This is a genomic window from Zobellella denitrificans (assembly GCF_002407485.1).
Lineage (GTDB): Bacteria > Pseudomonadota > Gammaproteobacteria > Enterobacterales > Aeromonadaceae > Oceanimonas > Oceanimonas denitrificans.
Genome location: NZ_CP012621.1, coordinates 4,125,172 through 4,174,222, shown reverse-complemented (window position 1 = coordinate 4,174,222; position 49,051 = coordinate 4,125,172). Strand labels below are relative to the sequence as shown.

Sequence of the window (49,051 nt, the reverse complement as noted above, 5' to 3'; positions counted from 1 at the left end):
GCTACCCACACCCGGATCCTGGCCCGATCACTGAAAAAAAACTGCCCGGCCCCGGAGCCCGGGAGCGGCTGCCCGGCCTCGTCATTCCCGCTTATAACCAGACGCACCTGGTTATCACCCATTGTTCGGTTGGATGGCTGTAAAAAACTGGCATGGCGGCCGTTGCTGGTATAAAAAGACCCCCATCACTTATGCTGTAGTGGTTATGACTGCCCCGCGGCGGTCTTGCCCTTTTCACCAGGAGACGTATCCATGTTCAAATCCGCCAAGCTGCTGGGCGCCGCCATCGCCCTGTCCGCCACCCTGATCGCCCCCGCCATGGCCGCCGAGCCGGTCAAGGTCGGCATGTCCGGCCGCTATTTCCCCTTCACCTTCGTGCAGCAGGACAAGCTGCAGGGCTTCGAGGTCGACGTCTGGAATGAAATCGGCAAGCGCATCGGCCGGGACGTGGAGTTTGTGACCACCAATTTCTCCGGCCTGTTCGGCATGCTGGAAACCGGCCGCATCGACACCATCTCCAACCAGATCACCGTGACCGCAGAACGCAAGGAAAAGTACGACTTCTCCGAGCCCTACGTTTACGACGGCGCCCAGATAGTGGTGCGGCAGGGCAACGACAGCATCCAGGGCCTGGAGGATCTCAAGGGCAAGAAGGTGGCGGTCAACCTGGGCTCCAACTTCGAACAGCTGATGCGCCAGTACGACACCAACAACGAAATCGACATCATCACCTACGAGACCAACCTGGAGCAGGACGTGGCCCTGGGCCGGATCGACGCCTTCGTAATGGACAGGGTCGGCTCCGCCCAGCTGATCAAGGAAGCGGGCCTGCCGCTGCAACTGGCCGGCCACCCCTTCGAGACCATGGAAAACGCCTTCCCCTTCGTGAAGAAGGCGGAGCAGCAGGCGCTGCTGGCCGAGGTGAACCAGGCCCTGGCCGAGATGCGCGCCGACGGCACCCTGGCGCAAATCTCCGAGAAATGGCTGGGCGCGGACATCACCAGTAAATAAGCATGCAATTCGATCTCGACTACACCCTGGCGCTGTTTCCCATTTTGCTCAAATACTTGGGCACTACCATGGAAATGGCGCTGCTGGGTTTTGTGTTCGCCCTGATCATCGCCGTGGTGCTGGCGGTGATCAGAACCTTCCAGTTGCCGGGGCTCAACGCCCTGGCCAAGCTGTTCATCTCCTTCTTCCGCGGCACCCCGCTCTTGGTGCAGCTGTTCCTGCTGTACTACGGGCTGCCGCAGATCATGCCGGTGTTCATCGGCATGAACGCCTTTACCGCCGCCGTCATCGGCCTGACCCTGCACTTCGCCGCCTACATGGCCGAGTCGATCCGCGCCGCCATCCTCGGCATCCACAAGAGCCAGATGGAAGCGGCCATGAGCATCGGCATGACCCGAGGCCAGGCCATGGGCCGCATCATACTGCCCCAGGCGGCGCGCATCGCCACGCCCTCGCTGATGAACTACTTCATCGACATGATCAAGAGCACCTCCCTGGCCTTCACCCTGGGGGTGGCCGAGATCATGGCCTCGGCCCAGAAGGAAGCCTCCAGCAGCTTCAAGTTTTTCGAGGCCTTTATCGCCGTGGCCCTGATCTACTGGGCAGTGGTGGTGTTCTTCACCCATCTGCAGGGGCGGCTGGAGCGGCGCCTGAACTCGGCGTACTAGGGGGCCACCATGATCAAACTGCGTAACCTGACCAAGGTGTACAACGGCCAGACGGTGCTGAACGGCATCGATCTGGACATCAACAAAGGGGAAATCGTGGTGATACTGGGGCCCTCCGGCACCGGTAAATCCACCCTGCTGCGCTGCCTCAACCTGCTGGAAACCCCCGAGGCCGGCACCCTGGAGATCGACGGCTTCCACATCGATCTGGCCCGGCATAGCGGCAAGCAGGCGATAGCGCTGCGCAAGCGCACCTCCTTCGTGTTCCAGAACTACGCCCTGTTCGCCAACAAGACCGCCCGTGACAACATCGCCGAGGGGCTGATCACCGTGTGGAAGAAACCCAGGGCCGAAGCCCGCGCCGAGGCCATGCGCATCCTCGGCGACATCGGCCTGGCCGACAAGGCCGACGCCTACCCCTCCTCCCTCTCCGGCGGCCAGCAGCAGCGGGTCGGCATCGGCCGGGCCATGGCCAGCCATGCCAAGGTGATGCTGTTCGACGAGCCCACCTCGGCACTGGATCCGGAATGGGTGGACGAGGTGCTGGGGCTGATGAAAAAATTGGCCCTGGCCCACCAGACCATGGTGGTGGTGACCCACGAGATCGGTTTCGCCCGGGACGTGGCGGATCGGGTGATCTTTATGGACGGCGGCCGCATCGTGGAGCAGGGGCCGCCCGCCACCCTGCTCACCAACCCCCAGGATCCCCGCACCCGCGCCTTTCTGCGCAAGGTGCTGCCGGCGGCTTGAGGGAGAACCCCTCGGCTTGCCAAGGCCGCGGGGCCCTGTATAATCCAGGCCCCGCGATCCTGTTGGATCCGGGATCGATCCGGTCGGGCCAGCATGCGGCAGGGCCGTGTCGAGATTAATGCTATGCCGATTGACGCCAGGCACTTAACTGTTTAGAATTCGGCCTCTTTTGTGGGACCGTTTCGCGGTGATGTCGAGCATCGGCGGCAGAGCGGTCAAACTGTACAGTCAACTGACAAACGGTAATAACGATGAAACGCACTTTTCAACCTTCAAATTTGAAGCGCAAGCGCAGCCACGGTTTCCGTGCTCGTATGGCCACCAAAAACGGCCGTAAAGTACTGGCTTCCCGCCGCGCCAAAGGTCGTGCCCGTCTGAGCGCCTAATGGCCAGGCATGCCTTTCCACGGGAGTTACGTCTGCTAACTCCCGCACAATTCAAAAACGTCTTCGACAACCCCGTCAGAGCCGCCTCCCCCCATCTCACTCTGCTTGCCAAACCCAATGAATCCGGTCACCCCCGGCTGGGACTCGCCGTGCCCAAGAAGGCGCTCAAGCGGGCCGTCTGGCGCAACCGGGTCAAGCGGGTAGTGCGCGAATCCTTCCGCCTGCGGCAACACCGGCTGCCCGCCGTGGACATAGTGGTGATCGCCAAGCAGGGCATAGGGGATGTGCCGAATGACGAACTGTTCGAGCTGCTGGATAGACTATGGCGCACCCTTTCTCGCCGTTGCAATGGCTCAGCATAGGCCTTATCCGCCTTTACCAACTGGTTATCAGCCCCCTGCTCGGCCCCAGGTGCCGTTTCACTCCCACCTGTTCCCAATACGCCATTGAAGCCATCCGGCTCCACGGTTTTTTAAAAGGCGGTTGGTTAACCGTCAAACGTCTATTAAAATGCCACCCTTTAGGTCCAAGCGGCCACGATCCGGTCCCGCAACCCAAGCGAAGAAACTGACTTATGGAATCTCAACGCAATATACTTCTTATCGCTCTGCTGCTGGTGAGCTTCCTCATCTGGCAACAGTGGCAAACGGACAAAGCGCCCCAGCCAGAAACGGCGCAAAGCACCCAGACCAGCGCCGGCGAGGAGACCTTTATCCCCGAAGCGGATCAGGCCGGTGGCGAAATCCCGACCGGTGAGGCGCCGGTGGCCGCCAGCCGCCGCCTGGTGACCATCAGCTCCGACTCGCTCCGGCTGACCGTGGACACCCAGGGCGGCGACATCGTCCGCGCCGAGCTGCTCGAGCACGACCGCGACCTCAATTCCGACGAAAAATTCGTGCTGCTGAGCAACAGCCCCAACTTCGTGCACGTGGCCCAGAGCGGCCTGATCGGCCGCGACGGCCCCGACGGCCGCGCCGAAGGCCGCCCGGTCTACCAGGTGGAGCAGGCCAGCTACCAGCTGGCCGACGGCCAGGACAGCCTGACCGTGCCCATGACCTTCACCAACGAGCAGGGCGTGGTGTTCACCAAAACCTTCACCCTCAAGCGCAATGAGCATGTGGTGGAAGTGGGCTACCGGATCGACAACCAGAGCGCCGAGCCGGTGCAGACCCAGCTCTACGGCCAGCTCAAGCAGAGCGAGAACGATCCCGACGCCAAGGGCAGCGGCATGCTGATGGCCGCCGCCTACCGCGGCCCCGCCTACTCCAGCAGCGACACCCGCTACAGCAAGTACGACTTCAAGAAGGTGCGTGAAGCCAACCTGAACCAGACCACCGAAGGCGGCTGGGTCAGCATGCTGCAGCACTACTTCGTGTCCGCCTGGATCCCGGCCCAGGACCAGCAGAACCAGCTGTACACCGTGGCCCTGAGCAACCAGGGCCAGGCCATCATCGGCTTCAAGGCACCGCTGGTCACCGTCGCACCCGGCAGCGAGCAGAGCCTCTCCGCCCGGCTGTGGCTGGGCCCCAAGCTGCAGGACGAGATGGCCGAAGTGGCCCCCAACCTGGACCTGACCGTGGACTACGGCTGGCTGTGGTTTATCGCCCAGCCGCTGTTCAAGCTGCTGCAGCTCCTGCAGAGCTTCGCCGTCAACTGGGGCCTGGCCATCATCCTCACCACCTTCGTGGTGCGCGGCCTGATGTACCCCCTGACCAAGGCCCAGTACACCTCCATGGCCAAGATGCGCATGCTGCAACCCAAGCTGGTGGCCCTGCGCGAGCGCTACGGCGACGACCGCCAGAAGATGTCCCAGGGCATGATGGAGCTGTACAAGAAGGAAAAGGTCAACCCGCTCGGCGGCTGCCTGCCCATACTGGTACAGATGCCGATCTTCATCGCCCTGTACTGGGTGCTGATGGAGTCGGTGGAGCTGCGCCACGCGCCCTTCTTCCTGTGGATCAACGACCTGTCGGTGCGCGACCCCTACTTCGTGCTGCCCATCCTGATGGGCGCCAGCATGTTCGTGATCCAGAAGATGAGCCCGACCACGGTCACCGACCCGATGCAGCAGAAGGTGATGCAGTTCATGCCGATCATCTTCACCTTCTTCTTCCTGTGGTTCCCCGCCGGCCTGACCCTGTACTGGCTGGTGAGCAACGTGGTCACCATAGTCCAGCAGTGGTTTATCTTCCGCCAGCTGGAGAAGAAAGGCCTGCACGGCAAGGCCACCTCCTGAGGCCACTGGCCCGGAAGACGCTAAACCAATACACTAGGCGGCCTGAAGGCCGCCTTTTTTGTTGTTGTGGAGTGAATCATGTCTAACGAAACCATCGTCGCCCAGGCCACCGCCCCCGGACGCGGCGGCGTAGGAATCATCCGGGTTTCCGGCCCCCGGGCCGAAGCCGTGGCCCAGGCTGTGCTCGGCAAGGTGCCCAGGGTGCGCCATGCCGACTACCTGCCGTTCCAGGACGAGCAGGGCCAGGTACTGGACCAGGGCATCGCCCTGCTGTTCAAGGGCCCCCACAGCTTCACCGGCGAAGACGTGCTCGAGCTGCAGGGCCACGGCGGCCCCGTGGTGCTGGACATGCTGGTACGCCGCATCCTGGCCCTGCCCGGCCTGCGTCCGGCCCGGGCCGGCGAGTTCAGCGAACGCGCCTTCCTCAACGACAAGCTGGACCTGGCCCAGGCCGAGGCCATCGCCGACCTGATCGAAGCCTCCAGCGAGCAGGCTGCCCGCTCGGCGCTGCAGTCGCTGCAGGGCGAGTTCTCCGCCCATGTCCACGGCCTGGTGGAAGCGCTTACCAACCTGCGCATCTATGTGGAAGCGGCCATCGACTTTCCCGACGAGGAGGTGGACTTCCTCTCCGATGGCAAGATCGCCGGCGAGCTGTACGGCATCATGGACCGGCTGGCCGAGGTGCAGCGCCAGGCCCGCCAGGGCGCCATCATGCGCGAAGGCATGAAGGTGGTGATCGCCGGCCGGCCCAACGCCGGCAAGTCCAGCCTGCTCAACGCCCTGGCCGGCAAGGAGTCGGCCATCGTCACCGACATCGCCGGCACCACCCGCGACGTGCTGCGGGAATACATCCATATCGACGGCATGCCGCTGCACGTCATCGACACCGCCGGCCTGCGCGAGGCCACCGACGCGGTGGAGCGCATCGGCATCGAGCGGGCCTGGAGCGAAATCGAACAGGCCGACCGCATCCTGTTCATGGTGGACGGAACCACCACCCGCGCCCTGCACCCACGCGAGATCTGGCCCGACTTCGTCGACCGCCTGCCCGCCCACATCGGCCTGACGGTGGTGCGCAACAAGGCGGATCTGAGCGGCGAGGCGCTTACCGTGGTGAGCGACGGCGAACACCCGGTCTACCCCATTTCCGCCAAGACCGGCCTCGGCATCGACGCCCTCAAGGAGCACCTCAAGGCCTGCATGGGCTACCAGAGCGGCACCGAAGGCGGCTTCAGCGCCCGCCGCCGCCACCTGGACGCCCTGCACCACGCCGACCAGCACCTGATCATGGCCAAGGAGCAGCTCGAGGTGTACATGGCCGGCGAACTGGTGGCGGAAGAACTGCGCCTGGCCCAGGAGCAGCTCAGCCAGATCACCGGCGAATTCAGCTCCGACGACCTGCTGGGACGGATTTTCTCGAGCTTTTGTATCGGGAAGTGAAGAGGATGCCGGGAAGGTGGCACGGCATTCCCGGGCTGGCCGAGCCGCACGCCGGACACACTGGCCGCGACCCGTCAACGAAGCGGTGTGCCGAACTCGTCTTCCCGGCGGCCTTGTTCATCTTTTTTTGTGAAACTATAATTTCATAAAATCCTGTTTTATGAATGTGTAGTGTCATGCAGACCAAACAAAAACGCCAGGCCGTCGTCTTCCCCAAAGAGCAGAAGATCCTGCAACAGCTCGGGGAGAATATCCGTCTGGCGATGAAACGCCGCAAGATCACCCAGACGATGATCGCAGAGCGCACAGGCTTGTCCAAGCCAACGTTGCGCAACATCGAGCGTGGCGAGTCCACCGTGTCGATCGGGCACTACCTGCGCGTGCTGGCGGTACTGGGACTGGCAGAGGATCTGGCCAAGGTGGCGCTGGATGATGCCATGGGGCGCAAACTGCAGGACATTGCACTGCTGAAAACCACTCAGCCGGGAGCCAGGCCCGCATCGGGCCGGCCCTCTTCCACCTCGGGTGGGATGCCACCCCCTCCCACGCCAAAGGCATCGGCACCGGCGTCGCAACCAGCCAGCTCCCAGCGTATACAATCACTGCTGGAGTTGGCCAGGTCTCGGGCAAACCAGGATGACGGGCAAGGGCAGAACGCGCACGACGGTCAGCCTGATACCTCCTCAAGCGGAGAGGACACATGAGCCGTGATATCCATGTCTTTGCCGACTGGATCGAAGACGAGCCCGTCCTGATCGGAACCCTGACGGCGGATCAGGTACGCGGCAAAGAGCACTTCAGCTTCGCCTATGCGCTCGACTGGCTTCGGCGGGGCGATGCTCCCTATTTGAAGATCGATCCTGATCTTCACCTGTTTGAAGGCAACCAGCACAAGGGGGATGATCGCAACTTCAGGACCTTTCTGGACTCCTGTCCTGATCGTTGGGGCCGTTTGCTGATGCAGCGACGCGAAGCGGCACTGGCCCGCCGGGAGGGCCGGCGAGTGAACCCCCTGCAAGAGAGCGATTACCTTCTGGGTGTGTATGATGAATACCGTATGGGCGCCCTGCGCTTCAAGACAGATCTGAAGGGCCCCTTTCTCGACGATGACAAGCGCCTCTCGGCACCCCCGATGACATCGCTGCGAGAACTCGAACATGCCGCCCGACAGGTCGAGCAGAATCTGGACCATGATGATCCCGACTACATGAAGTGGCTGTCCATGCTGATCTCGCCAGGCTCTTCCCTGGGCGGCGCCCGCCCGAAAGCCTCGGTAGCGGACGAGCAGGGCCATCTCTGGATCGCCAAGTTTCCCAGCCAGCATGACGACCATGATATCGGTGCCTGGGAATACCTGACCTACCTCCTGGCACAGAACGCCGGCATTGAGATGGCCGAATGCCGCATCGCGCGCTACAACTCGGTTCATCACACCTTTCTGACCAAACGCTTTGATCGCGATGGCGACCAACGCCTTCATTTTTCGTCGGCCATGACGCAGCTCGAATACTACGACGGCGAGGACGGCGCCAGCTATCTGGAGCTCGCCGAGTTTCTGACCAACCACGGCAGCCACACCCAGGACGACCTGGCCCAACTGTGGCGTCGTATCGTCTTTAACATTGCGGTTTCCAATGTCGATGACCACCTACGCAACCATGGCTTTCTGTTTGACGGTGAAGGCTGGCGCCTGTCCCCCGCGTACGACATCAACCCGACGGCGATGGCCAATGGCCTGCACCTCAACATCGATGAAAAGGACAACAGTTTGAGCTATGAGCTGGCCTTCGAGGTCATCGAGTTCTTCCAGCTCACCCAGGAGAAGGCCGAGGATATCTTCGTTAACGTCCTGGCATCGGTAGGCCAATGGCGTGAACTTGCCAACCGGCTCGGCATTTCGCGCGCCGAGCAAGAAGCCATGAAGTCTGCGTTCAATATCAATTAACAGTGAAGCTACAGCTTTATTTATTGCACATTAGGGAAATTATAGTTTCACTTAAATTACCTACTCATGGCTCATCCACCATTATGGCGCGTCCTGCCATAACGGACGGTCCAACAACCGATATGGGGTATCTTCTGCCAGAACAAGGCGTTACGAGGCGACCATTTGGCCTGATAACGAGGACAACCGGCGGTGGCTTATGGGCAGGCCAACTTTTCCAAATAGGGTCGGCGGGTTATATAATTCGCCTTGGTCACTGGCAGCAAGCAGGGAAACCGGTAAAAGCCCCCTGAAAATCAAAAGGATAACAAGATGAAGCGAATGTGGATGGTCCGGGGGGAAGGGGGTAGCCTGTATGATGCGTTTCGGGAGCGCAGGGTCGTTGCCGTTGGCTGGAGCCAATTGGCTGCCCACGCCAAACCAGGTATTGGGCGCAAACGGTTGATTGAGGTGTATCAGCATGCCGACCCCAAGGCCAAACAAGGTACCGTGATTTCCGGCGCTTCCCAGGTATGGCGTTTCGTCAACGAAATCCAGGCCGGTGACGGAGTGATCACTTACTCTCCAATCAATCGCACCTATATGGTTGGCACGATCACCGGTGGGGCCGAGCATCGCCCGGAATGGACAGAGCAAGGTATGCCACTGATCCGCGCCGTGGAGTGGCAGCCGCAGGAAGTATCCCGTGACAGCCTAGGCACGACAACCAAGAATACCCTGGGGTCGACATTAACCGTCTTCGAAGTTCCCCCAACCGCGATGCGGGAAGTCATGGCGGCGCTGTCCGGCACGCCGGCGCCGGCACCCGAAGAAGATAATGGGGATGAAACCGTTGCAGATCCGCTGGCAAACATCGAAGTACAGGCGCTGGAACGCATCAAGGACAAAGTAAACGAACTGAGCTGGGAAGAAATGCAGGAACTGGTCGCCGGTATCCTGCGCGCCATGGGCTACAAAACCCAGATCTCACCGGCCGGTGCAGACCGCGGCAAGGATATTGTTGCATCACCCGACGGTTTCGGCTTCGAACACCCACGCATTGTGGTGGAGGTCAAACACCGTAAGGAGCAGATGGGCAGCCAGGAGATCCGCAGTTTTCTTGGCGGCAGGCACAAAGACGATCGCGGCCTCTACGTAAGCACCGGCAGCTTCAGCAAGGATGCCCAATACGAAGCCGATCGCGCCGCCATCCCGCTGGCACTGTGGACGTTGGACCATGTGGTCCGCGCCCTGATCGAACACTACGATACCACCGATGCCGAAACCAAGCGCCTCGTGCCGTTGAAGCGGTTATACTGGCCAGCTTGAGTTAGCAATGAACAACATTTGCTCGACGACATTACTACAGGCACTTAGGCACGCGGGCGTGCCCTGTCAAGACTCCATCAAGGTGAACAAAAATGGCGCAAGCTGATACCTTGGTAGCCCTGGTGAAAGCAGCCAGCAGCGGCAACCAGCAAACATTCCGAAAATCAACCGAGGAATTGATTAAGGAAGAGCGTCGCAAAGGGCACCGGATCCTGGCTGAGCGCTTGGAAAAGGCACTGCAAGCATCCTCTTCCCAGACGTTCTTGTTTCAATCACCCTCGCAAACGGCCAGACAGACTCAAACCGGAGGAGCTGTGCCGAAGGACCTCGTTGTCGAGACCACTCCCGAGCGTTCCTTGGACAGCCTGATACTCGCGGATGCTATACGCGGGCAATTACAAGAAGTCGTCGAGGAACAGCACCGCTCAGAGTTGCTCCACGCCCATGGTCTAAGCCCAAGGCACCGCATCCTGTTGGCTGGGCCTCCAGGGAATGGAAAAACGTCCGTAGCCGAAGCTTTGGCGTTCGAGTTGATGGTACCGCTGATCGTAGTGCGCTATGAGTCGCTGATTGGTAGCTATCTGGGCGAGACTTCGAGTCGTTTGAAGGCACTGCTAGATTATGCTAGGACACGTCGCTGTGTATTGCTCTTCGACGAGTTCGAAACACTGGGTAAAGAGCGCGGCGATACCCATGAGACGGGGGAGATAAAGCGTGTCGTCAGTTCCCTGCTACTTCAGATCGATGAGCTTCCCGACTATGTAGTGGTTATCGCGGCCAGCAACCATCCTGAGCTTTTGGACAGAGCAGTCTGGCGCCGTTTTCAGGTTCGTATGGAGCTTCCCCTTCCCACTCGTGCTCAACTAACCGCTTTCATTACTGGTATCAGCAAACGCAGCAAAGTCGATTTTGGCCTTGCTGCTGAAACCGTCGCTAAGCGACTTTTAGGATTGAGTTTTTCGGAAGTAGAAGAGTTTTGTCTGGGGGTAGTGCGAAGGGCCGTACTGGATCAAAGGGTAGACGATGCCAAAGCGATTACCCTGTCTAGGTTGGAACACTGGAAAAAACGATTAACGCCGAAGAATAAAGAAGCGCTAGACGAGTAAGGCGCAAGGAGGGGGCATGCCTGAGTATTTTCCGCTACTGGTTTTTCCTGAAAAACGGGTTCTGCCTCCGGAGAAAGGAAAAGGCTTTCCATCAGGAAAGCAGAAGATTCCCGGCCACGGAACCCAGGTTGCCCGTATCGACAAGCAAATCGAGCAACTTGAACAGGACTTTGCAAAATATCAGGCAAGCCTGACGGGTGCCTTGGCTGGACTCGACCCCGAAATGGTTCTGGTCATCGAAATCGTTGGCCGCCTTGACGATTTCAAGCAGGCTGTCGAAGCGGCTGGTTTGGAGTGGCTGGGTGAAACCGAACTCGATGAAGTGGATGCCGAAGACGATGATTTCTATGAGTTGGATGCTGCCGGGCAGAGAACTGGCAAGTCACTGAGCGGCCGCGTGTTCCTAGCCATGAGCAGCATGGCTGGTTTACAGGAAATTCTTGCACTGTGGACACAATGGAAAGTTGCAGGCACGGTTCCGCATGGAAAGAAAAAATGGGAAATCGTCTTCAGTCAACTCAACGTACTACGTCGCTGGGGCATTGAGGAAACACTGGTTGAAACAGGAATGATCGACCGGTGGAATGACCTGCTTGACCCCATACAACCAGACGAAAAAATCACCTTCCAGATCGAGCTTTTCTACAGGAAAAGGCAGGAGACAAGACAACAGAATGAAGCCCTGATTGGATCACTGCTCGAAAGCCTAGGCGGCAAGATGCTGTCCCGTTTCCTTGATATACCGCAAATCGCCTTCCATGCGGTTAAAGCTGAGCTTCCTGCACAAGCCATCCAGACGCTTCTTACTCAAGTGGGTACTGAGGGAAAAGATATCGACATCGAGCTATTCAAGTTCTCTGGCATTATGTACTTCCGCCCCACGGGGCAAAGCCTGGCCGCTTCGGAAGAAGGCGAAGGAGAGCCAGGAGTTTTCCCGCAAAGCCTCAGTGACCTTGCACCTATAGCAGCCCTGCTCGATGGCGCCCCCCTTCAACAGCATGAAGCCCTGAAAGATCGCGTGCTGATTGATGATGCTTTTGGCTTGGAAGCGGCCTATCAGCCAGGAGAGCGCAAACATGGCACGGCCATGGCGTCATTGATTCTACATGGTGACCGCAGTAATCCGGAGTCCGAGGCTTTGCGGAGGAAACTGTACTGCATCCCGGTCATGCAACCCGACCACCAAACGCGAGACCATGATGAACATATGCCGGACGATGTCTTCTTCGAAGACCGTATCCATATTGCCGTCAGGCGTATGTTCGAGGGCTTTGACGATGTTCCACCCCAAGCCCCCACGATCAAGGTTATCAACCTCTCCATTGGAGATACCGCGCGGGAGTTCATCCATACACCGAGTCCGTGGGCAAGGCTGCTGGACTGGCTTTCCTATCGTTACAGAGTGTTATTTTGCGTAAGTGCGGGGAACTATAGCGAAGATATTGATCTTGGGCTCAATCAGCAACAATTCGATGCGCTTTCCGACGATGACAGGATAGATGCCTTGATCAAAGGAATATCTCAAACTTTATCCTCGCGTCGCCTGCTCTCACCTGCCGAAGCCATAAACGCCATCACGGTAGGAGCTGCCCATACGGACGACTCGGGCGAGGCATATCCCAGGCATGGGCAAAGAGTTGATATTTTGCCTTCTCAAGTGCTTTTCAGTCCTGCCTCTCGTTTAGGTTTTGGCTTCCGACGAGCCATCAAGCCAGACATCCTCATGCCGGGAGGAAGACAACTCTACAACGCTCCTATACAAAACGGCTCATCCACGTACAAAATTAACAGCTCGGTCGCCAAACCAGGCCAGAAAGTTGCGCTCGACAGCAAAGAGCAAGGCCTGTTGAGTCATGAAGCATTCTGGCGTGGAACCAGCAATGCCACCGCCTTGGCTACCCGCAGCGCGATCCGACTCTATGACATGTTGGATAGGCTTCGTGCCGAAGAGGGTGAGAATATCCCTGAAGAATTGATGTCTGTGCTGGTAAAAGCGCTGCTGGTGCATGGCGCCAAGCAAGACAACGACGGTAAGCGGCATCTTGAACAAGCGTTAAAGGATTCACGCAACTCTCGCCAGTTCAAACAGGTGATTGCACGCTATCTTGGCTATGGTGCCGTGGATATAGAGCGAGTATTGAGCTGTACTGCACAGCGAGCTACCGTTCTGGGGTGCGGAGAGATCCGCGAAAACGAGGTGCACGAATACACCTTCCCCATCCCCCTCGGCTTCTCCTCTCAGAAAAGCTGGCGACGGCTGGTCGTAACGTTGGCTTGGCTGACGCCCATTAACACGGATCACCGCAACCTCCGCGAAGCCAAGCTGTTCTTGGAACCTGGCGGCAGCAATTGGTCCAATCAAGTACTCAAGTTGGAGCGTCAGGACGGTGATCACAATCAGGTTACACGCGGAACGGTGCAGCATGAGGTGTTGGAAGGCAAGAGCCAGATCCAGGCCTTCGAAGACGGCGAAAACCTGCGTATTCGTGTAACCTGCAAAAATGATGCGACGGCTCGCCTGGATGCTATCATCCCCTACGGACTGGCGGTCACGCTGGAGGCGAAAGAAGATATCCCTATCTATCAGCAGGTTCGGGCACGTATCAAACAGCCGGTACGCATTGCCCCTGGCATAGGCCGATAACCACTAGCACAACATACACCTTACGTATCAAGGCATTTCTTAATGAGACCCATTGAACACCAATTTTTCGACGACCTGGAGAAAAAGCTTTGGACCGCCGCCGACAAGCTGCGCTCCAACCTTGACGCCGCCGTGTACAAACACGTCGTGCTCGGGTTGATCTTCCTCAAGTACGTCTCCGACGCGTTCGAGGAACGGCAGCGGGAACTGCGCGAACAGTTCACCAATCCGGAACATGACTACTACATGGATCCGGAAGAATACGGCGGTGCAGGTACGCAGGAATATGAGAACAACATCGCCGCCGAGCTGGAAGTGCGCGATTACTACACCGAAAAGAACGTGTTCTGGGTACCTGTCGAAGCCCGCTGGAAAACCCTGCGCGATTGCGCGCAACTCCCGCCCAAAGCGGCGCTGCCGTGGAACAAGCCGGGCAAGGATGAACCCGAGGAAATGCGCTCGGTCGGCTGGCTGATCGACAACGCCATGGAAGCCGTCGAGCGCGAGAACGCGCGCTTGAAGAATGTGCTGAACAAGGACTTCGCCCGAGTGCAGCTCGACTCCAGCAAGCTGGCCGGGCTGATCAGCCACTTTTCCGATACCGACTTCAGCGCCAAGGAATACAAGGGCCAGCCGCTGGATCTGAAATCCAAGGACATTCTCGGTCACGTCTACGAATACTTCCTCGGCCAGTTCGCCCTGGCCGAAGGCAAGAAGGGCGGCCAGTACTACACGCCCAAGAGCATCGTCACCCTGATCGTGGAAATGCTCCAGCCATTCAAGGGCCGCGTCTACGATCCGGCCATGGGCTCCGGTGGCTTCTTCGTGCAAAGCGAGGAGTTTATCGAGCAGCACGGCGGCAAGGCCGCCAATGGCAAGAGCGGGCAGATCAGCGTCTATGGGCAAGAGAGCAATCCCACCACCTGGCGGCTGGCCGCGATGAACATGGCCATTCGTGGCATCGACTTCAACTTCGGTGGAGGCCCGGCGGATACCCTGCTCAACGACCAGCACCCGGACCTGCGCGCCGACTTTGTGATGGCCAACCCGCCCTTCAACATGAAGGAATGGTGGAACGAAAAGCTCACCAACGATCCGCGCTGGATCGCCGGCACGCCGCCGCAAGGCAACGCCAACTTCGCCTGGCTGCAGCATATGCTCTACCACCTGGCCCCTAGCGGCAGCATGGCGCTGCTGCTGGCCAATGGTTCGATGAGCTCCAACACCAATAACGAAGGCGAAATCCGCAAGCGGCTGATCGAGGATGGCTACGTGGAGTGCATGGTCGCGCTGCCCGGCCAGTTGTTCACCAACACCCAGATCCCGGCCTGCATCTGGTTCCTGACCCGCGACAAACAAAACGGCTTTGCGCTGGACAAGAAGAAGCGTGACCGACGCGGCCAGTTTCTATTTATCGACGCCCGCCAGATGGGCTATATGAAGGATCGTGTACTGCGTGACTTCAACTCGAAGGACATTCAGAAAATCGCCGACACCTTCCATGCCTGGCAGCAGGGCGAAGGTTATGAGAATATACCCGGCTTCTGCTACTCCACCACGCTGGAAGAAATTCGCAAGCAAGAGCATGTGCTCACGCCGGGGCGTTATGTGGGCGCGGCTGAGCAAGAAGAGGATGGCGAACCCTTTGCCGAGAAGATGCAACGACTGACGGCGCAGTTGAAAGATCAGTTTGAGAAAAGCGCTGAGCTGGAGGGTGAGATAAAAAAGAATTTGGCGGGGCTGGGCTATGGCTGCTGACTTGCGGATCACAGAGGTGGTTGACTTCAACCCACCAAGGCCGATCAAGCGCGGTACTCTCGCGCCTTTCGTTGACATGGCTGCGCTACCCGAGCATCAACGCGATATCGCGTATGTGTCTGAGCGAGAATTTACCGGCGGAGGCTCGCGCTTTCAGAACGGGGACACTCTGTTCGCCCGTATCACTCCTTGTCTTGAAAATGGCAAGACAGCCAAAGTAAATGCTCTGCCCGCAGGGTCCATTGCACATGGATCCACTGAATTCATCGTCATGGCAGCTAAAGCCCCAGAATACGACGAGGACTACGTATATTACCTAGCGCGCCACCCCGATTTCAGAGCTTTTGCTAAAGCTCGGATGGAAGGCACATCTGGTAGGCAGCGTGTTTCGTGGCAGGCGCTTTCTGACTTTTCGTTTTCCTTTCCACCTCCGGATCAAAGGAAAATTATTGGTTCCATTCTCCGAAAAATCGACGACAAAGTAGACCTCAACCGCCGTATCAACCACACCCTTGAAGCCATGGCGCAAGCCATCTTCAAGTCCTGGTTTATCGATTTCGACCCGGTCAAGGCCAAGATTTCCGCCATCGAACAAGGACAGGATCCGCTACGCGCCGCCATGCGCACCATCAGCGGCAAGACCGACACCGAACTCGACCAGATGCCCCGCGAGCACCACGACCAACTCGCTGCCGCCGCCGCACTATTTCCCGATGAGATGGAAGAATCGGAGTTGGGAGAGATTCCGAAGGGATGGGCTTGCGGTGTGCTGGGTGATATTTGCAGCTTTACAGCGGGTAGCGCGTTTAAGCCAGAACACCAGGGAAGCACGAAAGGGGACTATCCGTTTATCAAGGTTAGTGACATGAACCTTGCAGGCAACGAGGTATTCATTAAATCAGCCAACAATTATGTGAGCAAAGCGCAGCAGTCTGAAATGAGAGCCAAGTTACACCCATTGGGAGCGACAGTTTTTGCCAAGATCGGTGTGGCACTGATTTCGAATCGTCGGAGATTGCTAACCACCCCGACTATCATTGACAACAATTTGATGTCGGCCAGTCCCGCGGAAGGTAAATCGGGAGCATACTTCTTGTACTCGATGCTTAGCACAATTGATTTCAATACATTGGTCTCAGGCACTGCTTTGCCGTATCTCAACGTTTCAGATCTGAAGAAGATCCCTATTGTGCGCCCGCCGCACGACATCGGTGGTGCTTTTGAGCTGAAAGCAGCTTCGATTTTTTCGATGATGAAAACACTGGCGGAACAGAGTTCTACTCTCGCGGATACTCGCGACAATTTACTGCCTAAATTGTTGTCGGGTGAAATTGAACTTTCTGAAACTCTTGAGGGATGACCATGGAGTTTTGGCGCCCCAAGTATCATGAATATCTCAATTCCGAAGGGGATGTGGCCATCATTGGCTCTACCTTCCAGCGGAGTCGAATACTCAAAGAGTTAGAGCCTGAAACTTATCAACTATCTTTTGAGGACTGGGTTGAAGAGAGAAAAGCCAGCCTGCGTGAGTTGGCTGGTCAAATGCTTACTGTACACGACAACGCAAATCGCTTCGAGGCTCTTAAGAGAGCATATGAATCTCGGAATGTTGTTCCATTCCTTGGCGCAGGGATATCAATACCTAGTGGCTATCCAGGATGGACAAAATTTTTATGGGACCTACAGGCCGAGTCGCACGTCACAGAGGATGAACTGGAGTTGTTGTTAAATTCCGGAGATTATGAGGGTGCTGCTCAGCTGATTTACAACGATCTTGGTTCTGCGTTATTTAATAAGCAGCTTCAGGAGTGCTTTGATAGAAGTTGCACGGCGACTGGTGCAATAAATTTACTCCCACTCGTGTTTTCAGATTGTAATGTCGTCACCACCAATTTCGATAAATTGCTTGAGTCTGCCTTTTCTGGACAATCTCAAGGTTTTGACCAAGTGGTGCTTGGCACTAATTTGGAAGAGGCACTGCGCATTTCGAGTACTGGTGGAAGATACCTTCTAAAACTGCATGGCTCATGCGAGTCGATTGCAAGTCGTGTGCTGCTTCATGGTGAGTACGAGCAAGCCTATAGCGACTCAGGGGTTGTTAAGCGATTCTTTTCACGCTTTTTGTTCGGGAAGTCATTGTTATTTTTCGGTTGCAGCCTTTTGACAGACCGCACGCTACGAACAATGGAAGAAGTGGTCGCAGCCGAGGGTGCCCACACCCTTCCACAGCACTACGCTTTCCTTGAGTTGAAAGATGGGATCGATCGTGTAGAGCGGAAAAAGGACTTGGCAAAAGCCAACATATTTCCCATCTGGTATCCAGAGGGAGAACATGATGAATCTATCGAAGCCCTATTGTTGGCGCTGATGGAGGATGGGGCATGATCACGGAGCAAAAGCTTGAAGACGGCAGTATCACTTGGTTTCAGGAGCTTGGCTGGCAACACGTTCAGGGTTCAAGCATCTCACCAGATGGAGAAAGCCCCGCCCGCACTGATTATCACCAGGCCGTACTGCGCGACCGCCTGTTGGCGGCGCTATCACGCATCAATCCCCATGTTCCCGCCACCGTGCTAGAACAAGCCATACATGAATTGCTGACGGTCAGCGAACCACTGCTGATCGCCCGCAACCGTCGGGTGCACCGGCTGTTGCTGTCCGGTATCCCGGTCGAGTTTTCCGTGGGTGACGAAAAGCGCAGCGACCTGGTCAACCTGATCGACTTTGCCGAGCCGCGCAACAACGACTTCCTGTTGGTCAGCCAGTTCACCGTGAGCGGCACCAAACAGCCGCGCCGCCCGGACCTGGTGGCCTTCGTCAATGGCCTGCCGCTGGCGGTGATCGAACTGAAGAACCCGGCCAACGAGCAGACCGATATCTGGGATGCGTTCAACCAGATCCAGACCTACAAGGAAGAGATCAGCGACCTGTTTAACGCCAATGTGGCGGTCGTGGCCAGCGACGGCTTCACGGCACGGCTGGGCTCACTCACTGCCAACCAAGAGCGTATGCAGCCCTGGCGGGCAATTGCCAATGAGGATGACCGCCCGCTGCTGGCGTTCGAGTTGGAAACGCTGGTACGCGGCTTCTTTGAGCCTGCGCTGTTTCTCGACTACGTGCGCCACTTCGTGCTGTTCGAACAGGACGCCGACCAGATCATCAAGAAGATCGCCGGCTACCACCAGTTCCATGCCGTGCGCGAAGCGGTGAAAGCCACGGTAATAGCCGCTGCCGATAATACGAAAGTGGCAGAACAACGCGCTACCTATGGCCGGAATGTTCAGCCCGGCAGCCGCAAGGCCGGCGTGGTGTGGCACACCCAGGGTTCGGGCAAGAGCATCACCATGGCTTGCTACGCGGGCAAGCTGTTGCAGCAGCCGCAGATGAAGAACCCCACGCTGGTGGTGGTAACCGACCGCAACGATCTGGACGGCCAGTTATATGGCACCTTCTGCGCCGCCGAAGACCTGCTCAGGCAAACGCCGGTGCAGGCGGGCAGCCGTGAAGAGCTGCGCGAGATGCTGGCATCGCGCGAGGCGGGCGGCATTATCTTCACCACGGTGCAGAAGTTCGCCCTGCTGGACGACGAGGAGCAACACCCGCCGTTGTCGGATCGCAGCAATATCGTGGTGATCTCCGACGAGGCGCACCGCAGCCAGTACGGTATGAAGGGGAGGCTGGATACCAAGACGGGCAAGTATGTGTTCGGCTATGCCAAGCACCTGCGCGATGCGCTGACCAATGCCACCTTTATCGGCTTCACCGGCACGCCCATCGCCCAGGAAGACAAGGACACGCGGGCGGTGTTCGGCGACTATGTCAGCATCTACGACATCCAGGATGCGGTGGATGACGGCGCCACGGTGCCGATCTACTATGAAAGCCGCTTGGCCAAGCTGGACGTGAACCAGGCCGAGATCGACGCACTGAATGCCCAGGTGGATGAGGTCATCGAGGACGAGGAAGACCTCACCGCCCGCGAGAAGGCCAAGAGCGACTGGGCGGCACTGACTAAGCTGGTCGGCGCCAAGCCACGGCTGGAGCAGGTGGCGGCGGACCTAGTGCAGCATTTCGAGACGCGCACCGCCACGCTGGAAGGCAAGGCGATGATCGTCTGCATGAGCCGCGACATCTGCGCCGAGCTGTACAACGCCATCATCGCCCTGCGTCCGGATTGGCACGACGCCGACCCGGAAAGGGGCGCGATCAAGGTAGTGATGACCGGCTCGGCAGCGGACAAGCCCTTGCTGCAGCCGCACCTGAACAGCCAGCAGGTGAAGAAACGCCTTGAAAAGCGCTTCAAGGATCCGGCGGACCCACTGAAACTGGTGATAGTGCGCGATATGTGGCTGACCGGCTTCGACGCGCCCTGCTGCCACACCATGTATGCAGACAAGCCCATGAAGGGCCACAACCTGATGCAGGCCATTGCCCGCGTCAACCGGGTGTTCCGCAATAAGCCCGGCGGATTGGTGGTGGATTACATCGGTATCGCCAACGAGTTGAAAGCAGCGCTCAAAACCTACACCGAGTCCAAGGGCAAGGGCAACCCGGCCCACAATGCTGCCGAAGCCCTGGCGGTACTGCTGGAGAAGCTGGATATAGTACGCGGGCTGATGCATGGCTTCGACTACAGCGGGTTCGAGACCGATGCGATGCAACTGCTGGTGCCGGTGGCCAACCATATCCTGGGGCTGAAGGACGGCAAACAGCGCTTCCTCGATGCCATGTTGGCTGTGAGCAAGGCATTTTCGCTGTGCAACACGTTGGATGAGGCCGCCGCTCTGCGCACGGAGATTGCGTTCTTCGCCGCCATCAAGGCCGCCATCGTCAAGTTCACCACGGTAGACCGCAAGCGTTCCGACGCGGACAAGAACAGCGCGCTCAAGCAGATTCTGGACAATGCCATCGTGGCTGATGGGGTGGCGGATATCTTCGCCCTGGCGGGCCTGGACAAGCCCAACATAGGCCTGCTGTCCGACGAATTCCTGGAAGACGTGCGGCAGATGAAGAGCCGCAACCTGGCGGTGGAGCTGCTGGAAAAGCTGCTGCGCGACGAGATCAAGGCCCGGGCGCGTAACAACGTGGTGCAGGAGAAGAAGTACGGCGACCGCCTGCTGGAAACCCTGCGCAAGTACCACAACCGTGCAGTGGAGACGGCACAGGTCATCGAGGAATTGATCCAGATGGCCAAGGACTTTCAGGAAGTACTGGAACGCGAGGCCGCACTGGGGCTGAACCAGGATGAGATCGCCTTCTACGATGCGCTGGCAAACAACGAAAGTGCAGCACGAGAGCTGGGTGACGATATTCTCAAGAAGATCGCCATTGAGATCACCGAAAAACTGCGCAACTCCACCACAGTGGACTGGCAGGTACGAGAAAGCGTACGGGCAAAGCTACGAATTTTGGTGCGAAGGACCTTACAAAAGTGGAAATATCCACCGGACAAACAGCCGGAAGCCGTTGAACTGGTCTTGAAGCAAGCAGAGTCTCTTTCGAATGCATGGTCGAAATAATACGCAAACTGCTGCTCCAAAGGCGCGGCTGCATTTTTGACCAGTGATAGTGCCAGTTCCTGCCCCCGAGCGCCATGGCCATCCTGGCCTTCTGGGCGGGCAGGCTACCCTGTGCCATCAGGGTATACGCCGACAGCAGATCGTACAGGAGATCATCCGATAGACGGATTTGGGCTCGATAAACAGGCTGAAGTTCTTGGCGTGGCCGTCCACGGCGGCCAGCAGCCGGATGCATATTCCGGCGAAGATGAACACCGATTCTGGATGAACGTGAACACCTGATTTATCAACGTATCGCGTCCTGGTGTCTTTGGTATCAGTTTGTCCCGTCCGGACAAACAGCGCCGCTGTAAATCTACCAGCCATAACAGGTAATGTGAATTTTACCTGCTTTAGCGTGTAAAAATTGATATGCCTGCTGTAGCGTGTAATGTGGAGATACCAATTTTGCCCAGGTAACCCACTCATGAAAGTCTCCGTCACCAATGCCTATCAGCTCAGCGCTTACATGAAAGATGTCAGGCTCACCCAGAAGCTCTCTCAGGGCAAAGTGGCCGATAAGGTGGGGATCCGGCAGGATACGGTCTCCAACTTCGAACTCAACCCCAACACCACTAAGCTGGATACCTTTTTCAAGATACTGTCGGCGTTGAACCTGGAGCTGGAGGTAAAACCAAGAGGCACCAAGAGCACCGACCCTGATGGCTCCCAGGGCTGGACAGAGGAGTGGTAACGGCGCCGCCTGGCGGCCTGTTTATACCAGGGTATGCAACCAGCGCTGAAAGCACCCCTGGGGGCTGTTCTGCTCGAATGCGCCGGGCGCCAGTAGATAATAACCGCTGCCGTCGGCGCGAAATCCGAATGGGGCGGCCAGGATGCCGCCGTCGATGTCGTCGCACACCAGCGGCCAGGACCCGATAGCGACGCCAATGCCCGCTATCGCCGCCTGCAGGCTGAAATAGAAATGCTCGAATACCTGCCCGGGTGCCTCGTCGCTATCTTCGCCCACTCCCCGCCACCAGCTCGCCCAGGCATCCAGACGGGTGCGGGAATGGAGGCGGGTGGCGTCCGGACGGAGATGCGCCACGCCATCGTCATCCTGCCGGACGAACTCCGCTATCCGATCGGCACGGCACACGGGGCCGGTGCGCTCGTCAAACAGCCGCACCGCATGGTAGTGGGCCGGCCAGTCGAAATCGTTGCGTCTTATGGCCAGGTCGATGCCACCCTCGAACCCGACGGGGCCGCCACCGGCCACCAGCTGGACCGATACCTCGGGATGCAACGTCTGGAACTGCGGCAGGCGCGGAATAAGCCAGCGCATCAGCAAGGTGGGTTCGCAGGAGATGGTCAAAGGCCTGCTCTTCCCCGACTCGCGCAGTTCCCGGGCGGTCGCGGCAATCACGCCGAATCCCTGCCGTACCGCCTCGGCCAGCTTGCGGCCGGCGTCGGTCAAGAACACCCGCCGCCCCCTCCGTTCGAACAGGGCCACACCCAATTCATCCTCCAGCAGCCGCACCGCCCGGCTGATGGCACCATGGGTCAGGCTCAACCGCTCGGCGGCGCGGCTGAAGCTCTCGGTACCGGCCGCCGCCTCGAAGCAGCGCAACGCGGCCAAAGAGGGCAGCCGGGCGCCCCTATTCTGTGAATTTTGCTCACAATACATGTCAGCATTCATCGTTTTTATTATCCCATTCCATCAAATATATTCTGGATAATAGTTGAATCCACCAGGGATAAAAATGAACGAAATGATAGCTGTGATCACAATAACCATGCTGGCGGTGATAAGCCCGGGGCCAGACTTCGCCCTGGTATCGCGCAACAGCCTGCTGCTTTCGCGCCGGGCCGGCGTGCTGACCGCCGTCGGTATCGGCGCGGGCGTGCTGGTACACCTGACCTACACCCTGCTCGGCGTGGGCCTGTTGATGACCCGGTCGATCTGGCTGTTCAACCTGCTGAAGCTGGCCGGTGCCGCCTACCTGATCTGGCTGGGCATCAGGATGCTGAACAGCACCCCGCCGGACGATGGCAAGATCGACGGGAACGGCGGCACGGCGGCGGCGCTGTCGGATCTGGGCGCGCTCAGGGCCGGATTCCTGACCAATGCGCTCAACCCCAAGACCACCGTCTTCGTTGTCAGCCTGTTCATGCAGGTGGTACAGCCGGGCACCCCGCTGGCCGTGCAGCTCGGCTACGGCGCCTTTATTTCGCTGGCTCACCTGCTCTGGTTTTCCCTGGTGGCCCTGATCTTCTCCGCCGGCCCGGTGCGTTCCCGCATGATGGCGCTGCGTCACCGGGTCGATCGGGTGTTCGGCGTGCTGCTGACCGGCTTCGGCGTCTTGCTGGCCTCCGCCGGTCTGCCGCGCTAACCCCATCATTACCGGCCCGTGCTGCCGCGCGGGCATATTGCTCTCTGCGACACCGCGCCCCCACCCTTGGCGAGATCACAACTTTCGGCAGTTTTTTGTTCAGTGCTCGAATAATGTCATCTTGCTGCGTTACAGTCGTGCTCCCAGCCACTCAATTTCAGAACCCAGAGAATTTCTCCGCCGTGAGCACACACAACCATTTCCGCCTGCTGGAGCAGTACCAGCAATACGAGTCCGTTATTCACAGCCTGATGGAGTCGATCATGACCAGCCTGAACGGGCTGGAGCTGCTGCAGAGCGAAACGCTCCAGCAGCAGACCATCAATTACCTCAGCCGGTCCTACCCCTTCATTGAGCTGCTCTACAGCCTGGACAGCAACGGCATCCAACTGACGGACTCCGCCTACAGCCCCACCATGAGCGAGCGCAAGCGACGCTCGCTGGGCAAGGGCAGCGACCGCAGCCAGCGGCCCTATGTCCAGGCCGCCAGGCAGAGCAGCAACGCCGTGGTGGTCACCAGCCCCTATCTGTCCAACGCCACCCACCAGCTGGCGATTTCGGTGGTGCAGCACCTGGTGGACGAGCAGGGCCGGGATCGCGGCTACCTGGTGATCAACTTCAACCTGCGCCGGCTGATTTCCTACCTCAACGGCGACGAGATGCGCTTTCGCTGCCACCACTACTTCCAGTGGATCTACGGCCTGATCGGCGGCCTGCTGATCGTGGTAGCGGCCCTGTTGCTCTATTCGGCGCTGGAATCCCTGTTCTCGCTGTTCGACGAAGACAACCATGTGGCCACCGGGGCCTTCGGCATCGTCATCCTGATCACCCTGGGCATGTCGATTTTCGATCTGGGCAAGACCATCCTCGAGGAGGAGGTGCTGGTGAACAAGGACATCCACCACCACGACTCGACCCGGCGCACCATCTCCCGCTTTATGGCGGCCATCATTATCGCGGTATCCATCGAAGCCTTGCTGCTGATGTTCAAGTCGCTGCTCGACGGCGGCGACGTCGGCAACCAGCTGATCAACGCGGTCTGGATGCTGATGGCGGCGGTGGCCATGCTGGCCGGCCTGGGCGTCTACCTCAAGCTGAGCCGGGACAGCCAGACCGCGGACTAGCGCACCATATAGTTTAAAAATCAGGCAGCCCGGCTCTGCGTAGCTGCCGGTTTGTGCCGCTGTAGCCGTCACTGTAGGTGCCGCTTTAGCCGGCACAAACCGGCGCCCAATGTCCACGCCCCACGCCGTTGGCCGGTTTGCGCCACGTAAACGGGCGCCTACAGGTGAGATATCGCACTGCTCACGTTCTAAACTGGTCGGTGCTCTAGAGCACCGTCTGGATTAAAACTGAGGCAGCGACGGTTTCTGGGGCGCAGGCGGGCCGCCTGCACCCCAATACAACGGGCTAGCCGTTCTCCTGCCGCGCCCGGCTCACCAGGCCGCTGGCGCCGATCACCCCCAGGGTCACCAGCCCCAGGCCCAGGCCGGTGAGCGGCGCGATGTGCTCGCCCAGCCAGCACCAGGCCAGCAGGGTGGCGCACACCGGGGTCAGGGAGCCGATGGCGGCGCTGATCTCGGCGCCCAGCCGGCCGATGGCATAGCCGAACAAAAAGCCCGCGCCCAGGCCCACCACCAGCCCCTGCACCAGCAGCTGGGCCAGCCATTCCTGCACCGGCACCTGGCTAAGGGTGAGCGGGACCTGGCCGAGCAACAGCCAGGCCGCCACCAGGGCGCCGTTGGGTACCGTCACCACCGCCGCCACCTCCAGCGGCCTGAGCCCGCTCTGGCGCACGCAGATGGTGAACAGGGCCCACAGCAGGCTGCACAGCAAAAATAGCCCCTGCCCCAGGCCCAACGCGGTGCCGGGGATCAGGGTGCTGCCCTGCACCACCGGCGCCAGCCCCATGCCGAGCACGCTGAGCAGGAAAAACGGCAGGCCGGCGCCCAGCACCATGCCCAGCAGCCACAGCGGGTTCACCGCCCGGATCCGCGCCCGCCGGGCCAGCAGCAGCGGCAGCAGCACCAGCCCGGGCACGGCGTAGCGGAACAGGGTGATGTCCAGCGGACCCAGGGGCGACAGGGCCCCCAGCCGCAGCGACAGAAAATAGACCGACCAGATCAGCACGGTACCGGCGGCGGCCAGGTAGCCGAGCCCGCGTTGGGCGGCGTTGGCGTTCAGGGGAACCACTTGGGTCAGGTTGGCGTGGGACATGGCACAGACTCCGCTGGATAAGAGCCTAGATTGTGCGCCGGTCGGCCTGGCTGATGTTGGCAAAGTGGAGCACAATAACCACAGTTATTGGCTTGCTGAGCCAATAAACCCCATACAAACAGCAACAAGAGCCAAGCCATGACCGTCGCCAAACTGGACCGCATCGATCGCCTGCTGCTGGACGCCCTGCAGCAGGACGCCCGCCTCACCACCGCCGAGCTGTCGGAGCGGGTCAGCCTGTCGCCCTCTCCCTGCGCCCGGCGGGTGCGCCGCTTCGAGCAGGACGGGCTGATCGAGGGCTATCGGGCCTGCCTGAACAAGGGCAAGCTGGGCCTGGGCATCACCATCTTCGTGCAGGTCAGGCTCAGCCAGCACCGGGATGCCCTGGTGGATCAGTTCGAGCAGGCGGTGCGGGACATGCCCGAGGTGATCAACTGCCACACCGTGTCCGGCGCCTTCGACTACCTGCTGCAGGTGGTCAGCGCCGATCTCCAGGGCTTCGAGCAATGGGTGCGCCGGCTGCAGAAACTGCCGATGATCCAAACCGTGGACAGCAGCTTCGCCATCCGCACCGTCAAGGAGAACGGTCCCCTGCCGCTGTAGCCGCCCCTGAACCACCCTGAACAAGGCAGCCGACGGGAGAGATTCCCGGGCCCAACGCGAGGGCCGGTTCGGCCAGTTGCCCGGCTGACTCGCTTGCTCCGGGGCAATGAAAAAGGCCGGTTGGCATTCGCCAACCGGCCTTGTCACCGAAACGGCGGGGCTCCTGTTCAGCGCTTGTCTTCCGCGGCCTGGCAGGCGGCGGCGGTGAACAGGACGTCGGTGGAGCTGTTCAGGGCAGTTTCAGCCGAATCCTGAAGCACGCCGATGATAAAGCCCACGGCCACGACCTGCATGGCCACCTCGCTGGAGATACCGAACAGGCTGCAGGCCAGGGGGATCAGCAGCAGCGAACCGCCGGCCACACCGGAAGCCCCGCAGGCGGACACGGCCGCCACCACGCTCAGCAGCAGGGCGGTCGCCAGGTCCACCTGGATGCCCATGGTATGCACCGCCGCCAGGGTCAGCACGGTAATGGTGATGGCGGCACCGGCCATGTTGATGGTCGCGCCCAGGGGAATGGAAACCGAATAGGTATCCTCATGCAGGTCCAGGCGCTTGCACAGATCCATGTTCACCGGAATATTGGCGGCGGAGCTGCGGGTAAAAAAGGCGGTCACGCCGCTTTCGCGCAGGCATTTGAATACCAGCGGATAAGGATTGCGCTTGGTCTTGAAGTAAACGATCAAGGGGTTCATCACCAGGGCGATAATCAGCATGGAGCCGAGCAACACGGCCAGCAGCTGGCCGTAGCCCCACAGGGCCTCGAAGCCGGTCTCGGCAATGGTGCTGGCCACCAGGCCGAAGATGCCGATGGGCGCCAGGCGGATCACGCACTTCACTATGCTGGATACCCCGGTGGCAATATCATTGAACACCGTCTTGGTGGTGTCGGAGGCATGGTGCAAGGCCACGCCCAGGCCGATGGCCCAGGCCAGCACGCCGATGAAATTGCCGGTCAGCAGGGCATTGATGGGATTATCGACCACTTTGAACAACAGGGTTTGCAGTACCTCGCCGATCCCCTCGGGAGCCGAGGCCTCGGCGCCGTTGGTCACCAGCACCAGTTCGGTCGGAAAGACAAAACTCATCACCACGGCGGTCAGCGCCGCGGCAAAGGTGCCCAGCAGATACAGCGACAGTATGGGGCGGATATTGGTCTGATTGCCTTTCTTGTGGCTGGCGATGGATGCCGCTACCAGCACAAACACCAGCACCGGTGCCACGGCCTTGAGGGCCCCGACGAACAGGCTGCCCAGCAGGCCGACGGATCCGGCGGCAGAGGGCGATAGCACCGCCAGCAAGGCACCGGCGATGATCCCGATCAGAATTTGAGACACCAGGCTGCCGTTGTTGACCGCGCGCAGCAAAAGAGGTTGTGTTTGGTTCATAGTCATCCTTTATTGGTCACAGACCATTTCATACTCTAGAGACGCCGCGACTTTATAGCAGAACTGGCTACAAAAAAACCAGGTTAATGGTTTTTTGTAACAACGTGCACATTTATCCCTGTATTCAGCTATTTTTTCGGCATATAGAAATGTATATGAGTGCACTCTTAGTAATAAAAACCGGAATAACCGCATTCCACCCTCGCCGGCCACGGCCTGGCCCGAGTTGCCAGGACCGGTACGCACTTCCGTTTGCCCTCCTTCCAGCGCGCCCCCCTGCTGCACCTGATGATTCTGGCCGTGAGATCCCGACAGATGGGCTCACAGGTATCGGCTTACCAGGGCATATGCTTGATCCAACTGGTATAATTCGGCCATTCCAGTCACTCTCGGTGAGACGAGATGAATAAGCAAAAACACAAGGAAGAACTCCAATCCCTGCAGAAACAGCTGGCGCTGATCCACCAGGCCATGGGCCGCCAGGGGCGGAGCGCGGTGATCGTGCTGGAAGGGCCCGACGCCGCCGGCAAGGGCGGCATCATCCGCCGGCTGGCCTGGTGCCTGGATCCGCGCTGGCTCAGCGTCTGGCCCATCGCCGCCCCCGATGCCCGGGAGCGGGAGCAGCACTGGCTGCAACGGTTCTGGCAGCGGCTGCCGTCCCAGGGTCGCTGGGCGGTGTTCGACCGCTCCTGGTACGGCCGGGTGCTGGTGGAGCGGGTGGAGGGCTTCGCCGAGCCGGACGCCTGGAAAAGGGCCTACCGGGAGATCAACGAGTTCGAGCGCGCCATCACCGCCGAACATGTACGGCTGGTCAAAATCTGGCTGGACATCAGCGCCGACACCCAGCTCGACCGCTTCCGGGCCCGCTATCGGGATCCGGCCAAGCAGTGGAAGCTCACCACCGAGGATCTGCGCAACAGGAGCAAGTGGCAGCAGTACCACCAGGCCAGGGACGAGATGCTGGAACGCACCCACACCGAGGTGGCGCCCTGGCACCGCATCGACGCCAACAGCAAGCACCAGGCGCGGATGAGCTGCTTCCGGCTGCTGATCGAGGAGCTGGGCAGGGAGCTGGATCTGTCCATCCCCACGCCGGCCGACGAGATCAAGGCGTTCTTCGAGTAGCCCTGCCGTCCCCGGTCCGGCAAGGCCGCCGGCAGTCCCTTATATCGATAAAAGCGATTAATCCAAAAGATTTTATACGTTTAATCTTTTGATGGCCCTTCCCTATACTCCCGCCATTACCCAACACGGAGTCAGGGATATGCTTAATCGTTTGTCCATCAAGGTGTTACTTACCGCGTCCTTCGCCGCCATGCTGCTGGCGGTGCTGGCGTTCAGCCTGTACGTCTACCTCTCGGTGCAGGGCATCAAGCGGCAGATGGAAAGCATCGTCGAGCGCAATATCAGCCTGCTGCAAACCATCTCCAACCTGCGCTACAGCACCGTCACCTACCGCCGCTTCGCCCTCGACTACGGCCTGACCCTGGACCCTCGGGAGCACGCGGAGATACTGGGCAAGATCACCCACAACGACGAACAGGTGGAGCACTACCTCTCGGCCATGCAGCAACAGGCCGACAGTGCCGACGTTCGCCACTTTATCGACGATTTTCGCCGCCGGATCACCGACTACAAGCGGATGCAGAACGACTATATCGGCTTGATCGACAACGGCAACATCGACGCCGCCCGGGTCAAGATGCTCACCGAGATGCTGGCTCCCTTCGACGCCATCGTCACCCTGCTCGGCGATACCCAGCGCCTGATCGCCGCCGAGGCGGAAGCCATCAAGGATCATGAATCGGCGGTGATCGACACCCTCAGCCTGGTGGTGGTGGCGCTGTGCCTGCTGCTGGCCGCCTTTATGCTGGCTACGGGCATCGTCATCAGCCGCAAGATACGCCGGCCCCTGGGCTACCTGCTGGCCCAGATGGACAGGGTCAGGAACGGCCGGCTCGGGCAGGAACTGGAGCTGGATCGCTTCGCCCGGGACGAGCTGGGCCAGGCCGCCGGCGACTTCGTCGCCATGCAGCACGGCATCCGCGAGCTGGTGCGGGAAATCGCCGTCAGCCTGGACGGCCTGGGCGGCGCCACCCGCCAGCTGCGCCAGCTGTCCGCCCACGCCTCGGACGCGCTGAGCGGCCAGCAGCAGGAAATCGCCCAGATCGCCACCGCCATGCACCAGATGGAAGCCACTTTCCAGGAGATCGCCCTCAATACCAGCGACGCCGCCGGTGCCGCCCGCGATGCCGCCGGCCAGACCGAGCAGAGCGGCCGGGTGGTGCAGCACTCCACCCGCCAGGTGGAAGCGGCCGCCGAGGAAATCGAACAGGCCGGGGCACTGGCCCAGGCCTTGCGCGAGGACAGCGCCCGCATCGGGGTGGTGTCGCAGGTGATCCGCGACATCGCCGAGCAGACCAACCTGCTGGCGCTCAACGCCGCCATCGAGGCCGCCCGCGCCGGGGAGTCCGGCCGGGGCTTCGCGGTGGTGGCCGACGAGGTACGCAACCTGGCCCGGCGCACACAAGACTCAATAGACGACATCAATCAGACCATCGGCAGCCTGCAGCAGCGGGCGGAGGCGGTAACCCAGGCCATGGACAACAGCCGGAACATGATCCAGGGCGGGGTGAAGGAAGCGCGCCAGGCGGTGGATTCGCTCCACCAGATCAGCGCCGCGGTGGAGCGGATGACGGCCATGAACATGCAGATCGCCGCCGCCACCGAGCAGCAGAACGCGGTGGCCATGGAGCTGAGCCGCAGCGTGAGCCAGATCAACGAGATGTCGGACCGGGTGGCCGGCGGCGCCCGCCAGACCTCGAGCGCCTCGGAAGATCTCGGCAGGCTGGCGGACGGCCTCGGTCGACTGGTGCAGAAATTCAGCCTCTGAAGCGAGGGCCGGTCCGCCGGCCCTCTCCTTTTTCCTACACCAGTTCGGCCAGCATGTCCTGGTGGTATTCCACCAGGGGCTCGGCCTGCTGCACCCGGCGCACGTAGTCCGGGTTGGCGATAAAGGGCCGGCCGATGGCGGCCAGGTCGAACCGGCCCTGGGCCAGCCCTTCGCTGGCGCTTTGCGGGGTCAGGCCGCCCACGCCGATCAGGGTGCCGCCGTAATGGCGGCGCAGGTACTCGCTGGCACGGCCGCCGAGGAAGTCGAAGCTCAGGCTGTCGTCGAAGATGCCCAGGTGCAGGTAGGCCAGCCTGCGCCCCTCCAGCTCGCCCAACAGGTGGTCGAACACCGCCCGGTCCCGGGCATCCGCCTGCATATGGACGTAGGCGCCCGGGGTCAGGCGGATGGCGGTTCTGTCGGCGCCCACCCGGGCCGCCACCGCGTCCACCACCTCGAGGGCGAAGCGGCTCATGTTCTCCGGGGTCCGGCCGTAGTCGTCGGCCCTGTGGTTGGTGTCATGGTGCAGGAACTGATCGATCAGGTAACCGTTGGCGCCGTGGATCTCCACCCCGTCGAAGCCGGCGGCGATGGCATTTTCCGCCGCCCGGGCGTAGTCGGCCACCAGCCGCGCTATCTCCTCCCGGCTCAGTTCCCGGGGCAGCTCGTAGCTCAGCTCCCGCATCCGCGGCAGGGTGCCCTCGAAGACGACGGCGCTGGGCGCCACCGGTTGCTCACCGGTGAAATGGGAGTGCGCCAGCCGTCCCACGTGCCACAACTGCATGAAGATCTTGCCGCCATTGCGGTGCACCGCCGCCGTCACCGGCTTCCAGCCGTCGATCTGCGCCTGGCTGTAGATGCCGGGGGTGTCCGGGTAGCCCTGTCCGTCGGGGCGGATGATGGTGGCCTCGCTGACGATCAGGCCGGCGTCGGCCCGGCGGCCGTAGTAGTCGGCCATGGCCCGGGTGGGCACCAGGCCGGGACCGGCCATGCTGCGGGTGAGCGGCGCCATCACGATGCGGTTGGCCAGGGTCAGGCGGTCGTTCAGGCGATAGGGTTCGAACAGGATCGGGTAGGTCATGAGGGGCATCCTCTTACTTGAATGTACATTCAAGATAGGGGCGACCCTCGTCGTTTTCAAGCCTTTTTTGAACAAACATTCAAGATACTTTGGCATCACCGGCATGCGGGGGTACACTAGGGCGGAACGGGGAGAATCAAGATGCGTACAGCAAGCTTCGATCGGGACCAGGTATTGAGGTCCGCCATGCAGGCCTTTCGCCACAAGGGCTTTGCCGCCACCACCATGCAGGATCTGGTGGCCGCCACCGGGCTGCATCCGGGCAGCATCTACTGCGCCTTCGGCAACAAGAAGGGGCTGCTATTGGCGGCGGTGGATCACTATGTGGCCGACCGCCAGGCGGCGCTGGCCGCCTGCTTCGAGGGGGTCTCCCCCCTGGCCGGGCTGCGCCGCTACCTGGATCAGGTGGTGGCCGAGATACAGAGCTGCGATTCCATGGCCTGCCTGCTGACCAAGACATTGCAGGAGCTGAGCGAGCAGGACGAGGAAGTGTCCGCCCGCCTGGGCACCCTGCTGAAGGATCTGGAGCGGCGCCTGGCCGAGGCCCTGGCGGCGGCGCAACAGGCCGGCGAGGCCCGCGCCGACGCCACCCCGGAGCAACTGGCCCGGCTGCTGCTGGTGGGCATCTACGGCCTGCGCACCTATGCCCATGTGCACCCCGCCCCGGACTGCCTGCAGGAAACCGCCAACCGGCTGCTGGCGGCACTGCAGGCCTAGCCCTCGGCCAGCGCCCGGATCTGCTGCCAGCACAGCTCCGCCTGTTCGGAGCGGGGCGGCGTCAGCCGGCACAGCTCGATATCCAGCCGCACCCGTACCGGCAACGGCAGCTCGACCAGTTGCCCCCGGGCCAGCTCTTCCCCGACCAGCCCCGCCGGCAGGAAGCTGGCGCCGTCCCCCTGCAGGGCCAGCGCCTTCAGCCCCTCGCCCAGGGCGTTTTCGCACACCGGGCGGCAGGGTTGCTCGCTCAGCGCCGGCAGGCACTCCCGCTGGATCAGCGCCCCCAGGAAGGAATCCCGGGGATAGAGCAGCAGCCGCAACGGCACGTCCGGCGACAAGGGATGCAGCGGCGCGCCGTCCGCATCCACCGCCGACACCAGCACCAGCCGATCCCGGCCCACCACCAGCCGCTCCACCTCGGGCCGATGCAGCGCCGGGCTGGGCTGGCCGCCGGCAAAGCACAGCAGAAAGTCGACCGAGCCGGCCATGAACTGCTCGATGGCATCGTGGTAATGGCCGGTATTGAGGCGGATCAGGCTGTCGCCCAGCAGGGGCCGCAGCCGGTGGATCCAGCCGGGAAAGAAGGTCACCGCCAGCGAGGGCTGGGCCATAAAGCTCAGGCTCTGGTGTTCATGCAGGGTCTGGCGCAGCTGCCCGCGCAGCCCGTAGATCTGGGCAAGCAGTTGCCGGGCCTGCTCGAGAAAAATCTCGCCGGCCTCGGTCAGCACCAGCGGATGGCGATCCCGGTGCACCAGCGGCACCCCCAGCCAGTTTTCCAGGGAGCGGATGCGCCGGCTGAAGGCCGGCTGGGTCACGAAACGCGCCTCCGCCGCCTTGGAAAAGTTGCCCTGCTCGGCCAGGGCGACGAAATCGTGCAGCCATTTGCTCTCCATGCTCCCTCCGTTGCCGCCATCGACCGGGCATTCTATGCAGAAAAGTAACCGCCCTGCTAGAAATAAGGCATTAGATCCCGCCGGGCCGGCTTCCTACCATGATGGCATCGGCGCCACAGGGCGTGCGCCGCTTGCAGAAGGACGACAATGATGGCCGTGGAAACCCGCAACCAGGTGATGGACATGATGCATCGAATCGAAGAGGTCAGAAAACGCTACTTTCCCGGCGTCTGCGTGGCGGTCACCATCGGCATCGCCGCCAGCTTCCTGTCCCAGCAGTACGGCGCCCCCGCCATGCTGATGGCGCTGCTGCTGGGGCTGGCGTTCAACTTTTTAAGCCAGGAGCAGCACTGCGTGCCGGGGCTGGAATTCTCCGCCAAGACCCTGCTGCGCCTGGGGGTGGCCATGCTGGGACTGCGCATCACCTTCGGCGACGTGCTCACCCTGGGCTGGTCGCCGCTGTTGATGGTGTGCTCGGCGGTGCTGCTGACCATCGGCTTCGGCATCCTGATGGCGCGGCTGCTGGGCTTTTCTTCCGCCTTCGGCACCCTCACCGGCGGCTCGGTGGCCATCTGCGGCGCCTCGGCGGCCATGGCCATCAGCAGCGTGCTGAAGCAGGACGAACAGGCCAAGCGCGACACCCTGTTCACGGTGATCAGCGTCACCACCCTCAGCACCCTGGCGATGATCTTCTACCCCATGATCAGCACCGGCCTGGGGCTCAGCCCCCAGGAGTCCGGGCTCTTTATCGGCGCCACCATCCACGACGTGGCCCAGGTGGTGGGCGCCGGCTACAGCATGTCGAGCGAGGTGGGCGATCTCAGCACCTTCGTCAAGCTGCTGCGGGTGGCCATGCTGGTGCCCATCGTCATGGCCATCGGCATCGTGATCCGCCGCGCGGCCCGCCACCGCGGCGACGCCGAGGGCGGCAAGGGCGTGGCCATTCCCGGCTTTTTGCTCGGCTTCGTGGCGCTGTTCGTGCTCAACAGCCTGGACTGGATCCCCAGCGCCGTCAGCCAGCCCCTGGCCGGCAGCTCCTCCTGGCTGCTGCTTACCGCCATCGCCGCCCTCGGCGTGCGCACCCAGCTCAAGGACATCCTCTCGGTGGGCTGGAAGCCGGTGCTGCTGGTGGTGCTGGAAACGCTCTTTATCGCCGCCCTGATCCTGGCCTATATCCTGCTGGGCTGAGCCTGTAAAAACGGCGACCACCGGGGTCGCCCAGACTGCTGTGTGATATCTCACCCGTAGGCGCCCGTTTGCGTGGCGCAAGGCCTGGCGCGGTATTCCCCAGCGGCTAAAGCGCCGGCTACGGGAGCGGGCAGAGTATTCGCTTTTCCGAATACCGCAGATCGTGCACAGCTTCTCAGAAGGTGGTTTCCCCCACCGGCAGGGTGCGCCCTTCCGCCGAACTCTTCATCGCCAGGTTGATGATATTGAGCCCGTCCAGGGCGTCCTGCACCGTCACCGGCAGCGGGCCTTCGCCACGGATGGCCTTGGCGGTGGCCTGGTAGAAGTAGCGGTAGCCGCCCACCACCGATTCGATCACCTCGGGTTCGGCGTCGGAGTAGAAGGTGCCGTAGTCCGACTCGGCTTCCTTGGCCAGGTAGGGCGAGTCGGCCACTATGCCGTCGTGCAACCGTTCCTCCTGGGGGTCGAAGCCGCGCTTGATGTAGCAGCCCTTCTCTCCCTGCAGCTTGAAGCGCAGGGTCGGTCCCGGATGGTAGGAGCTGGAATGCAGCAGCACTTCCTTGTCGTGGTAGTGCAGCTGCACATGGAAATAGTCGGTCACCTGGGAGCCGGGCCGCATCGCCAGGCAGCGGCCGGTTACCGCCAACGGCTTGCCGAACAGCACCAGCACCTGGTCCACCAGGTGGGCGCCCAGATCGAACCAGGTGCCCACCCCCTCCCCGGGCAGCTCGCGCCAGCGCTGGCGCGGCGTGGGCCGAAAGCGGTCGAAGTGGGACTCGAAGGCGTGGATGGGGCCCAGCTTGCCGTCGGCGATCAGCTTGCGGATGGTGAGAAAATCGCTGTCCCAGCGGCGGTTGTGAAAGGGGATCAGGCACAGGTTCCTGGAGGCCGCCAGCTTCATCAACTCGGCGCCCTGGTGGATCTGGGTCACCATGGGCTTTTCCATCACCACATGCAGGCCGGCGTTCAGCGCCTTGCGCCCCAGTTCGTAGTGCACTTCGTTGGGCGCGGTGATCACCACCAGCCGTGCCCCGGATTCCTCCAGCATCTGATCCACGTCGGTATACACCTGCACATCCGGCCAGTCACTGGCCACCCGCTCCGGCTTGGAGGTGCTGATGGCCACCAGCTCGAACTCGGGCAGGCTGTTGAGAAAGGGCAGGTGGAACACGGTAGCGGACTGGCCATAGCCAATCACGGCGGTTTTAATCATGGGACAACCTCGTCAAAAATAATGCTTGATATCCATGTAGCGGGCACGGATGTGCTCGATCAACAGCTTGATTTTGCGTGGCGGCTGGCGGCTGTAGGGGTAGACGGCATAAATGCCCAGCACCTTGCCCACCTGCCGGGGCAGCAGTTCGACCAGCCGGCCCGCCTGCAGGTCCGGGTAGACCAGGCAGCGCGGCACATAGGCCAGGCCGAAGCCGGCGATGGCCGCCTTGCGCAGGGCGGCCGCGTTGTCGGTGGAAAAATGTCCGCTCACCCGCAGGGGGTAGATTTCGCCCTGGCGGTTGAACAGCCAGTCGCGGGCACCGCTTTCCTGGTAGCTATAGATAAGGCAGTTATGTTGGAGTAAGTCTTCCGGCGCCTGAGGCTTGCCGTGACGGCTAATATAAGCGGGAGCGGCACAGATGGTCCAGCGCGAGTCCAGGATATGGCGGGCGATCAGGCTGGAGTCGTCCAGGTGGCCGGTACGGATCACCAGGTCGTAGCCCTCGCCGATCAGATCCACGAAGCGGTTCTCCAGCGACATGTCCACCGAAATAGCCGGATGCAGTTCACAAAATTCGGCCACCGCCTCCGCCAGCAACAGCTCCCCGGAAATGGTCGGCACCGACATACGGATGTGCCCCTGCAGCGCCTGGCTGTAGCCGGTAACGGCGTCGAACGCCTCCTGGGCCGACTGGGCCACCAAGCGCGCCCGCTGGTACAGCACCTGCCCCGCCTCGGTCAGCGTCAGGCGCCGCGTGGTGCGGTGGATCAGGGTACTGCCCAGCTCTTCCTCCAGCCGGGCGATGCGCTTGCTCACCACCGAATTGGCCAGGCTGTTGGCCTCCGCCGCCTTGCTGAAGGAGCCCAATTCGATCACCTGGGCGAAGAGGATGAGATCGTCGGTTCTCGGCATCATTTATCCAGTTTTGGAAACAATGAGTTTCATTAAATCTATATATCCACAAAAAGCATGGAATTAAAGTTACATCCGCTTAACACCAAGCTTGCACTAGTACCCTACAGTAGAAACAGGTCTGTGATGACCCCCGATAAAACCATGGAAGTGACCAACTATGCTGAATGATACCCTACTGGCACTGCTGGCGTTTTCGCCCATAGTGCTCGCCGCCATCCTGCTGGTGGGCCTGCAATGGCCGGCCAAGCGCGCCATGCCCCTGGCCTTTATCCTCACCGCCCTTATCGCCCTCTGGGCCTGGGACATGAGCGCCACCCGGGTGATCGCCTCCACCCTGCAGGGCGTGGTGATCTCCGTTTCGCTGCTGTGGATCATCTTCGGCGCCATACTGCTGCTCAATACCTTAAAGCATACCGGCGCCATTACCACCATCCGCAACGGTTTTACCGCCATTTCTCCCGACCGCCGCATCCAGGCCATTATCGTCGCCTGGTGCTTCGGCTGCTTTATCGAGGGCGCCTCCGGCTTTGGTACCCCCGCCGCCGTGGCCGCGCCGCTGATGGTGGCGCTGGGCTTCCCCGCCCTGGCCGCGGTACTGATGGGCATGATGATCCAGAGCACCCCGGTTTCCTTCGGCGCCGTCGGTACCCCCATCATCGTGGGCGTGACCACCGGCCTCGACAACGGCGCCATCGGCAGCACCCTGGCCGAGCACGGCTCCGGCTGGGACGCCTACCTGCAAACCGTCACCAGCAACGTGGCGGTGATCCACGCCCTGGTCGGCATTCTGATGCCGCTGTTCATGTGCATGATGCTGACCCGCTTCTTCGGCAAGAACAAAAGCTGGAAGGAAGGCCTGGACATACTGCCCTTCGCCATCTTCGCCGGCCTGGCCTTTACCGTGCCCTACGCCCTCACCGGCGTGCTGCTCGGCCCCGAGTTCCCCTCCCTGGTCGGCGGCCTGGTCGGCCTGGCCCTGGTGGTGACCGCCGCGCGCAAGGGCTTCCTGGTGCCCAAGAGCCGCTTCGACTTTCCGGAAGAACAGCACTGGCCGGCGGAATGGCTGGGCTCGCTCACCATCAACACCGACGACCTGAAGAAAAAGCCGATCAGCCTGGGCCTGGCCTGGTTCCCCTACCTGCTGCTGCCGGTGCTGCTGGTGCTGAGCCGCACCCATGAGGGCTTCAAGGGCCTGCTCACCGGCTGGAACATCGCCTTCGGCAACATCCTGGGCGAGGCGGGCATCAGCGCCGGCATCCAGCCCCTGTACCTGCCCGGCGGCATACTGGTGTTCGTCTCCCTGGTGGCGGTGCTGACCCAGACCCGTTCCCTCAAGGCCTTCGCCCCTGCCATCGGTGAATCGTCCAGGACCCTGATCGGCGCCGGCTTCGTGCTGATGTTCACCGTGCCCATGGTGCGCATCTTCATCAACTCCGGGGTCAACGGCGCCGACATCGCCAGCATGCCGGTGATGACCGCCAACGTGGCCGCCAGCCTGGTGGGCGACTTCTTCCCCGCCATCAGCGGCGTCATCGGCGCCCTGGGCGCCTTTATCGCCGGCTCCAACACCGTGTCCAACATGATGTTCTCCCAGTTCCAGTTCGAGGTGGCCCAGACCCTGGGCGTGTCCACCGCCCTGATAGTGGCGCTGCAGGCCATCGGCGCCGCCGCCGGCAACATGATCGCCATCCACAACGTGGTGGCGGCCTCGGCCACCGTCGGCCTGCTGGGCCGGGAAGGCACCACGTTGCGCAAGACCGCCCTGCCCACCCTCTACTACCTGGTGGCCATCGGCATCATCGGCATGATCGCCATCTATGGCCTGGGCATCTCGGATCCCTTGCTGAAGTTGTCTTGAAGCATTGCCGCCGCCGGCCTGGCCGGCGGCGTTGTCGTAAATATTGAAGGAATTGCCTTATGTCGTCCGCTATCCGTATCTACCCGGCCAAGCCAGAAAAGGTGTATATCTACGCCACCTGCCTGGTGGACATGTTCTCGCCCCAGAGCGGGCTGGATGCCATCCGCCTGCTGGAGCTGGCCGGGGTCGAAGTCATCTACGTGCCCAAGCAGAGCTGCTGCGGCCAGCCCGCCTACTCCTCCGGCTACGAAGACGACGCCAGGACCACGGCCCTCAGCCAGATGGCGCTGTTCCCCGAGCCCTGGCCGGTGGTGGTGCTGTCCGGCTCCTGCGGCGGCATGATGCATCACCATTACCGCCGGCTGTTCGCCGGCAGCGAACACCAGCAGCAGGCCGACCAATTCTGTGATCGGGTATTCGAACTGACCGAATTCCTGGTGCAGGTCTGTCGCATCCAGCTCAGCGACCAGGGCCCGGCCACCTCGGTGGTGCTGCACACCTCCTGCGCCGCCCGCCGCGAAATGAAGGTGCACATCACCGCCCGCCAACTGCTGGGCCAGCTGGAGCGGGTGGAGCTGCGCGAGCAGGCCTACGAGAGCGAATGCTGCGGCTTCGGCGGCACCTTCTCGGTGCGCCACCCGGCCATCAGCGAAGCCATGGTGCAGGACAAGACCCAACACCTGAACGACACCGGCGCCGCCCAGCTCATCAGCGCCGACTGGGGCTGCCTGCTCAATATCAACGGCGCCTTCGAATACCAGAAGAAAGAGATGAAAGGCATTCACCTGGCCAGCTTCCTGCTGGAACGACTGGAGGGACCTCATGCACAATAAGCCCCAGCTGTTCCATCCCCAGGCCGAGGCGGCCCTGGCCAACCCCGAGCTGCGCGCCAACTTCCGCGGCGCCATGGACTACCTGCGCGACAAGCGCAAGGCCGCCTTCGCCGACGCCGACGAGGAACAGGCCATCCGCGACCGGGCCGAGGCCATCCGCCAGCGCTGCCTGAGCAAGCTGCCCGAGCTGCTGGAGCAACTGGAAGCCAACTGCACCGCCAACGGCATCCGGGTGCACTGGGCCGAAAACGCCGAGCAGGCCAACGCCCTCTTCGCCGACATCATCCGCGCCCACGGCGGCACCCTGGCGGTGAAGGGCAAGTCCATGGTGAGCGAGGAAATCGAGCTCAACCACCAGATGGAAAAAGAAGGCATCCGCTGCCTGGAAAGCGACATGGGCGAATACATCGTCCAGCTCGGCAACGAGACCCCGTCGCACATCATCATGCCCGCCATCCACAAGAACAAGCGGCAGGTGGCGGACCTGTTCGCCGAGCACGTGCCCGGTTTCCAGCACACCCTGGACGTGGATACCCTGATCCAGACCGGCCGCAATGTGCTGCGCGAGAAATTCCGCGAGGCCCACATCGGGGTGTCCGGCGTCAACTTCGCGGTGGCCGAAACCGGCACCCTCTGCCTGGTGGAAAACGAAGGCAACGGCCGCATGTGCACCACGGTGCCGGAGGTGCATATCGCCATCACCGGCATCGAGAAGGTGGTGGAGTTCCTGGCCGACGTGCCGCCCCTGTTCAGCGCCCTCACCCGCTCCGCCACCGGCCAGGCCATCACCACCTACTTCAACATGATAAGCGGCCCGCGCAAGGACGATGAGCTGGACGGCCCCAGGGAAGTGCACCTGGTGCTGCTCGACAACGGCCGCAGCCAGGCCTTCGTGGACGAGGAAATGCGCAAGACCCTGCAGTGCATCCGCTGCGGCGCCTGCATGAACCACTGTCCGGTGTACACCCGCATCGGCGGCCACGCCTACGGCACCGTCTATCCGGGCCCCATCGGCAAGATCATCTCGCCCCACCTGATGGGGCTGGAAGCCACCAAGGATCTGCCCACCGCCTCCAGCCTGTGCGGCGCCTGCGGCGAGGTGTGCCCGGTGCGCATTCCCATCCCCGAGCTGCTGCAGCGGCTGCGCCACGAGGCCAAGCAGGACCCGCGCCCCGGCGTGCCGCCCCTGCGCGGCCAGAAGGCGGCGGCCAGCCGCACCGAAGCCTTGATCTGGCGCAGCTTCGGCCTGGTCACCAGCCGCCCGGCCCTGTACCGTATGCTGACCTGGTGCGCAACGAGACTGCGCGGCCTGATGCCGAAGAAACTGGGCCCCTGGACCCGCTGCCGCACCGCCCCCCAACCCGCCGCCAGAACCCTGCGCGAGCTTATGGCCGAGAGGAACAAGTAATGTCGAACGCCCGTCACGCCATTCTCGACCGGCTGCGCCAGGCCCAGGCCCAGCCGCTGCCGGTAAACGACCCGGACTATCCCATCTGGAACCAGAGCGGGCAGGCAGAGATGCTGGCCCGCCTGACCGAGCTGCTGGAGCAGAACCACGCCGAGGTGCGCCACCTGCCCCGGGCCGAACTGGTCTCCACCCTGAAAACCCATGTGGAACAGGCCGGTCTCCAGCGCGTCGCCACCGGCACCGGCGGCGACTTCTTCGGGGAAATAAGCCAGGCCCTGGCCGGCACCGCCGAACAGCTACTGTTCGACCGCCCTCTGGAAGCCTGGAAGGACGAGCTGTTCAACCGGGTGGACGCGGGCATCACCGGCTGCCACGGCGCCATCGCCGCCACCGGCAGCCTGGTGCTGTGGCCAGGCCCGGACGAGCCGCGCACCCTGTCGCTGGTGCCGCCGCGCCATATCGCCATCCTCAAGGCCTCCACCCTGCACCCCAACCTGCCGGCCATGATGGCCGCCCAGGGCTGGCACCAGGGCATGCCCACCAACCTGCTGCTGGTGTCCGGCCCGTCCAAGACCGCCGATATCCAGCAGACCCTGGCCTACGGCGCCCACGGGCCCAAGGAACTGCTGGTGCTGATCCTGGAGGACGCCTGATGGAGCCCCGTTACCAACAACTGGCCGAAGCGCTGGCCGGCTTTCTTCCCGCCGGGCGCATCATCCAGGACCCGTCCCTCTGTCTGGCCTACGGCACCGACGCCAGCTTCTACCGGCTGGTCCCCAAGATGGTGCTGCGCCTGGCAAGCACCGACGAAGTGGCGCGGGTGCTCGAACTGTGCCGCCAGCACCGCATTCACTGCACCTTCCGCGCCGCCGGCACCAGCCTGTCGGGCCAGGCGGTGTCCGACTCGGTGCTGATCACCCTCACCGACGACTGGCGCAGGCACAAAATTATTGATAACGGCCACCAGATCGCCCTGCAACCCGGGGTGATCGGGGCCGACGCCAACCGCTACCTGGCCCCCTTCGGGCGCAAGATAGGGCCGGATCCGGCGTCCATCAACAGCTGCAAGATCGGCGGCATCGCCGCCAACAACGCCTCCGGCATGTGCTGCGGCACCGCCCAGAATTCCTACCAGACCCTGCACGGCCTCAGCCTGGTGCTGGCGGACGGCACCCGGCTCGACACCCGGGACCCGGCAAGCCGGGCCCGCTTCGCCGGGCAGAAGCCCGAACTGCTGGCCGGTCTCCAACGACTGAGCGAGGAGGTCAGGGCCAACCGGGAGCTCTGCGAGCGCATCCGCCACAAATACCGGCTGAAGAACACCACCGGCTACAGCCTGAACGCCCTGGTAGACTTCGAGGATCCCTTCGACATCCTGGCCCACCTGATGATCGGCTCCGAAGGCACCCTCGGCTTTATGGCCGAGGTCAGTTATCACACCGTGCCGGATCACCCCTTCAAGGCCTCCTGCCTGCTGGTGTACCCGGAGATCGAAACCACCTGCCGGGCGGTGACCGCCCTGGCCGGCACCGAAGTGGCAGCGGTGGAGCTGATGGACGGCCGGGCGCTGAAATCCATCGCCGACAAGGCGGGCATGCCCGGCTTTATCCGCGAGCTGGATCTGGAGGCCGCCGCCCTGCTGGTGGAAGTGCACGGCGCCGACGAGGCCGAGCTGCTGGCCAAATGCGATCAGGCGATGGCGGCGGTGGCCGGCTTCGAACGCCGCAACGAGGTGCCCTTTACCCAGGACAAAACCCGCTGCGCCACCCTCTGGGCCATGCGCAAGGGCATGTTCCCGGCGGTGGGCGCGGTGCGTGAAACCGGCACCACGGTGATCATCGAGGACGTAGCGTTCCCCGTGGAACAACTGGCACCGGCGGTGCGCAGGCTCACCGAGCTGTTCGACCGCTTCGGCTACTCGGAAGCCATCATCTTCGGCCATGCCCTGGCTGGCAACCTGCACTTCGTGTTCACCCAGGGCTTCGACTCCCAGGCCGAGCTGGACCGTTACGGCGGCTTTATGGACGCCGTGGCCCAGTTGGTGGCGGTGGAATACCAGGGCTCACTCAAGGCCGAGCACGGCACCGGCCGCAATATGGCGCCCTATGTGGAGCTGGAGTGGGGCCAGGACGGCTATGCCCTGATGCAGCAGATCAAGACGTTGTTCGATCCGGACGGCATCCTCAATCCGGGGGTCATCCTCAACGACGACCACCAGGCCCACCTCAAGGATCTCAAGCCCCTGCCCGCCGCCGACGCCATCGTCGACAAGTGCATCGAGTGCGGCTTCTGCGAGGTGGTGTGCCCGTCCCGGGATCTCAGCCTGACCCCGCGCCAGCGCATCGTGCTGTTCCGCGAGCTGCAGCGCCGGGCCGCCAAGGGCGAAGCCACCGAAGACGGCCTGGAGCAGGTGTTCCAGTACCAGGGAGTGGACACCTGCGCCGCCACCGGACTGTGCGCCCAGCGCTGCCCGGTGGGCATCAATACCGGCGATCTGGTACGACAACTGCGCACCGCGCGCTACCGCAAGTTCGAGCCCATCGCCCGCTGGACCGCGGATCACTTCGCCGCCACCACCACCCTGGTGGGCCTGGGCCTGAACTCGGCCGCCCTCGGCCGCCGGCTGCTGGGCGAACGAAACTTAAGCAAGCTCAACCGGGGGCTGCGCAAGGCCAGCAAGAACAAGGTGCCGCTGTGGCTGCCGGAGACCCCGGCCGCCAACCGGCACCGGCCCAGCGCCAGCAGTCCGCATGAAGGACGGCCCAAAGTGGTCTACTTTCCTTCCTGCGCCAGCCGCACCCTGGGCCAGTCACCGGGCGCCAAAGACGGCCGCTCGCTGACCGAGGTTACCCAGGCGGTGCTGGAGCGGGCCGGTTTCGATGTGCTGTTGCCCGCAGATCTCACCAGCCTGTGCTGCGGCCAGCCCTGGCAGAGCAAGGGCATGCTGGCGCTGGCCGACGACAAGGCCACCGAGCTGGAAGCGAAACTGTGGCAGGCCTCGGAGCAGGGCCGCTGGCCGGTGCTGATGGATACCAGCCCCTGTGCCAAGCGCAGCCGGGAGCAGGCCGGGCTGCCGCTGGCCATCTTCGAGCCGGTGCAGTTCATCCTGGAACAGGCGCTGGACCGGCTCGAACTGAAGCCGGTGCAGGAGACGGTATTGCTGCACATCACCTGCAGCAGCCGGCACCTGGGGCTGGCCGACAAGATGCTGGAGCTGGCCAAACGCTGCGCCGCCCGGGTGGTGGTGCCGGAGCACATCGACTGCTGCGGCTTCGCCGGCGACAAGGGCTTCACCACCCCCGAACTCAACGCCTCGGCCCTGAAGCCGCTGCGCGCCCAGGTGCCCGCCGGCTGCACCCGGGGAGTGAGCAACAGCCGCACCTGCGAGCTGGGCCTCAGCCACCACAGCGGCGTCAACTACGAGTCCATCCTCTATCTGGTGGACGAGGCCAGCCGGTAAACGGGAGCTGGAAGCCAGACGTTTGACGCGATCAGCAGTCCTTGCGCGACTGCTGATCCCGTGCCCTCCCTCGGCCCCGCTGTCACTCCCGAAGGCGGGAGTCCAGTACAAGCCGGGTTGCCCGCTGAAGGGCAATTGCCTTTTCCCCGCCACAACCTCTAACATATCCCTCTTTACCCGATACCGACGCCCACATGACCCGACTCGCCACCACCAGGCCCAAGCCGAAGAAAACCGCCAAGCACACCCCTGCCGGCCAGTTTCAGCTGCTGTGGGAGAAGATAGAAAAGCAGAAAACCCGCCTGGCGGGCCAGGAAAAGCGGGTCCGCAAGATAGTGGATCGCTTCAACGCCGAGATATTGCCCCTGGAGTGGGAACATGCCCGCGGCCAATACCAGCTGGTCGAGCGGCTGCTGACCTTTCTCTCCCGCAAATCCCTGACCCGGTGGCAAAGGGACGAGCTCTGCGACTGGATACATGACGAGCTGGGAGTGCTGTCCAGCAATCCCTTCGCCGATCCCGAGCTGGACAGGACCGGGCTGCTGGTCCGCTTCGAAAGCCTGATCAAGCAACACTACCCCCAGCCCGATACCCCGCCGCTGACGGAATCCGAGCGCGAGAAAATCCGGAGCGATCTCTACCAGGAGCTGGGCCTGGAGCTGGATGACGAGGACATCGATCTCTTTATGCACAGCCCGGCCGACTTTTTGCAGCAGATGGTGGCGAAGATGCAGGAAGGCGACGAGGACTGGCAGGAGGAGGACGAAGAAGAGGAAGCAGATGATATTTTCGGCCCCGACGAGACCGACGGCCAGGCCGCGGGCAAGGCCCTGATCCACCGCCTGTACAAGCAGCTGGCGAAAAGGCTGCACCCGGATCTGGAGCAGGACAAGACCCAAAAGACGGTCAAGCACGGGCAGATGCAGCAACTGCTGGCGGCCAGGCAGGAAAACGACATCCACACCCTGCTCGAACTGCACCGGCAGCATTTCGACAGCGCTGCCCTGGAGCAGCTCGGGCAACAGGAGCTGGACGGCATCAACGAACTGCTGCGCCGGCAGTTGCGCGAACTGGAAAGGCAATACGACGACGTCTTCATCGACCAGAGCCTGGAGTCGGCCATCTGGAACCGCTTCCGGCACCTGGGCAGCACCTCCAGCGACCGCAGGTTCGCCGAGCACGCCAGGGAGCTCAAGGCCGATATCCGGCACAACAACAAGCTGCTCAAGCAGCTGACCACCCTCAAGGATGTGCAACAGCTGCTGCGGGAAGACAGGGCCCTCGGCTACTGAGTCCCTTTATCACCGCTTAACCGTCGTCGGTTCCGTATATGGGCTCCCGCCTTCGCGGGAGTAACCCCGGCTATATCACCCTAGAGCACCGATCAGTTTAAAACGTGAGCAATGCGATATCTCACCTGTAGGCGCCCGTTTACGTGGCGCAAACCTGCAAAGGGCGGGAAATGCGGAAATTGGGCACCGGTTTGTGCCGGCTAAAGCGGCACATACAGCGACGGCTACAGCGGCACAAACCGCCGACTCTTGGGGCGCGGGCGGCCCGCCCGCATGAGGGTGGCACCGAGGTGGGCGAAGGCACAGCCCAACCCGCGATGCCTGTTCCGCCTCAAGCCTCTTTAAAGCTGTGGTGTGGTCGGCCTGTCCGAAGGTTCCCGCTGCGCGGGAAAGCAGGCGGGCCGCCCGCGCTCCACCAGTCAGGTACCAATCTGCAAACGTCGTTTGCCGCCAACGGGAGTGGCTGGGATAGCACACGCCTGACAACTTGATTTTTAAACTCTTTTAGTTATTCCAGCTCCACATCCGACAGGGGCACGCAGCAGCAGGCCAGGATAACGCCCGCTTCCCGCTCCGCCGCCGACAGGGCCGGGGCCTCGGGCTGCGCCACCTCGCCGGATTTAAGGTTCTGTTTGCAGCTGCCGCAGATGCCGGCGCGGCAGGACCAGGGCAACTGCAGGCCCTGGCCCTCGGCCTGGGTCAGCAGATCCTGCTGGTTGTTACCGGTGAACTCCCGCCCGCCGATGCGCACCCGCACCGCTTTTGTTTCACGTGCAACATCGGCGGCGACCGGGCCACCGAAGCTCTCCTGGTGGATGCGTCCCGCCGGCACTCCCAGCGCCAGCAGCCAGGCCCTGGCCTGGCGCATAAAGCCCGCCGGGCCACATAGGTAGACCTCCCGCTCGGCCAGCGCCGGCACCGCTGCCAGTTGGCCCAGCTCCAGCCGGCCACCCAGGCCCCGCTCCGGCCTCGTCAGCACCAGATCGAGCCGCAGGCCGGGGTGGCGCCGGACCAGCGCCTTCAGCTCGGCGGCGGCGGGAATGTCCGCCTCGGCGCGGCACAGGTGCAGGAAGTGCACGTCCTCCAGCCGCTCCAGATCCGCCATGGCCCGCACCATGGACAGCATGGGCGTCACTCCCGAGCCCGCCGACAGCAGCAGGTAGCGGCCGGCGGGCTTGAGGTAAAACTCCCCCGCCGGGGCATGGGCCAGCAGGGCATGGCCGGGCTGCAGCGCCTCGGCCAGCCAGTTGGACACCACCCCGTCGGGCTGGCGCTTGACGCTGATGCCGTAGCGGCCGGGTCGGGTCGGGCTGGAGCTCAGGGTGTAGTGGCGCAGATGGCGGCGGCCATCGATGTCCAGCGCCACCGGCAGGTGCTGGCCGGGCCGGTAGTCGGCCAGGGGCTTGCCGTCCATGGCCTCCAGCCAGTAGGTGTCCATGTCCCGGGCCAGGGGCTCGCGCTCCACGCACACCAGCTGCCGGCGCCTGGGCGCCGCGTCCGGGTATATGGGGGCGCTGGCGTATTCCAGCACCTCCACCCGGTCGCCCAGACGGATCTCGCCCTCGTTCAGCGGCACCAGGTTCTGGCCGAAATAGACCTCGCCGTCTTCCCCCCGGCGGTAACGGCTCAGGGTGGCAAGCGGCTCCTTCATGGCGTTGAAGCGCTCGGAGCCGGGCTCTATGGTGGTCATGATGCAGCGGCTGCAGGGCTTGGCCACCAGGAATTCCACCTCTCCCACCCGGATGCGGCGCCAGCCGTCCTCCTCGAAGGGGCGCCCGCCCCGCACCACCAGGTTGGTGCGGAACTGGGACATCTCCAGCCGGGCATCGGCACGCAGGTTGAGATCGGCCAGCGACCCTTCCGAGATCAGCAGCAGGGGATAGCCGTCGGCAAAGCTGACGCCGGTACCCAGCTTTTCCCGGTAGCGGTTGGAATGCTGGCCCAGCCACAGCAGTTGCACCGGCTCTTCCAGGATGGCGCTGAGCCAGGCATCGTAATCGGCGTGGGTACTCCAGGCGGTGAAGCTGTCCCCCCAGACGCCGGTGGCGACCGGCTGCAACAGGAACTGCTGGTGGCGCACCGACAGCGACTGGTCGCCATACTTCAGCTCCAGGCCGCCGGCCACCGGCGTCACCCCGACCCCTTGCAGCCGGGGATGGGTGCGGGCGGTGACGAAGGTGCCGTCCGGTTTGGCCAGCATGTAGCGGCGATCGCCGCGCAGCCCCTCGCGGGACACCCAGGCATCCGGCACCGCCAGCCCGGCCGCCGATTTGATCGGATAAAGATTAAGCCCCGTGATCACCGCCATATTATTCCACCCTTTCTATCCCAAAAAGTTTACATCCGCGTATCAATCGGTAATGGTTGGCGTTTATCGCCATTCTTGTGGTATCAAAGGAGTACAAATGTCTATCGAACGCCAGCAAATCGGCCAGCGCATGAGCCGCATCGTCAAGCACAACGGCACCCTCTACCTGTGCGGCCAGGTCTGCAAGGATGCCACTCAGGATATCACCGAACAGACCCGCACCATGCTGGAAAAAGTGGATGAACTGCTGCTGGAAGCCGGCTCCAGCCGGGAGCATATCCTCTCCGCCACCATCTACCTGAAAACCATGGCCGACTTCGCCGCCATGAACGCGGTGTGGGACGCCTGGGTGCCCGAGGGCCATGCCCCCGCCCGCGCCTGCGTGGAAGCCGCCATGGCCCGCCCCGAGCTGCTGGTGGAGATCTCGGTGATCGCCGCCGAGCGCTAAATCACTATAACCAAAAGCCCGGTCTCCCGGGCTTTTCAGACTGCTGGCAAACTTTCAGACTTACCTAGAGCACCGATCAGTTTAAAACCTGAGCAGTGCGATATCTTACCTGTAGGCGCCCGTTTACGTGGCGCAAACCTGCCAACAGCGTGGGGTGTGGAAATTGGGTGCCGGTTTGTGCCGGCTAAAGCGGCACCTACAGCAGCACCTACAGTGGTAGCTACGGCGGTGGCTACGCAGAGATAGCGCTACCGCTTCAAGCCGATTACACCGTCAGGTGGCGCTTGACAAGTTCGTCGGACAGCTCGTCGATCCCGCCCTCGGCCACCTGCCGGCCCCGGTCCAGGATCACGAAGCGATCCGCGTACTTGCGGGCGAAGGGCAGCTTCTGCTCCACCAGCAGCACGGTGAGGCCGTCTTCCGCCATCAGCCGGCGGATCACCTGGCCGATATCGGCGACGATATTGGGCTGTATGCCCTCCCCCGGCTCGTCCAGGATCAGCAGCTCCGGCTCCAGCACCAGGGCCCGGCCGATGGCCAGCTGCTGCTGCTGGCCACCGGACAGATCCCCGCCCCGGCGCTGGCGCATCTCCCTCAGCACCGGGAACAGCTCGTAGACTCGCTCCGGAATGCGGCGCAGGCCGTCGCCCCGGGCCGCCAGGCCGGTGCGCAGGTTTTCCTCCACCGTCATCAGCGGGAAGATCTGCCGGCCCTGGGGCACATAGCCCAGCCCGAGCCGGGATCTGTCCTCCAGCCGCTTTTTGGTGAGCTCGGTGCCATCGTCCAGGCGGATGCTGCCGCTCTTCGCCGCCACCTCGCCCATGATGCACTTGAGCAGGGTGGTCTTGCCCACCCCGTTGCGGCCCATCACGCAGGTGCAGCGGCCGCGGGGGATGTCCAGGCTCAGATCCCAGAGGGTGTGGCTTTCGCCGTAGAATTGATTCAATTTGTCGACTGTCAGCATCAGGCCACCTCGGCGCCGCTTTCTTCCCCCAGGTACACCTCGACCACCCGCGGGTCGTTCGATACCTGGTCCATGGTGCCTTCGGCCAGCACCGAGCCCTGGTGCAGCACCGTCACCTTGCGCGCGATGGAGCGCACGAAGCCCATGTCGTGCTCCACCACCACCACCGACTGCTTGCCCTTGCCGGCAAGCTTGGTCAGCAGCTCGGCGGTCAACTCCATTTCCTGCT

General features: G+C 62.0%; 43 protein-coding genes (1 of these 43 cut by a window edge). 32 read left to right on the top strand and 11 right to left on the bottom strand.

Annotation, left to right across the window (positions count from 1 at the left end; genetic code table 11):
- The first annotated feature begins 252 nt into the window (after positions 1-252).
- The 17 genes from AN401_RS19620 to AN401_RS19540 all read left to right on the top strand — a co-directional run bounded on the left by AN401_RS19620 (position 253) and on the right by AN401_RS19540 (position 20,771).
- On the top strand, positions 253-1,011 hold the full coding sequence (locus AN401_RS19620; protein ID WP_096780267.1) for an amino acid ABC transporter substrate-binding protein: 759 nt from the start codon (positions 253-255) through the stop codon (positions 1,009-1,011).
- A gap of 2 nt (positions 1,012-1,013) precedes the next feature.
- Complete coding sequence (locus AN401_RS19615; protein ID WP_094038862.1) at positions 1,014-1,679, top strand: amino acid ABC transporter permease; 666 nt, start codon at positions 1,014-1,016, stop codon at positions 1,677-1,679.
- A 9-nt stretch (positions 1,680-1,688) separates the two neighbouring features.
- Positions 1,689-2,429 (top strand): amino acid ABC transporter ATP-binding protein, encoded by a 741-nt coding sequence (locus AN401_RS19610; protein ID WP_096780266.1) that lies wholly within the window; start codon positions 1,689-1,691, stop codon positions 2,427-2,429.
- Positions 2,430-2,680: 251 nt separating this feature from the next.
- Positions 2,681-2,815 carry a 50S ribosomal protein L34 gene (gene rpmH, locus AN401_RS19605; RefSeq protein ID WP_082633349.1) on the top strand — a complete coding sequence of 45 codons (135 nt, stop codon included), beginning with the start codon at positions 2,681-2,683 and terminating at the stop codon, positions 2,813-2,815.
- Positions 2,815-3,177 carry a ribonuclease P protein component gene (gene rnpA / locus AN401_RS19600; RefSeq protein WP_094038860.1) on the top strand — a complete coding sequence of 121 codons (363 nt, stop codon included), beginning with the start codon at positions 2,815-2,817 and terminating at the stop codon, positions 3,175-3,177. The genes rpmH and rnpA overlap by 1 nt, the downstream gene beginning before the upstream one ends.
- The gene (gene yidD / locus AN401_RS19595; RefSeq protein ID WP_176442004.1) at positions 3,138-3,386 is read left to right on the top strand and encodes a membrane protein insertion efficiency factor YidD; all 249 of its coding nucleotides are present in this window, start codon (positions 3,138-3,140) and stop codon (positions 3,384-3,386) included. Before rnpA ends, yidD begins: the two co-directional genes overlap by 40 nt.
- Positions 3,387-3,389: 3 nt before the next feature.
- On the top strand, positions 3,390-5,051 hold the full coding sequence (gene yidC / locus AN401_RS19590; protein WP_096780265.1) for a membrane protein insertase YidC: 1,662 nt from the start codon (positions 3,390-3,392) through the stop codon (positions 5,049-5,051).
- 78 nt (positions 5,052-5,129) lie between these two features.
- Positions 5,130-6,491 carry a tRNA uridine-5-carboxymethylaminomethyl(34) synthesis GTPase MnmE gene (gene mnmE / locus AN401_RS19585; RefSeq protein WP_096780264.1) on the top strand — a complete coding sequence of 454 codons (1,362 nt, stop codon included), beginning with the start codon at positions 5,130-5,132 and terminating at the stop codon, positions 6,489-6,491.
- Between the two features lie 176 nt (positions 6,492-6,667).
- Complete coding sequence (locus AN401_RS19580) at positions 6,668-7,195, top strand: helix-turn-helix domain-containing protein (RefSeq protein WP_096780263.1); 528 nt, start codon at positions 6,668-6,670, stop codon at positions 7,193-7,195.
- Positions 7,192-8,436 (top strand): type II toxin-antitoxin system HipA family toxin, encoded by a 1,245-nt coding sequence (locus tag AN401_RS19575; protein WP_096780262.1) that lies wholly within the window; start codon positions 7,192-7,194, stop codon positions 8,434-8,436. The genes AN401_RS19580 and AN401_RS19575 overlap by 4 nt, the downstream gene beginning before the upstream one ends.
- Before the next feature lie 312 nt (positions 8,437-8,748).
- Complete coding sequence (locus AN401_RS19570) at positions 8,749-9,744, top strand: restriction endonuclease (RefSeq protein ID WP_096780261.1); 996 nt, start codon at positions 8,749-8,751, stop codon at positions 9,742-9,744.
- 92 nt (positions 9,745-9,836) lie between these two features.
- Positions 9,837-10,850 (top strand): AAA family ATPase, encoded by a 1,014-nt coding sequence (locus AN401_RS19565; protein ID WP_096780260.1) that lies wholly within the window; start codon positions 9,837-9,839, stop codon positions 10,848-10,850.
- A 16-nt stretch (positions 10,851-10,866) separates the two neighbouring features.
- Positions 10,867-13,494: a S8 family peptidase gene (locus AN401_RS19560; protein WP_096780259.1), complete on the top strand. Its 2,628-nt coding sequence runs from the start codon at positions 10,867-10,869 to the stop codon at positions 13,492-13,494.
- Between the two features lie 42 nt (positions 13,495-13,536).
- Positions 13,537-15,252: a class I SAM-dependent DNA methyltransferase gene (locus AN401_RS19555; protein WP_096780258.1), complete on the top strand. Its 1,716-nt coding sequence runs from the start codon at positions 13,537-13,539 to the stop codon at positions 15,250-15,252.
- Positions 15,242-16,612, top strand: a complete 1,371-nt coding sequence (locus AN401_RS19550; protein ID WP_096780257.1) for a restriction endonuclease subunit S — start codon at positions 15,242-15,244, stop codon at positions 16,610-16,612. The genes AN401_RS19555 and AN401_RS19550 overlap by 11 nt, the downstream gene beginning before the upstream one ends.
- Positions 16,613-16,614: 2 nt before the next feature.
- A complete protein-coding gene (locus AN401_RS19545) occupies positions 16,615-17,637 on the top strand; it encodes an SIR2 family protein (RefSeq protein WP_157772343.1) in 1,023 nt (340 codons plus the stop codon).
- Complete coding sequence (locus tag AN401_RS19540; protein WP_096780255.1) at positions 17,634-20,771, top strand: type I restriction endonuclease subunit R; 3,138 nt, start codon at positions 17,634-17,636, stop codon at positions 20,769-20,771. The genes AN401_RS19545 and AN401_RS19540 overlap by 4 nt, the downstream gene beginning before the upstream one ends.
- A gap of 117 nt (positions 20,772-20,888) precedes the next feature.
- Here AN401_RS19540 and AN401_RS19915 read toward each other — a convergent pair whose 3' ends face one another.
- Complete coding sequence (locus AN401_RS19915) at positions 20,889-21,239, bottom strand: hypothetical protein (protein WP_157772341.1); 351 nt, start codon at positions 21,237-21,239, stop codon at positions 20,889-20,891.
- Between AN401_RS19915 and AN401_RS19535 the strand changes: the two genes are divergently transcribed.
- A complete protein-coding gene (locus tag AN401_RS19535) occupies positions 21,238-21,504 on the top strand; it encodes a helix-turn-helix domain-containing protein (RefSeq protein ID WP_096780254.1) in 267 nt (88 codons plus the stop codon). The genes AN401_RS19915 and AN401_RS19535 overlap by 2 nt on opposite strands.
- A 21-nt stretch (positions 21,505-21,525) precedes the next feature.
- Here the strand turns inward: AN401_RS19535 and AN401_RS19530 are convergent, their stop codons facing one another.
- Entirely contained in the window at positions 21,526-22,449 is a 924-nt protein-coding gene (locus tag AN401_RS19530) for a LysR family transcriptional regulator (protein WP_408645746.1), read from the bottom strand.
- 64 nt (positions 22,450-22,513) lie between these two features.
- On the opposite strand from AN401_RS19530, the gene AN401_RS19525 reads away from it, so the two are divergent.
- On the top strand, positions 22,514-23,143 hold the full coding sequence (locus AN401_RS19525) for a LysE family transporter (protein ID WP_096780252.1): 630 nt from the start codon (positions 22,514-22,516) through the stop codon (positions 23,141-23,143).
- A gap of 182 nt (positions 23,144-23,325) precedes the next feature.
- Complete coding sequence (locus AN401_RS19520) at positions 23,326-24,267, top strand: PDC sensor domain-containing protein (protein WP_094038852.1); 942 nt, start codon at positions 23,326-23,328, stop codon at positions 24,265-24,267.
- A 286-nt stretch (positions 24,268-24,553) separates the two neighbouring features.
- Here AN401_RS19520 and AN401_RS19515 read toward each other — a convergent pair whose 3' ends face one another.
- Complete coding sequence (locus tag AN401_RS19515) at positions 24,554-25,360, bottom strand: EamA family transporter (RefSeq protein ID WP_096780251.1); 807 nt, start codon at positions 25,358-25,360, stop codon at positions 24,554-24,556.
- A gap of 138 nt (positions 25,361-25,498) precedes the next feature.
- On the opposite strand from AN401_RS19515, the gene AN401_RS19510 reads away from it, so the two are divergent.
- On the top strand, positions 25,499-25,963 hold the full coding sequence (locus AN401_RS19510; protein WP_094038850.1) for an Lrp/AsnC family transcriptional regulator: 465 nt from the start codon (positions 25,499-25,501) through the stop codon (positions 25,961-25,963).
- Positions 25,964-26,130: 167 nt separating this feature from the next.
- Here AN401_RS19510 and sstT read toward each other — a convergent pair whose 3' ends face one another.
- Positions 26,131-27,351 carry a serine/threonine transporter SstT gene (sstT, locus tag AN401_RS19505; RefSeq protein WP_094038849.1) on the bottom strand — a complete coding sequence of 407 codons (1,221 nt, stop codon included), beginning with the start codon at positions 27,349-27,351 and terminating at the stop codon, positions 26,131-26,133.
- A gap of 402 nt (positions 27,352-27,753) precedes the next feature.
- Here sstT and AN401_RS19500 point away from each other — a divergent pair, with 402 nt between their 5' ends.
- A complete protein-coding gene (locus AN401_RS19500) occupies positions 27,754-28,476 on the top strand; it encodes a polyphosphate kinase 2 family protein (RefSeq protein ID WP_096780250.1) in 723 nt (240 codons plus the stop codon).
- A gap of 139 nt (positions 28,477-28,615) precedes the next feature.
- Entirely contained in the window at positions 28,616-30,244 is a 1,629-nt protein-coding gene (locus AN401_RS19495; RefSeq protein WP_094038847.1) for a methyl-accepting chemotaxis protein, read from the top strand.
- A 34-nt stretch (positions 30,245-30,278) separates the two neighbouring features.
- On the opposite strand, the gene AN401_RS19490 is transcribed toward AN401_RS19495, so the two are convergent.
- Complete coding sequence (locus AN401_RS19490) at positions 30,279-31,322, bottom strand: alkene reductase (protein ID WP_094038846.1); 1,044 nt, start codon at positions 31,320-31,322, stop codon at positions 30,279-30,281.
- A 141-nt stretch (positions 31,323-31,463) separates the two neighbouring features.
- On the opposite strand from AN401_RS19490, the gene AN401_RS19485 reads away from it, so the two are divergent.
- Positions 31,464-32,039, top strand: a complete 576-nt coding sequence (locus tag AN401_RS19485; RefSeq protein ID WP_094038845.1) for a TetR/AcrR family transcriptional regulator — start codon at positions 31,464-31,466, stop codon at positions 32,037-32,039.
- On the opposite strand, the gene AN401_RS19480 is transcribed toward AN401_RS19485, so the two are convergent.
- Positions 32,036-32,932 (bottom strand): LysR family transcriptional regulator, encoded by an 897-nt coding sequence (locus AN401_RS19480; RefSeq protein WP_096780249.1) that lies wholly within the window; start codon positions 32,930-32,932, stop codon positions 32,036-32,038. The two genes, AN401_RS19485 and AN401_RS19480, sit on opposite strands and share 4 nt — an antisense overlap.
- A 147-nt stretch (positions 32,933-33,079) precedes the next feature.
- Between AN401_RS19480 and AN401_RS19475 the strand changes: the two genes are divergently transcribed.
- Entirely contained in the window at positions 33,080-34,120 is a 1,041-nt protein-coding gene (locus AN401_RS19475; protein WP_232513357.1) for a YeiH family protein, read from the top strand.
- A gap of 175 nt (positions 34,121-34,295) precedes the next feature.
- On the opposite strand, the gene AN401_RS19470 is transcribed toward AN401_RS19475, so the two are convergent.
- Together AN401_RS19470 and AN401_RS19465 are read right to left on the bottom strand one after the other, a co-directional pair.
- Positions 34,296-35,333 (bottom strand): Gfo/Idh/MocA family oxidoreductase, encoded by a 1,038-nt coding sequence (locus AN401_RS19470; RefSeq protein WP_094038843.1) that lies wholly within the window; start codon positions 35,331-35,333, stop codon positions 34,296-34,298.
- A 12-nt stretch (positions 35,334-35,345) separates the two neighbouring features.
- Positions 35,346-36,251, bottom strand: coding sequence for a LysR family transcriptional regulator (locus tag AN401_RS19465; RefSeq protein WP_096780248.1), 906 nt, complete (start codon positions 36,249-36,251; stop codon positions 35,346-35,348).
- A gap of 157 nt (positions 36,252-36,408) precedes the next feature.
- On the opposite strand from AN401_RS19465, the gene AN401_RS19460 reads away from it, so the two are divergent.
- From AN401_RS19460 to AN401_RS19435, 6 genes are all read left to right on the top strand, one after another.
- Positions 36,409-38,109, top strand: coding sequence for an L-lactate permease (locus tag AN401_RS19460; protein ID WP_232513355.1), 1,701 nt, complete (start codon positions 36,409-36,411; stop codon positions 38,107-38,109).
- 59 nt (positions 38,110-38,168) lie between these two features.
- Complete coding sequence (locus AN401_RS19455) at positions 38,169-38,942, top strand: (Fe-S)-binding protein (RefSeq protein ID WP_094038841.1); 774 nt, start codon at positions 38,169-38,171, stop codon at positions 38,940-38,942.
- Entirely contained in the window at positions 38,932-40,350 is a 1,419-nt protein-coding gene (locus tag AN401_RS19450) for a LutB/LldF family L-lactate oxidation iron-sulfur protein (RefSeq protein WP_096780247.1), read from the top strand. The genes AN401_RS19455 and AN401_RS19450 overlap by 11 nt, the downstream gene beginning before the upstream one ends.
- A complete protein-coding gene (locus tag AN401_RS19445; protein ID WP_096780246.1) occupies positions 40,350-41,003 on the top strand; it encodes a LutC/YkgG family protein in 654 nt (217 codons plus the stop codon). Before AN401_RS19450 ends, AN401_RS19445 begins: the two co-directional genes overlap by 1 nt.
- Positions 41,003-43,810, top strand: coding sequence for an FAD-binding and (Fe-S)-binding domain-containing protein (locus AN401_RS19440; RefSeq protein ID WP_096780245.1), 2,808 nt, complete (start codon positions 41,003-41,005; stop codon positions 43,808-43,810). Before AN401_RS19445 ends, AN401_RS19440 begins: the two co-directional genes overlap by 1 nt.
- Positions 43,811-44,004: 194 nt before the next feature.
- Positions 44,005-45,102: a hypothetical protein gene (locus AN401_RS19435; RefSeq protein ID WP_096780244.1), complete on the top strand. Its 1,098-nt coding sequence runs from the start codon at positions 44,005-44,007 to the stop codon at positions 45,100-45,102.
- Between the two features lie 508 nt (positions 45,103-45,610).
- Here AN401_RS19435 and AN401_RS19430 read toward each other — a convergent pair.
- Positions 45,611-47,410 (bottom strand): hybrid-cluster NAD(P)-dependent oxidoreductase, encoded by a 1,800-nt coding sequence (locus AN401_RS19430; RefSeq protein ID WP_096780243.1) that lies wholly within the window; start codon positions 47,408-47,410, stop codon positions 45,611-45,613.
- A gap of 97 nt (positions 47,411-47,507) precedes the next feature.
- Between AN401_RS19430 and AN401_RS19425 the strand changes: the two genes are divergently transcribed.
- The gene (locus tag AN401_RS19425; protein ID WP_096780242.1) at positions 47,508-47,858 is read left to right on the top strand and encodes a RidA family protein; all 351 of its coding nucleotides are present in this window, start codon (positions 47,508-47,510) and stop codon (positions 47,856-47,858) included.
- Between the two features lie 265 nt (positions 47,859-48,123).
- Here AN401_RS19425 and urtE read toward each other — a convergent pair whose 3' ends face one another.
- Both urtE and urtD read right to left on the bottom strand, forming a co-directional pair.
- On the bottom strand, positions 48,124-48,822 hold the full coding sequence (gene urtE / locus AN401_RS19420) for an urea ABC transporter ATP-binding subunit UrtE (protein WP_094039034.1): 699 nt from the start codon (positions 48,820-48,822) through the stop codon (positions 48,124-48,126).
- Positions 48,822-49,051: the end of an urea ABC transporter ATP-binding protein UrtD gene (gene urtD, locus AN401_RS19415; RefSeq protein WP_096780241.1), read on the bottom strand. 616 nt of this gene lie beyond the right edge of the window; the window shows 230 of its 846 coding nt (coding positions 617-846); the start codon falls outside the window, past its right edge; the stop codon is at positions 48,822-48,824. The genes urtE and urtD overlap by 1 nt, the downstream gene beginning before the upstream one ends.

Coding starts and splice junctions, on each gene's coding strand:
- AN401_RS19610 (WP_096780266.1), top strand. CDS start 1,689: ATGATCAAACTGCGTAACCTGACCAAGGTGTACAACGGCCAGACGGTG.
- AN401_RS19545 (WP_157772343.1), top strand. CDS start 16,615: ATGGAGTTTTGGCGCCCCAAGTATCATGAATATCTCAATTCCGAAGGG.
- AN401_RS19480 (WP_096780249.1), bottom strand. CDS start 32,932: ATGGAGAGCAAATGGCTGCACGATTTCGTCGCCCTGGCCGAGCAGGGC.
- AN401_RS19500 (WP_096780250.1), top strand. CDS start 27,754: ATGAATAAGCAAAAACACAAGGAAGAACTCCAATCCCTGCAGAAACAG.
- AN401_RS19515 (WP_096780251.1), bottom strand. CDS start 25,360: ATGTCCCACGCCAACCTGACCCAAGTGGTTCCCCTGAACGCCAACGCC.
- yidD (WP_176442004.1), top strand. CDS start 3,138: ATGGCGCACCCTTTCTCGCCGTTGCAATGGCTCAGCATAGGCCTTATC.
- AN401_RS19615 (WP_094038862.1), top strand. CDS start 1,014: ATGCAATTCGATCTCGACTACACCCTGGCGCTGTTTCCCATTTTGCTC.
- AN401_RS19430 (WP_096780243.1), bottom strand. CDS start 47,410: ATGGCGGTGATCACGGGGCTTAATCTTTATCCGATCAAATCGGCGGCC.
- AN401_RS19550 (WP_096780257.1), top strand. CDS start 15,242: ATGGCTGCTGACTTGCGGATCACAGAGGTGGTTGACTTCAACCCACCA.
- AN401_RS19580 (WP_096780263.1), top strand. CDS start 6,668: ATGCAGACCAAACAAAAACGCCAGGCCGTCGTCTTCCCCAAAGAGCAG.
- AN401_RS19485 (WP_094038845.1), top strand. CDS start 31,464: ATGCGTACAGCAAGCTTCGATCGGGACCAGGTATTGAGGTCCGCCATG.
- AN401_RS19425 (WP_096780242.1), top strand. CDS start 47,508: ATGTCTATCGAACGCCAGCAAATCGGCCAGCGCATGAGCCGCATCGTC.
- AN401_RS19540 (WP_096780255.1), top strand. CDS start 17,634: ATGATCACGGAGCAAAAGCTTGAAGACGGCAGTATCACTTGGTTTCAG.
- AN401_RS19475 (WP_232513357.1), top strand. CDS start 33,080: ATGATGGCCGTGGAAACCCGCAACCAGGTGATGGACATGATGCATCGA.
- AN401_RS19495 (WP_094038847.1), top strand. CDS start 28,616: ATGCTTAATCGTTTGTCCATCAAGGTGTTACTTACCGCGTCCTTCGCC.
- AN401_RS19915 (WP_157772341.1), bottom strand. CDS start 21,239: ATGAGTGGGTTACCTGGGCAAAATTGGTATCTCCACATTACACGCTAC.
- rpmH (WP_082633349.1), top strand. CDS start 2,681: ATGAAACGCACTTTTCAACCTTCAAATTTGAAGCGCAAGCGCAGCCAC.
- rnpA (WP_094038860.1), top strand. CDS start 2,815: ATGGCCAGGCATGCCTTTCCACGGGAGTTACGTCTGCTAACTCCCGCA.
- yidC (WP_096780265.1), top strand. CDS start 3,390: ATGGAATCTCAACGCAATATACTTCTTATCGCTCTGCTGCTGGTGAGC.
- AN401_RS19575 (WP_096780262.1), top strand. CDS start 7,192: ATGAGCCGTGATATCCATGTCTTTGCCGACTGGATCGAAGACGAGCCC.
- urtE (WP_094039034.1), bottom strand. CDS start 48,822: ATGCTGACAGTCGACAAATTGAATCAATTCTACGGCGAAAGCCACACC.
- AN401_RS19450 (WP_096780247.1), top strand. CDS start 38,932: ATGCACAATAAGCCCCAGCTGTTCCATCCCCAGGCCGAGGCGGCCCTG.
- mnmE (WP_096780264.1), top strand. CDS start 5,130: ATGTCTAACGAAACCATCGTCGCCCAGGCCACCGCCCCCGGACGCGGC.
- AN401_RS19620 (WP_096780267.1), top strand. CDS start 253: ATGTTCAAATCCGCCAAGCTGCTGGGCGCCGCCATCGCCCTGTCCGCC.
- AN401_RS19445 (WP_096780246.1), top strand. CDS start 40,350: ATGTCGAACGCCCGTCACGCCATTCTCGACCGGCTGCGCCAGGCCCAG.
- AN401_RS19440 (WP_096780245.1), top strand. CDS start 41,003: ATGGAGCCCCGTTACCAACAACTGGCCGAAGCGCTGGCCGGCTTTCTT.
- AN401_RS19565 (WP_096780260.1), top strand. CDS start 9,837: ATGGCGCAAGCTGATACCTTGGTAGCCCTGGTGAAAGCAGCCAGCAGC.
- AN401_RS19555 (WP_096780258.1), top strand. CDS start 13,537: ATGAGACCCATTGAACACCAATTTTTCGACGACCTGGAGAAAAAGCTT.
- AN401_RS19490 (WP_094038846.1), bottom strand. CDS start 31,322: ATGACCTACCCGATCCTGTTCGAACCCTATCGCCTGAACGACCGCCTG.
- AN401_RS19525 (WP_096780252.1), top strand. CDS start 22,514: ATGAACGAAATGATAGCTGTGATCACAATAACCATGCTGGCGGTGATA.
- AN401_RS19470 (WP_094038843.1), bottom strand. CDS start 35,333: ATGATTAAAACCGCCGTGATTGGCTATGGCCAGTCCGCTACCGTGTTC.
- AN401_RS19510 (WP_094038850.1), top strand. CDS start 25,499: ATGACCGTCGCCAAACTGGACCGCATCGATCGCCTGCTGCTGGACGCC.
- AN401_RS19535 (WP_096780254.1), top strand. CDS start 21,238: ATGAAAGTCTCCGTCACCAATGCCTATCAGCTCAGCGCTTACATGAAA.
- sstT (WP_094038849.1), bottom strand. CDS start 27,351: ATGAACCAAACACAACCTCTTTTGCTGCGCGCGGTCAACAACGGCAGC.
- AN401_RS19455 (WP_094038841.1), top strand. CDS start 38,169: ATGTCGTCCGCTATCCGTATCTACCCGGCCAAGCCAGAAAAGGTGTAT.
- AN401_RS19465 (WP_096780248.1), bottom strand. CDS start 36,251: ATGATGCCGAGAACCGACGATCTCATCCTCTTCGCCCAGGTGATCGAA.
- AN401_RS19530 (WP_408645746.1), bottom strand. CDS start 22,449: ATGAATGCTGACATGTATTGTGAGCAAAATTCACAGAATAGGGGCGCC.
- AN401_RS19435 (WP_096780244.1), top strand. CDS start 44,005: ATGACCCGACTCGCCACCACCAGGCCCAAGCCGAAGAAAACCGCCAAG.
- AN401_RS19460 (WP_232513355.1), top strand. CDS start 36,409: ATGCTGAATGATACCCTACTGGCACTGCTGGCGTTTTCGCCCATAGTG.
- AN401_RS19570 (WP_096780261.1), top strand. CDS start 8,749: ATGAAGCGAATGTGGATGGTCCGGGGGGAAGGGGGTAGCCTGTATGAT.
- AN401_RS19560 (WP_096780259.1), top strand. CDS start 10,867: ATGCCTGAGTATTTTCCGCTACTGGTTTTTCCTGAAAAACGGGTTCTG.